This window comes from Alkalihalobacillus sp. NPDC127517, from assembly GCF_050276055.1.
In the GTDB taxonomy this organism is placed as follows: domain Bacteria; phylum Bacillota; class Bacilli; order Bacillales; family Bacillaceae_D; genus Alkalicoccobacillus.
In genome coordinates this window covers 57,672-115,342 of the sequence record NZ_JBNNQX010000012.1, presented here as the reverse complement: position 1 = coordinate 115,342, position 57,671 = coordinate 57,672, and the positions used below count along the sequence as shown (strand labels likewise).

Annotated in this window: 51 protein-coding genes and 2 riboswitches (2 of these 53 cut by a window edge); of the genes, 9 read left to right on the top strand and 42 right to left on the bottom strand. The window is 42.2% G+C overall.

Going from position 1 to position 57,671, the window contains the following annotated elements; genetic code table 11:
- The 15 genes from ACQKKO_RS16840 to ACQKKO_RS16770 all read right to left on the bottom strand — a co-directional run.
- Window positions 1-935, bottom strand: partial view of a BMP family lipoprotein gene (locus ACQKKO_RS16840; RefSeq protein WP_498649223.1) — the 5' portion only. It extends 178 nt beyond the left edge of the window; 935 of the gene's 1,113 nt are visible here — the first part of the coding sequence; the start codon lies at window positions 933-935; its stop codon lies off the left edge, out of view.
- 246 nt (window positions 936-1,181) lie between these two features.
- Window positions 1,182-2,360, bottom strand: a complete 1,179-nt coding sequence (locus tag ACQKKO_RS16835; RefSeq protein WP_498649221.1) for a CamS family sex pheromone protein — start codon at window positions 2,358-2,360, stop codon at window positions 1,182-1,184.
- Window positions 2,361-2,393: 33 nt separating this feature from the next.
- Window positions 2,394-4,415: an NAD-dependent DNA ligase LigA gene (gene ligA / locus ACQKKO_RS16830; RefSeq protein ID WP_498649219.1), complete on the bottom strand. Its 2,022-nt coding sequence runs from the start codon at window positions 4,413-4,415 to the stop codon at window positions 2,394-2,396.
- Between the two features lie 14 nt (window positions 4,416-4,429).
- Window positions 4,430-6,652, bottom strand: coding sequence for a DNA helicase PcrA (gene pcrA / locus ACQKKO_RS16825; RefSeq protein ID WP_498649216.1), 2,223 nt, complete (start codon window positions 6,650-6,652; stop codon window positions 4,430-4,432).
- Between the two features lie 48 nt (window positions 6,653-6,700).
- A complete protein-coding gene (gene pcrB / locus ACQKKO_RS16820; protein ID WP_498649214.1) occupies window positions 6,701-7,399 on the bottom strand; it encodes a heptaprenylglyceryl phosphate synthase in 699 nt (232 codons plus the stop codon).
- A gap of 183 nt (window positions 7,400-7,582) precedes the next feature.
- A complete protein-coding gene (locus ACQKKO_RS16815; protein ID WP_498649213.1) occupies window positions 7,583-8,515 on the bottom strand; it encodes a bile acid:sodium symporter family protein in 933 nt (310 codons plus the stop codon).
- Window positions 8,516-8,876: 361 nt separating this feature from the next.
- Window positions 8,877-9,701, bottom strand: coding sequence for an ABC transporter ATP-binding protein (locus ACQKKO_RS16810; RefSeq protein WP_498649210.1), 825 nt, complete (start codon window positions 9,699-9,701; stop codon window positions 8,877-8,879).
- Between the two features lie 17 nt (window positions 9,702-9,718).
- Entirely contained in the window at window positions 9,719-10,729 is a 1,011-nt protein-coding gene (locus ACQKKO_RS16805) for a FecCD family ABC transporter permease (protein WP_498649233.1), read from the bottom strand.
- Window positions 10,730-10,743: 14 nt separating this feature from the next.
- Window positions 10,744-11,787, bottom strand: a complete 1,044-nt coding sequence (locus ACQKKO_RS16800) for a FecCD family ABC transporter permease (RefSeq protein WP_498649209.1) — start codon at window positions 11,785-11,787, stop codon at window positions 10,744-10,746.
- Window positions 11,788-11,909: 122 nt separating this feature from the next.
- Window positions 11,910-12,131 carry a ribosome rescue factor BrfA gene (gene brfA, locus ACQKKO_RS16795; RefSeq protein WP_498649208.1) on the bottom strand — a complete coding sequence of 74 codons (222 nt, stop codon included), beginning with the start codon at window positions 12,129-12,131 and terminating at the stop codon, window positions 11,910-11,912.
- A gap of 88 nt (window positions 12,132-12,219) precedes the next feature.
- Window positions 12,220-13,398, bottom strand: coding sequence for an NAD(P)/FAD-dependent oxidoreductase (locus tag ACQKKO_RS16790; RefSeq protein ID WP_498649206.1), 1,179 nt, complete (start codon window positions 13,396-13,398; stop codon window positions 12,220-12,222).
- Window positions 13,399-13,445: 47 nt separating this feature from the next.
- Window positions 13,446-13,868 carry a helical membrane plugin domain-containing protein gene (locus ACQKKO_RS16785; protein WP_498649203.1) on the bottom strand — a complete coding sequence of 141 codons (423 nt, stop codon included), beginning with the start codon at window positions 13,866-13,868 and terminating at the stop codon, window positions 13,446-13,448.
- Between the two features lie 337 nt (window positions 13,869-14,205).
- Entirely contained in the window at window positions 14,206-15,939 is a 1,734-nt protein-coding gene (gene ade / locus ACQKKO_RS16780) for an adenine deaminase (protein WP_498649202.1), read from the bottom strand.
- A gap of 129 nt (window positions 15,940-16,068) precedes the next feature.
- Complete coding sequence (locus ACQKKO_RS16775; protein ID WP_498649201.1) at window positions 16,069-16,380, bottom strand: YerC/YecD family TrpR-related protein; 312 nt, start codon at window positions 16,378-16,380, stop codon at window positions 16,069-16,071.
- A gap of 69 nt (window positions 16,381-16,449) precedes the next feature.
- Window positions 16,450-18,192: an adenine deaminase C-terminal domain-containing protein gene (locus ACQKKO_RS16770; RefSeq protein WP_498649198.1), complete on the bottom strand. Its 1,743-nt coding sequence runs from the start codon at window positions 18,190-18,192 to the stop codon at window positions 16,450-16,452.
- A gap of 139 nt (window positions 18,193-18,331) precedes the next feature.
- Between ACQKKO_RS16770 and ACQKKO_RS16765 the strand changes: the two genes are divergently transcribed.
- On the top strand, window positions 18,332-18,577 hold the full coding sequence (locus tag ACQKKO_RS16765) for a YgaP-like transmembrane domain (protein WP_498649197.1): 246 nt from the start codon (window positions 18,332-18,334) through the stop codon (window positions 18,575-18,577).
- On the opposite strand, the gene ACQKKO_RS16760 is transcribed toward ACQKKO_RS16765, so the two are convergent.
- The 14 genes from ACQKKO_RS16760 to ACQKKO_RS16695 all read right to left on the bottom strand — a co-directional run bounded on the left by ACQKKO_RS16760 (window position 18,572) and on the right by ACQKKO_RS16695 (window position 32,716).
- Entirely contained in the window at window positions 18,572-18,928 is a 357-nt protein-coding gene (locus ACQKKO_RS16760; protein WP_498649194.1) for a hypothetical protein, read from the bottom strand. The genes ACQKKO_RS16765 and ACQKKO_RS16760 overlap by 6 nt on opposite strands.
- 617 nt (window positions 18,929-19,545) lie before the next feature.
- Window positions 19,546-20,802: a phosphoribosylamine--glycine ligase gene (purD, locus tag ACQKKO_RS16755; RefSeq protein ID WP_498649191.1), complete on the bottom strand. Its 1,257-nt coding sequence runs from the start codon at window positions 20,800-20,802 to the stop codon at window positions 19,546-19,548.
- A 17-nt stretch (window positions 20,803-20,819) separates the two neighbouring features.
- Complete coding sequence (gene purH / locus ACQKKO_RS16750; protein ID WP_498649190.1) at window positions 20,820-22,358, bottom strand: bifunctional phosphoribosylaminoimidazolecarboxamide formyltransferase/IMP cyclohydrolase; 1,539 nt, start codon at window positions 22,356-22,358, stop codon at window positions 20,820-20,822.
- Window positions 22,351-22,944 (bottom strand): phosphoribosylglycinamide formyltransferase, encoded by a 594-nt coding sequence (gene purN, locus ACQKKO_RS16745; RefSeq protein WP_498649188.1) that lies wholly within the window; start codon window positions 22,942-22,944, stop codon window positions 22,351-22,353. The genes purH and purN overlap by 8 nt, the downstream gene beginning before the upstream one ends.
- The gene (gene purM, locus ACQKKO_RS16740; RefSeq protein WP_498649185.1) at window positions 22,941-23,978 is read right to left on the bottom strand and encodes a phosphoribosylformylglycinamidine cyclo-ligase; all 1,038 of its coding nucleotides are present in this window, start codon (window positions 23,976-23,978) and stop codon (window positions 22,941-22,943) included. The genes purN and purM overlap by 4 nt, the downstream gene beginning before the upstream one ends.
- 20 nt (window positions 23,979-23,998) lie before the next feature.
- Window positions 23,999-25,411 (bottom strand): amidophosphoribosyltransferase, encoded by a 1,413-nt coding sequence (purF, locus tag ACQKKO_RS16735; protein ID WP_498649184.1) that lies wholly within the window; start codon window positions 25,409-25,411, stop codon window positions 23,999-24,001.
- Window positions 25,396-27,612, bottom strand: a complete 2,217-nt coding sequence (gene purL, locus ACQKKO_RS16730; RefSeq protein WP_498649182.1) for a phosphoribosylformylglycinamidine synthase subunit PurL — start codon at window positions 27,610-27,612, stop codon at window positions 25,396-25,398. Before purL ends, purF begins: the two co-directional genes overlap by 16 nt.
- Window positions 27,596-28,279: a phosphoribosylformylglycinamidine synthase subunit PurQ gene (purQ, locus tag ACQKKO_RS16725; RefSeq protein WP_498649180.1), complete on the bottom strand. Its 684-nt coding sequence runs from the start codon at window positions 28,277-28,279 to the stop codon at window positions 27,596-27,598. Before purQ ends, purL begins: the two co-directional genes overlap by 17 nt.
- Window positions 28,276-28,527 (bottom strand): phosphoribosylformylglycinamidine synthase subunit PurS, encoded by a 252-nt coding sequence (gene purS / locus ACQKKO_RS16720; RefSeq protein WP_498649179.1) that lies wholly within the window; start codon window positions 28,525-28,527, stop codon window positions 28,276-28,278. The genes purQ and purS overlap by 4 nt, the downstream gene beginning before the upstream one ends.
- On the bottom strand, window positions 28,527-29,237 hold the full coding sequence (gene purC / locus ACQKKO_RS16715; RefSeq protein WP_498649177.1) for a phosphoribosylaminoimidazolesuccinocarboxamide synthase: 711 nt from the start codon (window positions 29,235-29,237) through the stop codon (window positions 28,527-28,529). The genes purS and purC overlap by 1 nt, the downstream gene beginning before the upstream one ends.
- 20 nt (window positions 29,238-29,257) lie before the next feature.
- A complete protein-coding gene (gene purB, locus ACQKKO_RS16710) occupies window positions 29,258-30,553 on the bottom strand; it encodes an adenylosuccinate lyase (protein WP_498649175.1) in 1,296 nt (431 codons plus the stop codon).
- A 30-nt stretch (window positions 30,554-30,583) separates the two neighbouring features.
- The gene (gene purK / locus ACQKKO_RS16705; RefSeq protein ID WP_498649174.1) at window positions 30,584-31,717 is read right to left on the bottom strand and encodes a 5-(carboxyamino)imidazole ribonucleotide synthase; all 1,134 of its coding nucleotides are present in this window, start codon (window positions 31,715-31,717) and stop codon (window positions 30,584-30,586) included.
- Window positions 31,714-32,199, bottom strand: coding sequence for a 5-(carboxyamino)imidazole ribonucleotide mutase (gene purE / locus ACQKKO_RS16700; protein ID WP_498649231.1), 486 nt, complete (start codon window positions 32,197-32,199; stop codon window positions 31,714-31,716). Before purE ends, purK begins: the two co-directional genes overlap by 4 nt.
- 137 nt (window positions 32,200-32,336) lie before the next feature.
- A riboswitch (purine riboswitch) is annotated at window positions 32,337-32,438 on the bottom strand.
- A gap of 77 nt (window positions 32,439-32,515) precedes the next feature.
- Window positions 32,516-32,716 carry an NETI motif-containing protein gene (locus ACQKKO_RS16695; RefSeq protein WP_498649172.1) on the bottom strand — a complete coding sequence of 67 codons (201 nt, stop codon included), beginning with the start codon at window positions 32,714-32,716 and terminating at the stop codon, window positions 32,516-32,518.
- Between the two features lie 148 nt (window positions 32,717-32,864).
- Between ACQKKO_RS16695 and ACQKKO_RS16690 the strand changes: the two genes are divergently transcribed.
- Window positions 32,865-33,569: a hypothetical protein gene (locus ACQKKO_RS16690; protein WP_498649170.1), complete on the top strand. Its 705-nt coding sequence runs from the start codon at window positions 32,865-32,867 to the stop codon at window positions 33,567-33,569.
- Between the two features lie 196 nt (window positions 33,570-33,765).
- Here ACQKKO_RS16690 and ACQKKO_RS16685 read toward each other — a convergent pair whose 3' ends face one another.
- Together ACQKKO_RS16685 and ACQKKO_RS16680 are read right to left on the bottom strand one after the other, a co-directional pair.
- Window positions 33,766-34,326: an isoprenylcysteine carboxyl methyltransferase family protein gene (locus ACQKKO_RS16685; protein ID WP_498649168.1), complete on the bottom strand. Its 561-nt coding sequence runs from the start codon at window positions 34,324-34,326 to the stop codon at window positions 33,766-33,768.
- Window positions 34,323-35,423: a type III polyketide synthase gene (locus tag ACQKKO_RS16680; protein WP_498649166.1), complete on the bottom strand. Its 1,101-nt coding sequence runs from the start codon at window positions 35,421-35,423 to the stop codon at window positions 34,323-34,325. Before ACQKKO_RS16680 ends, ACQKKO_RS16685 begins: the two co-directional genes overlap by 4 nt.
- Before the next feature lie 126 nt (window positions 35,424-35,549).
- On the opposite strand from ACQKKO_RS16680, the gene ACQKKO_RS16675 reads away from it, so the two are divergent.
- Window positions 35,550-36,110 (top strand): GNAT family N-acetyltransferase, encoded by a 561-nt coding sequence (locus ACQKKO_RS16675; RefSeq protein WP_498649164.1) that lies wholly within the window; start codon window positions 35,550-35,552, stop codon window positions 36,108-36,110.
- Window positions 36,111-36,328: 218 nt separating this feature from the next.
- Here the strand turns inward: ACQKKO_RS16675 and ACQKKO_RS16670 are convergent, their stop codons facing one another.
- The 7 genes from ACQKKO_RS16670 to ACQKKO_RS16640 all read right to left on the bottom strand — a co-directional run bounded on the left by ACQKKO_RS16670 (window position 36,329) and on the right by ACQKKO_RS16640 (window position 46,663).
- Window positions 36,329-37,630 (bottom strand): NCS2 family permease, encoded by a 1,302-nt coding sequence (locus ACQKKO_RS16670; protein ID WP_498649162.1) that lies wholly within the window; start codon window positions 37,628-37,630, stop codon window positions 36,329-36,331.
- 93 nt (window positions 37,631-37,723) lie between these two features.
- Window positions 37,724-37,823: riboswitch (purine riboswitch) on the bottom strand.
- Between the two features lie 184 nt (window positions 37,824-38,007).
- A complete protein-coding gene (locus tag ACQKKO_RS16665; protein ID WP_498649160.1) occupies window positions 38,008-39,717 on the bottom strand; it encodes a 5'-nucleotidase C-terminal domain-containing protein in 1,710 nt (569 codons plus the stop codon).
- Window positions 39,718-39,862: 145 nt separating this feature from the next.
- Window positions 39,863-41,404, bottom strand: coding sequence for a glutamine-hydrolyzing GMP synthase (gene guaA, locus ACQKKO_RS16660; RefSeq protein WP_498649158.1), 1,542 nt, complete (start codon window positions 41,402-41,404; stop codon window positions 39,863-39,865).
- Between the two features lie 215 nt (window positions 41,405-41,619).
- On the bottom strand, window positions 41,620-43,815 hold the full coding sequence (locus ACQKKO_RS16655; protein ID WP_498649156.1) for a transglutaminase TgpA family protein: 2,196 nt from the start codon (window positions 43,813-43,815) through the stop codon (window positions 41,620-41,622).
- 18 nt (window positions 43,816-43,833) lie between these two features.
- Entirely contained in the window at window positions 43,834-44,991 is a 1,158-nt protein-coding gene (locus tag ACQKKO_RS16650; protein WP_498649155.1) for a DUF58 domain-containing protein, read from the bottom strand.
- A complete protein-coding gene (locus tag ACQKKO_RS16645) occupies window positions 44,988-45,944 on the bottom strand; it encodes an AAA family ATPase (RefSeq protein ID WP_498649153.1) in 957 nt (318 codons plus the stop codon). Before ACQKKO_RS16645 ends, ACQKKO_RS16650 begins: the two co-directional genes overlap by 4 nt.
- A 155-nt stretch (window positions 45,945-46,099) precedes the next feature.
- Window positions 46,100-46,663, bottom strand: coding sequence for a thioredoxin family protein (locus ACQKKO_RS16640; protein ID WP_498649151.1), 564 nt, complete (start codon window positions 46,661-46,663; stop codon window positions 46,100-46,102).
- A 230-nt stretch (window positions 46,664-46,893) separates the two neighbouring features.
- Between ACQKKO_RS16640 and ACQKKO_RS16635 the strand changes: the two genes are divergently transcribed.
- Both ACQKKO_RS16635 and ACQKKO_RS16630 read left to right on the top strand, forming a co-directional pair.
- A complete protein-coding gene (locus ACQKKO_RS16635) occupies window positions 46,894-47,445 on the top strand; it encodes a GbsR/MarR family transcriptional regulator (protein WP_498649150.1) in 552 nt (183 codons plus the stop codon).
- A gap of 84 nt (window positions 47,446-47,529) precedes the next feature.
- Window positions 47,530-48,489 carry a metallophosphoesterase gene (locus tag ACQKKO_RS16630; RefSeq protein WP_498649148.1) on the top strand — a complete coding sequence of 320 codons (960 nt, stop codon included), beginning with the start codon at window positions 47,530-47,532 and terminating at the stop codon, window positions 48,487-48,489.
- Window positions 48,490-48,552: 63 nt separating this feature from the next.
- Here ACQKKO_RS16630 and ACQKKO_RS16625 read toward each other — a convergent pair whose 3' ends face one another.
- The gene (locus ACQKKO_RS16625; RefSeq protein ID WP_498649146.1) at window positions 48,553-49,125 is read right to left on the bottom strand and encodes a YdcF family protein; all 573 of its coding nucleotides are present in this window, start codon (window positions 49,123-49,125) and stop codon (window positions 48,553-48,555) included.
- 344 nt (window positions 49,126-49,469) lie between these two features.
- Here ACQKKO_RS16625 and ACQKKO_RS16620 point away from each other — a divergent pair, with 344 nt between their 5' ends.
- On the top strand, window positions 49,470-50,309 hold the full coding sequence (locus tag ACQKKO_RS16620) for an N-acetylmuramoyl-L-alanine amidase family protein (RefSeq protein WP_498649144.1): 840 nt from the start codon (window positions 49,470-49,472) through the stop codon (window positions 50,307-50,309).
- Window positions 50,310-50,397: 88 nt separating this feature from the next.
- On the top strand, window positions 50,398-50,583 hold the full coding sequence (locus ACQKKO_RS16615) for a YjcZ family sporulation protein (protein WP_498649142.1): 186 nt from the start codon (window positions 50,398-50,400) through the stop codon (window positions 50,581-50,583).
- Between the two features lie 33 nt (window positions 50,584-50,616).
- Here the strand turns inward: ACQKKO_RS16615 and ymaG are convergent, their stop codons facing one another.
- The 3 genes from ymaG to ACQKKO_RS16600 all read right to left on the bottom strand — a co-directional run bounded on the left by ymaG (window position 50,617) and on the right by ACQKKO_RS16600 (window position 53,756).
- Window positions 50,617-50,850, bottom strand: a complete 234-nt coding sequence (gene ymaG / locus ACQKKO_RS16610; RefSeq protein WP_343129694.1) for an inner spore coat protein YmaG — start codon at window positions 50,848-50,850, stop codon at window positions 50,617-50,619.
- Between the two features lie 65 nt (window positions 50,851-50,915).
- Window positions 50,916-52,946 carry a penicillin-binding transpeptidase domain-containing protein gene (locus ACQKKO_RS16605; RefSeq protein ID WP_498649140.1) on the bottom strand — a complete coding sequence of 677 codons (2,031 nt, stop codon included), beginning with the start codon at window positions 52,944-52,946 and terminating at the stop codon, window positions 50,916-50,918.
- 249 nt (window positions 52,947-53,195) lie between these two features.
- A complete protein-coding gene (locus tag ACQKKO_RS16600) occupies window positions 53,196-53,756 on the bottom strand; it encodes a nitroreductase family protein (RefSeq protein WP_498649139.1) in 561 nt (186 codons plus the stop codon).
- 390 nt (window positions 53,757-54,146) lie between these two features.
- On the opposite strand from ACQKKO_RS16600, the gene ACQKKO_RS16595 reads away from it, so the two are divergent.
- Window positions 54,147-55,892 carry an ABC transporter ATP-binding protein gene (locus ACQKKO_RS16595; RefSeq protein WP_498649136.1) on the top strand — a complete coding sequence of 582 codons (1,746 nt, stop codon included), beginning with the start codon at window positions 54,147-54,149 and terminating at the stop codon, window positions 55,890-55,892.
- A gap of 3 nt (window positions 55,893-55,895) precedes the next feature.
- Window positions 55,896-57,671 carry the 5' portion of an ABC transporter ATP-binding protein gene (locus ACQKKO_RS16590; protein ID WP_498649133.1) on the top strand. Its footprint extends 234 nt past the window's final position, so 1,776 of the gene's 2,010 nt are visible here — the first part of the coding sequence; its start codon is at window positions 55,896-55,898; its stop codon lies beyond the right edge, outside the window.

Sequence of the window (57,671 nt, the reverse complement as noted above, 5' to 3'; positions counted from 1 at the left end):
CCACCAGGGAAGTTTCCGTTCATCGTATCTTCAGAAACAATTTGAACCGCTTGGTCTGTACGTTTAACCATTGACGTTAGTGTGACAGACTCATCAGTACCATATTCACCTTCTGCATACTGGTCACGGTCCACACCGATTACCCAGATGTTTTCGTTGTTACGTGCACGGTTGATGGCTTCTGTGAATACTCCGTTTCCAGAATCACCAGCAGAGTGATAAATAATGTCTGTACCATTTGAGTACATTGTATTCGCAATTTGTTGTGCTTTAGTTGGATCATTAAAGTCTGCAACGTATTGAACTTCGATTTCAGCATCAGGATTCACTGATTTTACGCCTGCTTTGAAGCCGTTCTCAAACTTTTTGATTAGCTCGCCTTCTACCCCACCAACGAAACCTACTTTATCCGTTTCAGAGCGAAGTCCAGCGATTACTCCAACTAGGAATGAACCTTCATGTTCTTTAAATGTAATATTAGCGATGTTAGGAATTGGATTTCCATCTGCATCATTTACTACTGTATCAACAATAGCTAGTTGTGCATCTTCATTTTGTGTAGCCACTGTGCGGATTGCATCTTCCATTAAGAAGCCAATTCCCCACGATAGATCATAATTTTCGCGTACGAGTTGACGAAGGTTTGGTTCGAATTCGTCTAAGCTACCAGATTGAAGATAACTGTAATTCGTATCCGCTTCTAATCCTTGCTCTTCGCCAAAGGCTTGTAAACCTTCCCATGCTGATTGGTTAAATGATTTATCATCAATTCCACCAACGTCTGTAACCATACCTACTTTAAATTCTGAAGGCTCTGTTGACTCGCCTTCTCCAGCTTCTCCACCACCAGATGAGTTGTCATCACCTGAACCACATGCGGATAATGCTAGTACTGCCACGGTTGATAATGTAAGTGTTTGTAACCACTTTTTCAAAATAAATTGCCCCCTTTTATTTATACGTCCCAACTCTTTTCAAACAAAAGCTTGTCTATTTAAAGAGTAGTAGTAAATGAGCGGCCCTAGTCATCAGAAGTCTGATGACCACCCTTCTCTCATGTCCAACCGCACTTAATATATCATACGAATGACCAAATGAAAAATAGTTTTTTGAGAATGTTATAGATTTACACAAAAAAGCCTCATTTCTCCCAAAAAAGCGGAAAGAAATAAGGCTTTTCTTTAGTCCATCACATGGATAAAGGGCTCTTCACCAGGCTCTGCGACAATTAAACTCTCTTGTTCACCACTCACAGAATTAACGTTTACTTCTACTTTAATATCATCATAATAGTTAGGAATAATAGAAGCAATAAACTGGGTTAAGGCGACAATCTCGGTCTTCCCATTATAACGTAATGGAATATCAACCGTTAGCTCCGTCAAACGATCGTTTTGATAGAAGCCTTTCCCTACAACACCTACATACGTACTAAAGAAGTTTTGAACTTGCTCTTGGAACCGACCAAATTCGTCTGAATCATCACGGACATCTTGGTTTGCACGATCTGATGGAAACAAATAGGTGCTCTCATCAATACCTGACCAGCTTCCTAAATCAGAGTTCGGCTCGGCAATCGCTGTCTGAAAATAAGTACCTGAGACAATAGACTCTCTTGGCTGCTCTCTAAATAAGCCAACAACAATGGGAATGTTATTAAATGCTCCATCTAACTCTAAAAACTCTTGATCACGTAAGCGAGTAACAATTTCGTTCGCAATGCGCTCGCCATCTTCCTGCGTAACAGACTCTTCTAAAGGAGTTGAATAAAATTCGTAAAGTCCGTCCTCATCTGTGATACGGAAGTTATACACACTATTTAAAGAAACACCTATTACAATGGCACCAAGCTCTATTTCCCCGTCTTCATTTTCTACCATGTAATTTTGCTCCAGTATGTGCGAGAGCGTTCGGGGACTATTTTCTTCCTGAGCTCTTAAATTATCTCCTGATCCAAGTGCGGGATTCAACCCATTAGGATTTTCCTCTTCATCGTAACGTCTCAACCAGCTATTTAATAATTCTTTATTTACGAATTGACCTTCTCTTAAGGAGTACTCATTTTGCGGAAAATGTTCTTTTGCAATTCGCGTTAATCCCATTTCAAGTTCATCGAGATCTAAGCGATTATACACAACATCTGTTCCAAACCCACGAGCCTTCCCGCTTTGATACTCGCCATCCACTAAAATGGCCTGATAGTAATTCTCTGGTGAACTAACAGGTGGTACAATCGTTATTTCTTGATCATTTGTTGGATTCCCAACCTCTGTATTCTCAGGCTCGTCCTGAGAAAAAGGGAAGCACCCCGCCATGAGAAGTGCCAGAGGTAAAGTAACCAATCCCCATCTTTTAAACATGAACCGCCTTACTCCTCTCGCTCGTGCCTTAGTCTATTCTTTGTTAAACTCTTGGATTAATCTCTCTTCATCCCAAATTTCAATGCCTAAATCCTCTGCTTTTACTCGTTTGGAACCTGCATCAGCTCCAGCTATTAATAAGTCTGTTTTTTTACTTACACTGCCGGTTACCTTGCTTCCGAGTAACTCCAGCTTTTCCTTTGCCTCTTCTCGAGTCAGTTGTTCAAGCTTCCCGGTTAATACAACCGTTTTTCCAGCAAGCGCAGAATTCGACTCTTGTGCATCAGTTACTGTGACAGGCTTTGGCCCAGTGTAACTCATGTTTAAGCCAGCTTGCTTTAGTTGATCAATCAATTCAAGAACTTCTGGCTTCTCAAAATAGCTCACAATCGAATCAGCCATCTTTTCACCAATTTCATCGACAGCAATCAACTCTTCTTTTGAAGCCTTGAGTATGGCATCCATTGTTTCAAATTGCATGGCCAGTGTTCGTGCTGCTTTTGAACCAATAAACCGAATCCCGAGTCCAAACACCACACGCTCTAAAGAGTTTGTCTTTGAATTCTCTATTGATTGTAACAGATTGTCTACTGATTTTTCGCCCATTCGTTCAAGATTCAATAATTCCTCTTTTTTTAGAGCATAAAGATCAGCCACATTATGGACTAACTGGTGAGAGAATAGTTGAGTAATCACTTTTTCCCCTAACCCGTCAATATTCATCGCCGTTCTTGATACAAAGTGAATGAGACCTTCACGAATTTGAGCGGGACATTCTGGATTAATACAACGTAGGGCTACTTCTCCCTCTAAACGAACAAGCTCGCTCTCACATTCTGGACAATGTGTAGGCATATGGAAGTATTGCTCTTCTCCTGTTCTAAGATCAACGAGTACATTGACTACTTCAGGAATGATGTCTCCAGCCTTTTTCACTACAACTGAATCACCAAGCTTAACATCCTTTTCTCGAATCAGGTCTTCGTTATGTAGCGATGCTCTCTTCACCGTTGTTCCTGCTACACTAACAGGCTCGAGTATAGCAGTTGGAGTCACTACACCTGTTCGCCCGACACTTAGTTCAATATCTAAAAGCTTTGTAATCACTTCTTCAGCGGGAAACTTAAACGCTGTTGCCCAGCGAGGACTTTTTGCTGTAAAACCCATATCTTTTTGAAGCTTAAGGGAATCAACCTTAATAACAATGCCATCAATCTCATAGTCAAGCTCGTGACGGTCTTCTACCCATTTTTCTGTATAGGCAATTACTTCTTCTATGGATTCACAACGTCTCGTTTCTTTGTTCACTTTAAAGCCTGATTCGTTTAAGAAAGACAGACCCTCATAATGATAGTCAATGTCTCGTCCGTTTAATTCACCGATGGAGTAGACAAATAATGAAAGATTACGCTTAGCTGCAATCTTAGGATCAAGCTGGCGCAAGGAACCGGCTGCTGCATTACGAGGATTCGCAAAAGGCTCCTCTTCCACTTCTTTTTTTGCTTTATTTAATGACTCAAACGAGCGCTTAGGCATATATGCTTCACCGCGCACCTCAAGATCTACTTCACTATTTAAGCGCAGGGGAACGGCAGGAACCGTTTTTAAGTTACTGGTAATATCCTCACCTGTTGTGCCATCTCCTCTTGTAGCGCCACGAATAAGCTTGCCTGCTTCATACGTTAAGGACACAGCAAGTCCATCAATCTTTAATTCGCACACATAGGACACAGGGGTATCGCCAGCAAATTGTCTGACACGTCGATCAAAGTCTCGAAGGTCTTGTTCATTAAACGAGTTCCCTAAACTCATCATTGGTATCTTATGAGACACCTTAGTAAAGTGAGGCAAAATGGCCCCACCGATACGAACGGAAGGAGAATCTTCAGTTACCAGATCGGGAAACAGCTCCTCAATCTTTAAAAGTTCTTGTAATAACCGGTCATATTCCTCATCCGGTACGATTGGAGTGTCCAATACATAGTAGTGATAGCCATACTTCTCCAGCTTTTTTCTTAATTCCTTTAGCTGTTCTGTGGCTTGATTCTTATCCATTCAGCTCGTCCTTTCTATTCCTTGGTAATCGGGGCAAACTGTGCAAACAATCGTTTAACGCCAGTTGGTGGTGGGAAAGCAATATCCAGCTCAACCGACTGCCCGTCTCCTTTTATACTTACAACCGTTCCAGTACCCCACTTCTTATGGTTAGCCTTGTCTCCAACTTTCCATTCAAAGCTTTCTCCACCGGTGGATGCAATCTGTGGTCTCGCTGGTCTTGAAGGTCGACCCGCACTTTGTGAAACAGGTCTTCTTTGGCGAAGTCCCTGATCCGCTTGTTCACCTAGTACCTCAATAAATTCCTCCGGGATCTCTTTAATAAAACGAGAAGGCGGGTTGGCATTTGTGCGACCAAAAATCGTTCTAAGTCGTGCATTTGTCAGAAACAACTGCTTTTCTGCTCGTGTAATGCCTACGTATGCTAAACGACGTTCTTCTTCCATCTCATCTTGTTCAAATAACGAACGGCTGTGAGGGAAAATTCCTTCCTCTAGTCCAATTAAAAAAACAAGCGGGAATTCAAGGCCTTTTGCAGAGTGAAGCGTCATGAGTGTAATAGCATCCTTAGGGCCTTCTTCTGGTTGGTCATCAAGCTGATCAATATCAGCAACTAGAGCTAAATCTGTTAAAAAGGCAACAAGTGTTTTGTCTTCACTACGTTTTTCGAATTCACGTGTCACCGTAATGAACTCATCGATGTTCTCAAGTCTGCTTTGAGCTTCAAGTGTCTGTTCATTCTTCAGCGCATCGCGATAGCCTGTTTTCTCAAGAACTTCTTCAACAAGCTCAGTTACAGTGAGATAATCCTGCATTTGTACCCAATTTGCAACTAAATCTCTAAATTCCTTAAGTTTACCAAGCGCTCGTGCAGTAACACCCATCTCATCTACTTCAAACAATGCTTTATGCATAGACATTCCGTGCTGTAATGCATAGGCCAACACCTTGTCCACGGTAGTTGCGCCGAGTCCACGCTTAGGTACGTTCACAATCCGTTGTAAGCTAATGTCATCATCTGAGTTCGAAATTAAACGCAGGTATGCAAGGACATCCTTAATTTCTTTACGATCGTAGAACTTAGTTCCGCCGACGATGTTGTAGTCAAAATTAGATTTGACGAAAAATTCCTCAATAATACGTGATTGTGCATTTGTCCGATAAAGAACCGCAATATCTGAATAAGAGAAACCTTTGTTTTGGATCGCATCTTTAACTTGTTCAACAATAAAATGTGCTTCATCCTGCTCGGTTGAACCTGAGAAGTGTCCGATCTTTTGACCTTCATCATTCTCTGTCCAAAGATTCTTAGGCTTACGATTCCCGTTATTATTAATGACTTTGTTTGCTGCATCTAGGATCCGTTTTGTTGAACGATAATTCTGTTCAAGAAGAATAACCGCTGCATTCGGATAATCCTCTTCAAACGAGAGAATATTCCCGATATCAGCACCACGCCATTTGTAGATTGACTGATCAGAGTCCCCTACCACACACACATTTTTCAAACGATCACCGAGCATTTTTACAAGCATATATTGAGCTCTGTTTGTATCCTGATACTCATCTACATGGATGTATTGGAACTTACGTTGATAGAATTCTAATACATCTGGAACAAGCTTAAACAACTCGATCGTTTTCATGATTAAATCATCAAAATCCAGCGCATTGTTTTGCTTTAATCGCTTCTGATATTCCGTATACACGTCTGATGCAACTTCCTGAAACGGACCCGTTGCTTTTGCTGCAAACTCCGTTGGCTTTTGCAGTTCATTTTTCGCTCCACTAATTGTAGCTAGGATGCTTTTCGCATCAAATTTCTTAGGATCAATGTTCTGCTTTTTAAGGATTTGCTTTATCACAGATAACTGATCCGTTGAGTCTAAAATAGAGAAGCTACGACTGTATCCCATTCTGTCGATATCACGGCGCAGAATTCGCACACACATGGAGTGGAAAGTAGAAATCCAAATATCTTCAGCAATCGGTCCTACAAGACCAGCCACCCTGTCCTTCATCTCTCTAGCTGCCTTATTTGTGAATGTTATGGCTAAAACACTCCATGGAGCCACTTCTTTTTCCCGCAGGAGATACGCAATTCGATGCGTTAACACACGTGTTTTTCCACTTCCTGCACCAGCCATTAATAGCAAAGGCCCATCTGTTGTTGTAACCGCTTCGCGTTGCTCTGGATTTAGTCCTGATAACATCTTTTCTACTATATTTCCTTGCATATACACACCACCAAACAAATGTTCTTATTTTTATCTTACTAAATTCTCCTAAGAAAGCAAGTCTCCTTTTACTGCTTGAACTGTTTTTAAGGCTTCTTTCAAATTTTTATAAATGACATTGCCCACAACAATTGTATCTGCGTAGGCTGCCATCTCTTCTGCCTGGGCTCTTGATTCAATGCCACCACCGTAAATCAATTTTGTTTCTTCAAGAACAGATGACACCTGCTTAACGACACTCGGATCTCCATAGGTTCCGCTATATTCTAAATAAAAAATCGGAAGCTTGTACATATGCTCCGCCATTCTTGCATAAGCAAGAACATCCTCGGTATCTAGATCACACACAGCATCAGTTAGCTGTGCGACCTTTGCCTCTGGATTTAATACACAATAACCCTCTGGAATCACTTCATCCCAGTTCATAATTGCGCCGTATTCTTTTAGAGCCGCATGATGCTGCCCGGTGATCCACTCTACCTTCTGACTGTTTAGGACAGTCGGGATAAAGAAATAATCAAACCCTGGGGTAATGGCATCTACGTTTGATACTTCCAGTACACATGGCACAGCATAACGTCTAATACGAACGAGTAGCTGAAGGGTGTTATCAAGTGTCACTCCATCTGTACCACCTACGATAATCGCATCTGTACCTGACTCGCATATCGCTTCTAGTGCCACGTCAGTCAGTTCTTTATTTGGATCAAGTTTAAATAGATGTTTCCAATGCTGATACTCAGCCATATCATCAACTCCTGAGAGGACATTTACACAAAAAAAGCCGCAACTGCGGACCTTTTCATACAACGTAAAATGAGACTTTTGTACGTTCATTATAACAAAGAATAAGAGGATTGTCGTCTAACCAATTGCTTAAAACCGTCAAAAAACGCAGGTACATCATGGATTTGATATACCTGCGTGAACTCACTCTTTAACTGGTCTCTTAGACCAAATGGAAACCATGATTGGACCAGTAATATTGTGTACAACGGAGAATATGGCACTTGGTAGAGCCGTTATTGGTTCGAAATACTGATTTGCAAGTGTTGCACCAAGTCCTGAATTTTGCATACCCACTTCAATTGAAACTGCTCTTCTTTTTGTCTCATCCAATCTGAATAACCGAGCACTAAGATATCCTAAGAATAGACCTAAGCTGTTATGAATAGCTACTGCTAACACTAATACAAGTGCAGTGGTCGCTAAATTTTCTTTGTTACCTGCTACTACTGCAGTCACAATTGCAAGAATCGCAAGGACCGAGATAAGCGGAAGTGCACCTACACTACGGTCTACGGTTATCGGGAAGAATTTCCGAATGACAATCCCAGCTACAATCGGGATAACAATTACCTGTACAATTGAAATAAACATGGACCCCGTGTCAACGTTCACCCATTGGCTAGCTAACACAAACATGATTGCTGGTGTTAACAGTGGAGCAAGCAACGTTGAGATCGATGTCATTGCCACGGATAATGGAAGATCTCCTTTTGCTAAAAACACCATTACGTTTGAGGCCGTTCCTCCTGGACATGCTCCTACTAAAATAATTCCCACAGCTAGTTCATAAGGTAGGTTAAACAATTGTGTTAATCCAAAAGCGATACTTGGCATGATCACAAATTGGGCAACTAAGCCTATAAATACAGGAATCGGTCTCTTTGCGACAACTGCAAAATCGGATCCTCTCATCGTTAATCCCATTCCAAACATAATGATTCCAAGTAAATACGTAATATATGGTGCGATCCATGTAAAGCCTCCCGGTACCGCATACGCTACCACACTTACTAAGATTACAATTAGCGCGAAATATTTACTAATCACTTGTCCTACTCTCTCTACTCCTTGCATGATCAACATTCCTCTCTCTAAGCGTTCGAACTATTCTAACATTCTTTGATACTTAAACGCTATAAAGGATTCACAAATAATCTGATTAATCGCAAAAAACCCTAGCGTAATCGCTTAGGGCGTGTTCTGAGATGCTATTTAATTGAAGAGTAACGTTTATAGTAGAAGCGAGATCCCTTTAACGATTCCAAATAAAGCCGCCCAGCAAGGTAAGCTAATCAGTAACGCCCAACCAGACCCAATCACGATATTCTCTTCTGTCTCCATGAACACGGCTCCCCTCTTCTTGTGGTTAACCTAAGTATAGAGGGCGCGTGTTAATGGAACATAAAGCACATGTAAAGATTATACGATGTTCGTATTAAGCATAGGCGTAAGTTTGTTTAGAACCAATTACTTTTGTACTTAATAGGTCGTACGTTAGACAAACAGGCTTATTTGTTCTTGGATCTCTAACAACCTCTGCATCGATATTAAAGACACGCTCAAGTACTTCACTAGTCATCACCATTTCAGGCATACCTTCTTTAACAATGGAGCCCGCATTCAGTGCGACCATATGATGAGCAAAACGTGCCGCATGGTTTAGGTCATGAATGACCATAACAATTGTGCGTCCTTGCTCCTTATTCAGTCTTTCAAGAAGCTGAAGAATCTCAAGCTGATGAGCCAAATCTAAATAAGTTGTCGGTTCATCAAGCAGGAGCAAATCCGTTTCCTGAGCAAGTGCCATAGCAATCCAGACACGTTGGCGCTGGCCACCCGATAACGCATCGATAGGACGATCGTGAAATTCAAGCATACCTGTTACTTCAAGAGCCCAATAGATCAAATCATGATCTTGTTTCGTTAGTTTGCCGAAGCCTTTTTGGTGCGGGAAACGTCCGTAAGATACAAGCTCCATTACTGTTAAACCACTCGGAGCTTCAGGCGTTTGAGGCAGAATAGCCATTTTTTTCGCAATGGTTTTTGTTGATTCTTTATGAATTGCAGTCCCGTCTAAGTAGACCGCCCCTTTTTTTGCACTATGAATTCGAGCCATCGTTTTCAGAATCGTAGACTTCCCACATCCATTTGGACCTATAATTGTGGTTATTTGTCCTTCGGGAATCTCTAAATCAAGTCCCTTAACAATATCGCGATCACCATATGAAATATCCAAAGCTTCTGTTTGAAGTCTAACCATTCTACTCACTCCTCAAGTTATGGGGTTTTCATTAATAGATATAAAAAGTAAGGCGCGCCAAGTATCGCTACGACGAGACCTACAGGTATTTCAGAAGGCTGTAACACATTACGGCCGAGCATATCCGCTACTAGTAATAGCAATGCGCCTACAAGCGCTGAGGCAGGGATTAAATATTGGTGCTTCGGACCAACTAGCTTTCGTGCAATATGAGGTGCAACAAGTCCAAGAAAGGCAATTCCGCCACCTACAGCAACACATGCTCCTGCAAGCGCAACGGATAAGAACAAGAGGATTCTCCGCTCTTTTTCTACACGAGCACCTAAGTTCGTTGCTACTTGATCACCTAAGTTTAAGATATTTAAATACCTAGCTTTATAAAGTGTAAACGGTATGAGGATTAGAATCCAAGGCAATGTCGCTAAAACAAACTTCCAATTTGTTCCCCAGATGCTACCTGACAACCATATCGTTGCTTGCATGAAGTCACGAGGGTTCATTTTTAACTGAAACACAAGCAGGGCAGCGGCAAAGCCTGCATTAATCCCAATTCCAACTAAAATTAACCTGACAGGTGTCACACCTTTTTTCCATGCTAGAACATAGATTAAAAAGGCAGCTAGCATGGCACCGAGTAATGCAAAGAAAGGCATAATGAAAATAGAAAGAGTTCCGAGACCGGTAAGTGATCCTTGGAAAAAGAAAATGAAGAGGACCACTGCGAAACCGGCACCTGCATTTATCCCTAAAATCCCTGGATCTGCGAGTCCATTCTGCGATACGCCTTGAAGAATAGCACCTGATACAGCAAGTCCTGCACCAATTAAAAGAGCAATGACCATACGCGGTAAGCGAAATTGAAAGAGCACAAGTGCGTCCTTGTCTGTACCCATTCCAAAAAAGGTCTTAAGCACATCAATTGGTGCGATACGAATGTATCCTAAATTTAAACTTAAAAGAAACACTGCAATAATGGCGATCATTAATATCCCAAAGATAATATAAGGTTTTTTACTTTGTTTGGTCAGATTAAATGGGTCCATTACAATCCCCTCCCGTCTCGTCTAGCAAGGTACAGGAAGAACGGAACGCCAACTAATGCAGTGATTGCCCCGACCGGTGTTTCAAAAGGAGGATTCACCATCCGGGCTCCAATATCGGCAAGGACAAGCAAGAGAGCTCCCAATATCGCCGAGCAAGGTATGATCCACCGATAATCGACCCCGACTAAAAAGCGAGTGATATGCGGAATGACTAGCCCAACAAAGCCAACGGACCCGGCAACAGAAACCGCAGCACCTGTTAAAAGCAACACCACAATGGTACCGAGGATCTTAATCAAACGGGTACGTTGCCCAAGCCCCTTTGCTACCTCGTCTCCTAAGCTCAAGACAGTCACAGACCTGGCAAGTATAAATGCGAGTGTTAATCCAACAATCGCAACTGGCACAATGATTTGAACACTCACCCATCTTGTACCCGCTAGTCCGCCTGCAAACCAGAAGCTAATATCCTGCGCTACATCAAATCGGATGGCAATGGTAGATGAGATGGCGCTCAGAAACGCACCAACTGCGGCTCCAGCTAAAGCGAGCTTAACAGGAGTTAAACCACCTCGCGACATCGACCCGACTCCAAAAACGAGTGAGGCACCAAGTCCAGCTCCAGAAAATGACCAAAGCATTAGTTGCAGGGACGAGGTATGCGGAAAAAACGCAAAAGCGATGGCAATAGCAAATGCCGCCCCGTCCGTTACTCCCATAATAGAAGGTGAAGCCAATGGGTTTCGAGTCATCCCTTGCATAATTGCGCCAGATACAGCGAGAAACGCACCAATTAAAGCAGCACCTAATGCACGAGGCATTCGTAATTCTTGAATAATTTGGTGTTGAGTAAGCTCTGGATTAAAATGAACTAACGCTTGCCAGACTGTTTGAAGATCAATGTCTGCAGCTCCTAAAGCAATGGAGGCCCCTATTGAAAGGCATAAAACGAATAGTCCTACTACCAAAATAAACGTAGCCACTAACGGACGCTTTTTTATCTTTTTCAGTTCTACTGTTTGATCTTCTTCAAGAGTTGCCATACTGTTCATCCTATCTTGACGTCTGCGATATACAAATGGTGACTTTTACACGTATGTTCTCATTCATTAATAGTAACATTGATAATCATTATCATACCGTATGATTCTATCCAAGTAAACGATTAATGGAGCTTTTTCTTAATCTGTTCATAAAAAAAAGAATCATCGTCTCCCGTTCGGATCGAATGATTCAGTGATGTTCTTTTATTTAGAAAGTCTTTTTTGGTTTTTGTTTTTCTCGTTGCTAAATCAGCAAACGCATAGGGGCTACGGTTCTTACTTGGGTTACGCATTCCTTCTCGCTCTAGCTTCTTGCGGTGCTTTTGAGCTTTTGAACGTGCCATATCAGTCATCTCCTTTTATTCAGATATCCTCATTATAAAGGAAACAAAAAAAATCTGAAAGCTCGTGGTTGAGCTTTCAGAATACAGATTAGTAAGCTAAGCTAAATAATCCTTTAATGTGAGTTAGGTAACGAACATTACTTGCTTCTTTCATAAGGGAAGCAGGCATTCCTTTTAATGGCGTTGCATTTTGACCAATTGTTGCTACGGCATCTTTGCGGCCTAAGCTTGCTAGAGTTCCGGAGTCAATTGGGCTAAACGGCGCACATGTTTTTCCTTCAAGGTAAGCATACAAGTTATAACCAACCAATTCACCCATTTGCCAAGCAATTTGAGCAGTTGGTGGGTATGGACGACCATCTGGTGAGAAGTAGACAGCACTATCTCCTACTACAAATACATCTTCATGAGAAGTAGATTGAAGTCCTTCTGTTACAGTCGCACGACCACGGTTTACTTCAAGTCCAGATTCTCCTACTAGAGGATTCCCTTGAACGCCACCCGTCCAAACAAATGTGTTGGCTACAATTTTTTGACCGTCTTTCAGATCAATAACATTGCCTTCCACGTTTGTAACAGGAAGACCTGTTAAGAACTCAACACCACGTTTTTCAAGACTCTTTGTCGCACGTTCAATCAAATGATCAGGCAATACAGGAAGAATCTTTGGACCAGCTTCTACTAGTTTTAATTTAATATCGTGCGGATCTACACCAAGAGATCTAGCAAAAGCAGGTAATGTATCAGCAAGCTCACCAACAAGCTCAACACCTGTTAGTCCACCACCACCTATTACGATTGTAGCGTCTGCTTCATTTTTTGTTTTTGCATACTCACGGATGCGATCTTGGATTTGATTAAAAACTTGATTCGCTTCAGCAGCTGATTTAAGAACCATGCTGTTTTCTTCAAGTCCAGGAATGCCGAAGTAAGCTGTTTTACTTCCAAGACCAACTACTAATGCATCATAGCTAAGCGTGCTTCCGTCTGATAACGATACTTCTTTGTTATCAACAGAGAACGAGTTAACCGTTGCAATCTTAAGGTCGATCGCTTTCCCTTTAAATAATTTTTCAAGTGGCATAGCCACAGCGTCCTCAGCAATATTTCCAGCTGCTAAACGGTGAAGCTCTGTAATAATTTGATGAGTTCCTGTTTGGTTAACCACTGTTACTTTTGCTTGAGATTCACTGTAATAATTTCTAACAGTTAAAGCAGCTAAAAGTCCGCCATAACCTGCGCCTAGGATGACAATATGTTTTGACATTCTTTTTTCCTCCGTTTTTAAGTCAACTATTCAGCCGTTCACTTGAATTACTTCTTGTTCTCACGCTCGTTCATTACATTAAGGTAAGCTTGAGTGAAGCGGAATAATTTTTGAGCTTGAGGGTCTTTTAGAAGTTTCATTAGGCCAAAGATACCAATGACTTCATTACTTGCTTCTGCACGCTCTTTTGCTTCAATTGCTGTTTGAGCAACTTCCTTCGCTGTTTCTTTAACAGGCTCAAGAAATTCCGTAATTGCTCCAACTGTATCTGCCTTCAGCACATCATCAGTAGCAACAGAATGAGCAAAGTCGTATGATTTCGTCATGACTGTAATCATTTCAGTCAATTTTGGTAATTGATCAACTAGCGTTGTGAGTGATTCTTGTACCTCTGGTTTCAAAAGCTGATCAAGTAATTCTACTTGTTGCTTGCTTAATGAAACTTGTTGTTGTTCGCTCGTTTCTGACATGTACAATTCTCCTTTACTTTATAGCCTTGAGCTATTTTCTCCTAGCTTGTATAGGATTATGTAGAGCCTCTTACAATTTATCAAATGTGAATATACTCACAAACATAAATAAAAAAACACTACAAATATGGGCAAGGCCTTACTGACTACCGTATATAGAATAATCCTTTACGCTGTTTTTGTCAAAAAATCTTGACAGTTTTATGACAGGATCATGTGAAGAAATTCCGCACTGGGAGAATACTCGCTCATTTTTGTTCGTAAAACATGAAAGGCAGATGTTTCGCTTAAGAAACATCTGCCTTCTCTTCTTAATTTCGTCCTAACCTATGTGTTCTCACTGAATCGAAACGTGCTTGAATTGTGTGACGTCGAATAATCCAGTATCGGTTAATTTTAAAGCTGGGATAACTGGTAAGGCTAAAAAGGCAAGGGTTAAAAATGGGTCCCAGTCTTCGTTAAAACCGATGTCCTTTAAAGCGTGTTCTAATGCTTGAATTTCCTTTTGGACGATTTTATGGGGCTTCGTTGACATTAATCCGGCAAGGTCTAGCGACAAGCTAGCCACTACTTTTCTTTCCTTGACCACAGCCATCCCGCCATCTATTTCTTTCACATGATTAATCGCAGCAAGGATACTTACATCATCCGTACCACATGCAATCACATTATGAGAATCGTGCGCTACTGTTGAAACAATCGCACCATTTTGAATGGGAATTCCCTTTACAATGCCTACTCCTACATTACCTCGCTGCTTATGACGCTCAACTACCGTAAGTTTTAATTGATTTTTTTCCGGGTCAGGCTGAAAGCAGCCATCACTTACCTGAATCGGTTCTTTTATTGCTTTTGTGATGATCGAACCAGGAGTACTTTCAATAATTGTTGCATCTTGCTCTGGACTTGCCGGAAGCTTTAGATCAAGAAGTGAGATAGGAGCCATGTTTATGCTTTTCAGTAATTGGTCAGGTACGGCAATTGATTCCCGAACGTTTTTTGCAAGCTGACCATTTGTTGCATGTAGCTCACCTTTTACAAAGACGGACTCGACTGCAAATGTAGTGAGGTCGTTCACCAGAACAAATGTAGCCTCATAGCCCGGTGCAATGGCACCCTTCTCCTGTAATCCAAATGCTTCTGCCGCATTCAATGTAGCTAGTTGAATGGCTTGAAGCTCTGACATTCCAAGTTTAATTGCCTTACGGATGCTTCCATCAATACTGCCTTCTTTTATAAGATGATCTAAGTGACGGTCATCTGTAGCAAAAGCAAATCGTCTTGCATTCGCAGGTGTTATCGCAGGTAAAAGGGCTTCTAAATCCTTTGCTGCAGTTCCTTCACGAATCAACACATACATTCCACGACGAACTCTCTCTAACGCTTCCTCCGCTGTCACCGCTTCATGATCGTTGCGAATGCCTGCCGTACGATACGCATTCAATGCGTAGATATCTAAGCCTGCAGCATGCCCATCTACCACATGGTCCCTTGCATGCGCACTTAATATCTTTTCAAGCATATCCGTTTCACCAGACAAAACAGCGGGATAATTCATCACTTCTCCGAGTCCAAATGCGTTACCTTCTGCGAATAAGGTTTTCACATCTGCTGCCGTTACGTCTGCTCCATTATGTTCAAACGGGGCAGCTGGTACACAAGATGGAATCATCATTTTAATATCCAGTGGCAGATTCTTTGAAGCATTCATCATATAGCGAACAGCGTCTGCTCCACCGACATTTGCAATTTCGTGCGGATCGGCAATCACCGTTGTTACACCTTTTGGCACCACAATTTTACTGAACTCCTCGGGAGGAACCATCGCTGATTCAATATGGATGTGACCATCAATTAATCCTGGACTAATATAGGCTCCCTTCGCATCAATCCGCTTCTTGGACTCTGGATAAGATCCGATTCCTACTATGAGTCCATCGCTCACAGCTACATCCGCTTCAATGATTGTTAAGTTAAAGACATCAATGACTTTACCATTCGTAATGACAAGATCTGGTACGCCCTGCTTAGAAGAAGCCGCAATGGTTGTCTTGAGTGATTCTGCGTTCATCGTGCAAGCCCCTTTCAAACACGTTTTTTTATATTTGAACTATTGTAGTCTATTTTAGCAATCGATGCACACTTTTTTTCAAAAAAAAGCTATCTGTACATGGCAGAACCATGTCAGATAGCTTTTTGCTTATTCGGTTGACTCTGTTTGTTCTTCCTTAATGCGATCCAGTGCCATAGTGTAGCTGTCATTACCGTAATTCAAGCAACGTTTGACCCGAGAGATTGTTGCTGTACTTGCCCCAGTCTCTGTCTCAATTTTGTGATACGTATATCCATTTTGAAGCATTCTTGCTACTTCAAGACGTTGTGCCAGTGACTGTATTTCATTAATTGTGCAAAGATCATCAAAGAATTCGTAGCATTCCTCTAGATCTTTTAGTGAAAGAACGGCTTTAAACAGTTGATCAAGTTCCTTACCGCGTAACTTATCGATTTGCAAACATTTCACGCCTTTCCAAGAATTTCGGCATGCCTGATCTTTTTGACCAGGAACTTATACTTTACCATTTTAGCGCATAATCGCAGGAAAGAGTATCTTTTTCTTTGTTACATCGTAGATTCCTCTTTGTGTGACGCGAATATATGGCAAGTGAGTGGAAGAAAAGAATTGTAAACTATAAATCGGATCTTCATGCTTATAGCCTCGTTCACGGAGTAACGATACAAATCTTTTCTCTTCTTCCATAATACCTTCCATTGACTTATTAGACATCGCTCCGTTTAAGGAAAGAACGATATTTCCAATCACTTCTCCATCCTCAACAAGTGCCATACCGCCGCCTTGTGCCTTAACAGCGCGAAAGGCTGCAACCATGTCTTTTACATTTTTACCGATTAAAATGAAGTCACCTGTGTTAGAGAAGGAACTCGCAAAACCTTTGATCTTATTCGAGAATCCTTTAATCATGGTATTAATCATCCATTTTCCATTTTTGTCGATCAGAACGAAGAAGCTCTCATCATGCGTTTCACTTAGCTCGTTGACAGTCCCTTCTACAGAGATACGGTAAGGCTTCAAGATAACGGCATTCACCATTTCAATTCCCATCGGCATAGAGAAGTGTAACTCGCTTTCATCTAAGTCCCAGCTAGTATCAAGTGGTTTAATGCCATAATCGCTCCAGCCAAAGGACTCCTCTCCTTGGCATTCAACTCCATCACGAACAATCCACTGACCTTTTGCCAGCACACCAATCGGTTTCGGTGAATGTTTGTCGGAAAGAAAATTGAGATGAGCAATACGTCCAGGCGCAATCATTCCAAGCTTGTGATCCAGATTATAATATCTGGCTACATAATACGTCGCCATTCCGTACGCATCAAAATCAGATAACCCGGCATCAAGAGCCATTTTGATTAATTTATCCATCACACCATCTTCATAGAACGAAGGAGGCGATCCATCTGTAGTCATGATACAGCGAACAAAATGATCAACTCCAAGCTCTTGCATTTCACGAAGCAGATTTGGTAAGTCAGGTCGCATGGAGGAATGGCGTAACGAAGTCATATACCCCATATCCAGTCGTCGAACAGCTTCTTCCCCATTTATTGATTCATGGTCGCATGTGACACCAAGCAGCGCCATTTGAGATAACGTCCGTTCAGACGCTCCTGGCAAATGACCTTCAATCGGCTTACGTAAGCGGCTAGTCTCCTGCATCCAGTGTAACGTAGAGTCATCACCTTCTAGTACTTTTGGCCAAGATGTTAATTCGCCCCCTTGGACAACCAAATGATGCTCAAGCCATGCTTTCATTCGAGAATTCGTAAAATGAGCCTCACTCTGAAGCTCGGTCTGAGGGTCATATCTTGCCCACCAATACATACTTGCAGGCATTTCCTCTAGCTTCTCAATCAGAGAAAGCGCTTTCTTTTTTTCAACATTCGAAAAGAAATACAAATTATCATTAATCAAGGTTGTTGTCCCACGAGCTGAAGCATATCTTGCAAAGCTATGGGGATTATATAATTGAAACGGATGAGCATGGTGCTCAATATACCCAGGTACAACGACTGAGTTCTTACATTCAATTATTTCTGTATCCTTATCTGTTACCGGGGGAAGCTCCTGTCCAACATAAACAATTCGATCATCCGCAATCCAAATATTTGCTTTAAGCCATTTTCGTCTGGCGTGATTGAGATACGTAGCATTTTTGAGAACAATAGAAGGCGCTTTTTCTCCCCTGACGACATCAAGGTGCTGGCGCAAGCGTTTCTTTGTCCAGCGATATATGCGTTCCGTCATTGGCAGATCACCCATTTCATTTTTTCTTTTGTCTATATGTTATCACAAAATCAAGGTTATATAGGAAAAACTTGTGACATCTTTTCACACATTAATTGCTGAAAGCATTAAATAACTTTTTAAAGTGGAGGAACGGATCATGAAGCCAAATTTAAATCTCATTGAATCATTTATTCGCCTTACATGTGGGCTCACCTTGCTCGGCTTATTCTCGGCTAAGAAGAAAGCATCCCTTATTGGTTTTATCTGCATTATTCTAGGTGCATTAAAGGTAGCAGAAGGAATCACCCGCTTTTGTCCTATTAAGTATATGAACAAGGCAAATCAGATAGAAACAAAAAAACACGAACATCATCAAGATGGACGTGTGATGAACCCATCATAAAGCTGGGTTCTTTTTCTTGATTCCAATTAAAAGCCCAATTCCTAGACCGAATAAACTGAGAATATAAAAAAGAAGCAATGAACCTTCAACACCAAAGGGAATGAAGAAATAGGACCACCGTTCAACTTGGAATGCTTGGACACATAGGTAGGAAATGCCGTATGAAATAAAGGGAATGGCGATGGATTCAAGTCCCAACAACCTACGTCTTATTAAGAAACCAATTAAAATAAAAACTATGCCCCACCCAATGTAACCAATGACAGCATGATACGAAAAATCCAGTTGCATCCCAATATAGCCGTAAGGGATTAATGAAAAAATCAGAAACAAGGCAATGCGTCTATTCATCGGTTTCCTCCAGGCTAGGTTTTATTGATAATGATAAGATTAGTAAAACATGGAAAGTGAGAGTTACGCAATAGTGGGTTTTTGGGGTGGGGTGTACTTTGCTTCAATTATACTTCTATCGCATGGATATAGCTCTCCATCACATTCATCCCTCCTCCATCGCATGGATCCAGCACCCTATCACTTCCATCCCTCCTCCATCCCATGGATCCAGCACCCTATCACTTCCATCCCTCCTCCATCCCATGGATCCAGCGCTCTATCACATCCATCCTTCCTCCATCCCATGGATCCAGCACCCTATCACATTCATCCTTCCTCCATCCCATGAATCCAGCACCCTATCACATCCATCCTTCCTCCATCCCATGGATCCAGCGCTCTATCACATCCATCCTTCCTCCATCCCATGGATCCAGCACCCTATCACATTCATCCCTCCTCCATCGCATGGATCCAGCACTCTAACACATTCATCCCTCCTCCATCCCATGGATCCAGCACTCTATCACCCCAATCCCTACTCCATCCCAGCAATCTAACCTTCATCACGCACTGCTCTCCCCTCCCCAACAACAAAAAAACAGCACCCGCTTAAGCAGATGCTGCTCTTTTCATTATTTAATTGCTTTATCAGCAATATCTGTTCGGTTAAAAAGGCCTTCGCTCTTAATATGGATCAGAGATTCATAGGCTTTTTCTTTTGCTTCTTGAATGGTTTCTCCTTTGGCTGCAACAAGGAGGACGCGGCCTCCGTTTGTTTGCCAGATGCCGTCATGAAGAGTTGTTCCTGCATGGAAAACGAGTCCTTTTTTGGCAGCTGCTTCGAGTCCGGCGATGGCCACACCTTTTGGATACTCTCCAGGGTAACCAGTACTCGCCATAACCACACCGACAACTGCTTCTTCTGACCAAAGGAGATCTGGTTTTTCACCATTGTGGAGTTTCTCCATCACGTCGATTAAATCCGTTTCAAGTCGTGGCAGTACCACTTGTGTTTCTGGATCTCCAAAGCGTGCGTTAAATTCAATCACTTTTGGTCCAGTTGCTGTCATCATTAAGCCTGCGTACAAAATTCCTGTAAAGGGTGTACCTTCTTCCACCATTGCTGCAGCCGCTGGTTCTAATACAGCACGAACTGCCACATCTACTTGATTGGCATTAAACTGAGGCACAGGAGAGTATGCACCCATCCCGCCTGTGTTTGGACCTTTGTCCCCATCAAACGCACGCTTATGGTCCTGTGCTCCGACCATTGGCACTACGATGTCGTTATGAACAAATGCCATAAGGGATAGCTCTTCCCCTTCTAAATACTCCTCAACTAACACACTTGCTCCAGCATCCCCAAAGCGATTCGCTTCTAATACATCAGACAAAGCAGCTAGTGCTTCTTCTTCTGTCATAGCTACCGTTACACCTTTTCCGGCTGCGAGTCCGTCTGCTTTGATGACGATCGGTGCACCTTGTGTTTTTACATAAGACGCGGCTTCCTCATAAGAAGAAAAGGTTGCTGAGGCTCCTGTAGGAATGCCATACCGGTTCATAAGATCCTTCGCAAAGGACTTACTGCCTTCAATTTTAGCTGCGGATTGGTTCGGACCAAATACCTTTAACCCAGACCCTCTAAAATGGTCAACAATACCAAGACTTAAGGGCACCTCGGGACCAATCACTGTCCACTCTACGTTGTTTTCTTTAGCAAACGAAATCAAACCCGCAAAATCGGTTTCACCAATGGATACAACTTCTGCTACATCAGTCATTCCTGGGTTTCCTGGTGCTGCAAACACCTTTTCAACTTTTGTGCTTTGCGAGAGCTTCCACGCGATGGCATGCTCTCGTCCACCGCCTCCAACTACAAGTACATTCATTGTGGCATCCTCCGCTCTTAGTGTTTAAAGTGACGTGTGCCAGTGAAGACCATGGCAATGCCGTACTCGTCCGCTTTTTGAATGGATTCTTCATCACGGATCGATCCACCCGGCTGAATAATTGCTTTTACCCCAGCTTTGCCTGCTGCTTCCACTGTGTCTCCCATTGGGAAGAAAGCATCAGATGCGAGCGCCGATCCATCTGCACGCTCACCTGCTTGCTCAATGGCAATCCCTGCCGCACCAACACGGTTCATTTGTCCAGCTCCAACACCCACTGTCATTTCACCATTTGTTAATACAATCGCATTGGATTTTACATGCTTTACGACTTTCCAGCCTAATTTTAGTGCTGTCCATTCGTCTTCTGTTGGTTGACGTTTTGTTGGAACGGTCCAGTTACTCTCGTCCACTTCTGGTTTATCTTCCTCTTGAACTAATAATCCACCTTGAACAGATGTCACTTTATTTACTGCTTTTTCCGTTGTTTCAATCTCTAGTTGAAGTAAGCGAATGTTTTTCTTTCTCGTTAAAATTGCTTTAGCTTCCTCTGTAAAGCTTGGCGCGATAATCACTTCTAAGAATATCGTAGACATTGTCTCAGCAGTAGCCGCATCTACTTCACGATTTAATGCGATAATTCCACCAAAAATAGAGACCGAATCTGCTTCATACACACGGTTAAATGCTTGCTCAATCGTTTCACCTGTACCGACTCCACATGGATTCATGTGCTTCACAGCGACTGCCGCTGGCTCAGAAAATTCCTTTACAATCTCAAGCGCTGCATTCGCATCACCAATATTGTTGTAAGAAAGCTCTTTACCATGAAGCTGTGTGGCATTTGCGATTGAGCTTTTATCTCCTTGAGCAGACTTGTAGAACGCTGCTTTTTGGTGTGGGTTCTCACCGTAACGAAGAGATTGACTACGCTCATATGTAAGGGTTAGAGACTCGGGGTATTCTTCTCCCACCGCTTCTGTTAAATAGCTTCCGATCATCGCATCATAAGCGGCCGTATGGCGGAATACTTTTGCTGCTAATCGACGACGCGTGTCGCCATTAACAGAACCGTTTTCTTTTAGCTCAGTTAATACATGCTCATAATCAGCAGGATCTACAACAACCGTTACATGGTTATGATTTTTTGCTGCTGAACGAAGCATACTTGGTCCACCGATATCGATATTTTCAATTGCGTCTTCAAACGTAGCGTTTTCCTTTGCAATCGTCTCAGCAAATGGATAAAGATTCACGACAACAAAATCAATGGGATCGATTGAATGCGTTTCAAGAGCTTCCTGGTGCTCAGCCTTCTCACGCATCGCGAGTAAGCCACCATGGATGTTAGGATGAAGGGTTTTGACACGACCATCAAGGATTTCTGGGAAACCAGTGACTTCTGAAATGCCGATAACAGGGACACCCGCGTCTTCAAGCGCTTTTTTGGTTCCACCTGTTGAGATGACTTCAATGCCTTGTTCTACGAGTCCTTGAACAAATGGTACTAATCCTTCTTTTTTCGATACACTGACTAATGCTCGTTTCTTACTCATTTTGTCCGTCTCCTCCTACAACTTTTCTCTCCATGATTTGCTTAACCGTTTGCGGATACAGCTTGTGTTCAATTGCTTGAATCTTACGAAACACATCTTCAGTTGAATCAGTTGTTTCTATGAGAACTTTTTCTTGAGCAATAATTGGTCCAGTATCCATTCCTGCATCCACATAATGAATGGTCACGCCTGTTTCACTTACTCCTGCTTCTAATGCCTGCCCGACTGCATCTAACCCAGGAAAAGCTGGTAAAAGCGATGGGTGGATGTTCACAATTCGACCCTCGTATGCGTTTAGCAGAGTGGAACCAATTAATCTCATATACCCTGCTAGACAGACAAATTCTACACCGTGCTCTTGCAAATGAGAAACGACTTTAGCTTCATAGTCTGCTTTTGATGGAAAGTCCTTGGGAGCTAACGCAATAGCAGGCACCCCGTGGCGCTCAGCTTTAGTCAGAGCACCAGCACCTGGTTTGTCAGAGATAAGCAGCGCGACCTCACCACCTAATTGCTTTTGGGATGCGGACTGCATCAAAGCTTCAGCATTTGAGCCTGTGCCAGAAGCAAATACGGCGATCTTCATGAATCAATGCCTCCAATAGCTACTCCTTCTCCCTCGGTTACACGACCAATGATGTATGCCTGCTCACCTTCAGCTTCAAGCGTACGAATCACATCAAGGTGCTCATCTTCTGGGACAATAAGCATCATTCCAATTCCCATATTAAAAGTAGAGAAAAGATCTTTTTCACTCAATTCTCCTTCTCTTTTTAGAACATTGAATATGGGTGGAATTGGCCATGAGCCATTATCAATCTCAACTTTTGTCCCTGCTGGTAGCATTCTTGGAACATTTTCATAGAAACCGCCTCCTGTAATGTGGGCAAGCCCATTTACGGTATGGTGTTTGATCGCAGCTAGTAACGGCTTCACATAGATCTTGGTAGGTGTTAATAGCACATCACCGAGTGGTTTTTCAAGTCCTTCTACATGATCAGTAAGAGCGTACCCTGATTTCTCTAGTAAAACATGTCTTACAAGTGAGAAACCATTGCTGTGTATACCACTTGAGCTTAGTCCAATGACAACATTGCCAGGCTTGATTGCATCCCCTGTGATCAGTGTGGACTTCTCCACCGCTCCAACAGAAAATCCTGCTAAATCATATTCCTCTGGATCATACATGCCCGGCATTTCTGCTGTTTCGCCCCCAATAAGAGCACATCCAGCTTGTTCACAGCCATCCGCCACACCTTTGACAATGGCTTCAATTCGTTCTGGATCAGCCTTTCCACATGCGATGTAATCAAGGAAAAAAAGCGGCTCTGCACCCTGAACAACAATATCGTTTACACACATCGCAACGGCATCTACACCGATTGTGTCATGCTTATCCATCATAAAAGCAAGCATAAGCTTTGTTCCTACACCGTCTGTTCCGGATACAAGGACAGGTTCTTTGTAGTTTAAGGAAGATAAATCAAAGTTTCCTCCAAATCCACCCAAACCTCCAAGAACACCTGCGCGTGCTGTTCTTTTTACGTGTTGTCCCATTCGTTTCACTGATTCATAGCCTGCTTCAATATCAACGCCGGCTTGTTTGTATGCATCTGACATGCGAATGCTGCCTCCCTTTATTACACCTTTGCGTGTGGATGAACTGTATCTGCGTAAATTTCTGTTGGATATTCTCCTGTAAAGCAAGCCAAACATTGACCGCAATTACTCATCTCTGGGTTGCGTCCAATTCCTTTCATTAACCCGTCTGTGCTTAAAAAGGCTAAGCTATCAGCCCCCATCATGTCACGCATCTCATCTAACGTATGTTGTGAGGCAATGAGCTCTGAAGTCGTGGATGTGTCTATTCCGTAAAAGCAAGGATGCTTAATTGGAGGTGAACTGATGCGCACATGAACTTCAAGTGCTCCAGCTTCCTTCAACATGTTCACAATTCTCCGACTTGTTGTTCCACGAACGATCGAGTCATCAATCATAACCACTCGCTTGCCTTCAACCACACCACGAACAGCTGAGAGCTTCATCTTTACACCTTGTTCACGTAGCTCCTGTGAAGGCTGAATGAAGGTACGTCCAACATAGCGGTTCTTAATTAGTCCAAGTTCGTAAGGGATCCCTGTTTGCTCGGCATACCCAATAGCTGCTGAAATACTAGAGTCAGGCACACCTGTCACCACGTCTGCTTCAATTGGTGCTTCCATTGCAAGTTGTTTGCCTAGCTGTTTTCTAGCTGTATGAACGTTAATAGTTTCCACATTGCTATCAGGGCGAGCAAAGTACACATACTCCATGCTACAGATCGCAGGGTTCGGTGATTTGTCGTACTGTTCACTGCGTAATCCATTGTCATCAATGATGACCATTTCTCCAGGAAGTACGTCGCGTTCATAGGTTGCACCAATGATGTCAAAGGCACAGGTTTCAGAAGCAACAACATACGCCTCCCCAATACGACCAATTGCAAGTGGTCTCAGTCCGTTTGGATCCATCGCTACGATGAGTTGATGTTCATTCATCACCGCAAACGCATAAGCTCCTTTTAGCATGGCAAGCGCATGGCGGAATTGGTCCTCTAAAGACCAATAGCCGCTACGCTTAATAAGATGCGCGAGTACTTCTGTATCAGATGTAGATTGAAAAATACTTCCTTGGTTTTCAAGCTGAAGCTTAAGGTTATTGGCATTCACAATGTTTCCGTTATGTGCAATGGCCAGTCCGCCTACCTGCGAGCGAAACATAAGTGGCTGCACATTAGCGAATCCCCCACCACCAGCCGTTGCGTAACGAACATGACCGATGGCAGCAGAGCCGTGAAGAGAATGTAAGGTTTGTTGATCAAAGACTTCATTTACGAGTCCTAGTCCTTTATGAACATTCAACGTGTCTCCATCAGAAACAACGATGCCTGCTCCTTCCTGACCACGATGCTGAAGACTATGCAAACCATAATACGTAATTTGCGCTGCGTCCTTATGTCCCCAAACAGCAAATACTCCACACTCTTCATTTAAGCCTTTTATTTCAGCAAACATGGAATGGCTCCTTTCCAAGCCTTAACGATTTCTTCTTGAGACAGATCGAGAACAGCCTTGCCATTCTCATCACAAACTACCAATTGATTTTCATTCGTTACTTCACCAATACATTCTGCATCCACAATCGCTTCAAATGCTGTGCGATGTTCAGGAGAAACCGTAACAACAAAACGAGATTGACTCTCTGCAAAAAGATGAACCGGGTTTGTTCCTTCTTGCTGAACGCGAACACCCACAGTACCAGATGTCATTCCTTCTGCTAATGCAACTGCAAGACCACCTTCAGATACATCATGAGCAGATGCAACAAGTCCTGTTTGAATTGCTTTTAGAAGTTGTTCTAAACGAGCTTTCTCAAGAGATAAATCAATCTCAGGTGCCTTCCCGAAAATACGGCCTTCTTGAAGCTTCTGAAGCTCACTTCCGCTAAACTCAGGCTTTGTTTCGCCTAAAAGATAAACAAGATCGCCAACTGCTTTGTAATCTTGCGTTGTAATATGATCAAGGTCTTCAATCAAACCAACCATGCCAATAACAGGCGTTGGGTAAATCGCTCCACCAGCTGTTTCATTGTAAAGCGATACGTTCCCCCCGATAACAGGCGTTTCAAGCGTACGGCATGCTTCGCTCATTCCATCTGTTGATGTTTCTAGCTGCCAGAAGATTTCAGGCTTATCTGGGCTACCGTAGTTTAAGCAGTCTGTTACTCCAAGTGGTACACCACCAGATGCGACGATGTTACGTGCCGCTTCGGCAACTGCAATCTTTCCACCCACTTCAGGATCTAGATATAGATAACGCGAATTACAATCTGTTGTCATAGCTAATGCTTTACGTGTATCACGAATACGCACAACAGCAGCATCTGACCCAGGTGATACGACTGTATTTGTTTGAACCATATAATCGTATTGATCGTAGACCCATTCCTTACTAGCAATGGTTGGCTGGGCTAATAGTTTAAGTAACGTTTCATTAAAGTCTTCTACTTGAGGAACATAAGCCGCTTGTTCTTGGAACTCCTTGTAATAAGCTGGCACAGATGAAGGCTTGTGATAAACAGGTGCTTCTTCAGCTAGGGCATCTACAGGAACATCTGCCGCTACCTCACCGTTATGCATAAGGCGAAGTCGTTTATCGTCTGTTACATAACCAACTTCTGCTGAAAGCAGTCCCCATCGATCTACGATTTCTTTAATTTCTGCTTCTCTTCCTTTTTTAACAACGATAAGCATACGCTCTTGAGATTCAGATAACATCATTTCATAAGCTGTCATGCCTTTTTCACGCTGTGGAATCAGGTCTAGATTCATTACAATTCCAGAGCCTGCTTTACTTGCCATCTCCGCTGAAGATGAAGTCAGTCCAGCTGCTCCCATGTCTTGAATCCCAACTAAAGCGTCACTTTGAATTAACTCAAGGCAAGCTTCAAGTAAAAGCTTCTCCATAAATGGATCCCCAACTTGAACGGCTGGGCGCTTCTCTTCTGAACTTTCACTTAACTCCTCAGATGCGAATGTTGCACCGTGGATTCCGTCTCGGCCTGTGCTTGCGCCAACATACATCACTGTGTTTCCTAAACCTTTTGCTTGCCCTTTTTGAATATCTTTATGATCGATTAATCCAACACACATTGCATTCACTAGAGGGTTGCCTTCATAACAAGGATCGAATTGCACTTCTCCACCAACAGTTGGTACACCGATGCAGTTTCCGTATCCTGCAATTCCCGCAACAACCTCTTCAAAGAGGTAGCGTACCTTTGGCGACGTTAGTTCACCAAAACGAAGTGAATTTAAAATAGAGATTGGTCGTGCCCCCATTGAGAACACATCTCGTAAAATTCCGCCAACTCCGGTTGCAGCTCCTTGATATGGTTCGATTGCTGAAGGGTGGTTGTGGCTTTCAATTTTGAAAACAACCGCCTGTTCATCGCCAATATCAATAATTCCGGCACCTTCACCAGGTCCTTGAAGAACTTTTTCACCTGTTACGGGGAACTTCTTAAGAAGAACCTTTGAGTTTTTGTAGCTGCAATGCTCTGACCACATAACTGAGAATAATCCGGTTTCTGTGTAGTTAGGGGTACGCCCTAAAATCTCTTCAACAAGCTGGAATTCATCATCAGTTAAACCCATAGCCTGATACAGCTTATCTTTTTTTACCTGTTGGGATGTTGGTTCAACGAGTAGTGACATGAGAGTCCCTCCAGTTTTTTAGAATAGATTGAAATAATGGTAGCCCTTGGTCACTGCCAAGAATCTCTTCTACTGCGCGTTCAGGGTGAGGCATCATACCAAGTACATTTCCTGCCTCATTCACAATCCCTGCAATTTGATGACGCGATCCATTTACATTCTCGCTATATCGGAACACAATTTGATTGTTTGCTTCAAGAGACTGATAGGTTTCCTCGTCACATTCATAGTTTCCTTCACCATGTGCGACAGGAATCGTAATCTCTTGTCCCTTTGTATAAGTTGAAGTGAATAATGTATCTGCGTTTTCTACGGATAGTTGTACCGGACGACAGATAAATTTAAGTCCCTCGTTACGCTTCATGGCACCCGGCAGTAAACCAGCCTCCAAGAGAACCTGGAATCCATTACACACACCAAGAACGGGTACACCTGCATTCGCTGACTCAATAACCGCGTTCATAATTGGCGCAAATCTGGCGATGGCACCTGAACGAAGGTAATCACCATGGGAGAAACCACCTGGCAATAGAATGCCATCATACCCATCAAGTGAGGTATCGTTGTGCCAAACGTAATCTACCTCTTCCCCAAGCTGGTCGCGGATAGCATGGTACATATCCGCGTCACAGTTGGAGCCTGGAAATACTATGACCGCAAACTTCATGAAGAGACAACCTCCTCAATGTCATAGCTATAGTCTTCAATAACGGTATTCGCTAAAAGCTTCTCGCACATTTCTTTTACACGAGCATCCACATCACTTGTATCTGCAAGTGTCAGCTCCATGTATTTTCCGATACGCACTTCTTGTACTTCCTTATACTCCATAGTGTGTAGCGCATTTTGAACCGCTACTCCCTGTGGATCAAGAACACTTTCTCTTAACGTTACGTAGACTTTAACTTTATACATTATTGGCCTCCCAAGCGTGTTAGTATTTCCTGATATCCATCCTGCAAGCTTCCTAGATTACGGCGAAACAGATCTTTATCTAGCTTTTGGTTTGTTTTAATATCCCAAAGACGACATGTGTCAGGTGAAATCTCATCAGCCAAAAGTAGCTTTCCTTCGTTTGTACGACCAAACTCTAATTTAAAATCAACGAGCCTTACACCAATTCCTGCAAACAACTCTACTAATAACTCATTTACTTTTTTTGCTTGAATTTTAAGAGATTCAACTTCTTCGGCTGTTGCTGCTTCTAAGAGATACACATGATCCTCTGTGATGAGAGGATCTCCTAATGCATCATCCTTGTAGTAGAACTCAACGATTGGTTCAACAAGTGGCGTGCCTTCCTCAATTCCAAGACGCTTCGCCATACTCCCAGCAACGACATTTCGAACAACCACTTCAAGTGGAACGATCTCCACCTGACGAACAAGTTGCTCCGTGTCAGATAATCTCCGAATAAAGTGACTTTGAAGTCCTTTTTCATTCAAATGAGTAAAGATTAACGTAGAAATTTCATTATTCAACCTCGCCTTACCTTCAAGCGTATCCTTTTTCTCTCCGTTAAATGCTGTGGCATCATCCTTATAAGTGACCCAAAGAACACCCGGTTCAGACGTTTGATAAATTCGTTTTGCTTTTCCTTCGTAAAGCTGCTGCTGCTTTTCCATTGGTGTGGACCTCCTAAGGTTTACTGTAAGCCAAGGCGATTAAAAATCGTGTCTACATGCTTTAAGTGGTGCTCGTAGTTAAAGCATTCATCAATTTCTTCCTTAGATAGCACCGCTGTAATGCGCTCTTCTGCATCAACAAGCTCGCGGAATTGAATCCCTTCTTCCCACGCCTGTGTAGCTTTTGGTTGAACAAGGTCATACGCTTCCTCACGAACCATGCCTTTATCAATAAGAGAAAGGAGCACGCGTTGCGAGTAAATAAGCCCGTATGTACGCGTCATATTACGCTTCATATTCTCAGGGAAAACCGTAAGATTCTTCACGATGTTCGAGAAACGATTTAGCATGTAATTCAGACCAATGGTTGCGTCCGGTAAAATCACTCGTTCAGCAGATGAGTGAGAGATATCTCGTTCATGCCATAGTGGTACGTTTTCGTAGGCTGTCAGCATGTAGCCTCTAATTAAACGAGCCAGTCCAGTCATGTTTTCAGAACCGATTGGGTTACGTTTGTGTGGCATCGCAGACGATCCTTTTTGACCTTTTGCAAAAAATTCTTCAACTTCACGCGTCTCACTCTTTTGAAGACCACGAATCTCAACAGCAAATTTCTCTACAGACGTTGCAATCAGTGCAAGAGTCGCCATATATTCTGCGTGACGATCACGCTGTAATGTTTGAGTAGAGATTGGCGCTGCATTCAGTCCAAGCTTTTCACAGACAAGCTGCTCAATTTGTGGGTCAATGTTGGCATAGGTTCCAACAGCACCAGACAGCTTACCAAAACGTACGCCTTCCGCTGCGTGCTTAAAGCGTTCAATATTACGTTTCATTTCCTCATACCATAAGCCAAGCTTCAAACCAAATGTTGTTGGTTCCGCATGAACACCGTGCGTACGGCCCATCATCACCGTAAACTTATGTTCAATGGCTTTGTTTTTTAAGATCTCTAGAAAGCGATCTAAGTCCGCAGCTAAAATATCATTTGCTTGTTTAAGTAAATAAGAAAGGGCTGTATCTACAACATCCGTTGACGTCAGTCCGTAATGAACCCATTTGCGCTCTTCTCCAAGAGTCTCAGATACTGCACGTGTAAAGGCAACAACATCATGTCTTGTCTCTTCTTCAATTTCAAGAATTCGTGCAATGTCAAAGCTCGCATGCTCGCGAATCTTTTGTACATCTTCCTTTGGAATCATTCCTAGCTCAGACCATGCTTCACACGCAACAATCTCAACCTCTAGCCAAGCATTATAACGGTTTTCATCAGTCCAAATGGCGCCCATTTCCGGACGAGTATAACGTTCAATCATGTAAGTAAGCCTCCATATAGTATCTATAAATTAGTTCGTTGCTTCTTTCTTAAATTGCTCAAGCTGATTAAGTGCAGTCTCTACTGTATCTGCAAGAACAGTCAGATGACCCATCTTCCGTTTTTCCTTTGCTTCAGCCTTCCCATATAAATGAAGCGAAATATCACCTAAAAGATGTAGCTTCTCGTATAAAGGCTTGATATCCTCACCGAGTACATTCTCCATTACAACTGGCCTTAAGAGCTCCGTGCTACCAAGTGGTAACCCGCATACAGCTCTAATTTGCTGTTCAAATTGCGATGTCCGGCACGCTTCGATCGTATAGTGTCCAGAGTTATGCGGACGTGGGGCAATCTCATTTACAAGAATATGACCATCCTCTTGAACAAACATCTCAACTGCAAGTGTTCCAACTACTTCAAGACCTTCTGCAAGCTTTAATGCAATGGCTCTCGCTTCTTCAGCCGTGCCTTCAGAGATTCGCGCCGGCACAATCGACTGGTGCAAAATATTGTTCTTATGAATATTTTCGGCTACCGGGAAGGTACTTGTTTCTCCATTACGCGAACGCGTCACAATCACTGAAACCTCGCTCTGAAATGAAATCCATCCTTCTAGGACCAGCTCGCCTGCTTGAGCGAGTTCTGTCGCAGCCTTCTCAAGCTCTTCAAACGTATGAACAACAGCTTGACCTTTTCCGTCGTATCCACCTCGACATGTTTTCAAAACTGCCGGAAGTCCAACAGTCTCACAGGCTGATTGAATATCCGAGAGTGACGAAACCTCTGCATAGGGTGCCACCGTTACGCCTAATGATTCAATTGTTCGTTTTTCTGTTAGACGATGCTGACTAACCCGTAACACGTCAAATCCTTGTGGAAAATCAACATGTTCTGTCAGCCACTTCGCCGTTGATTCATCTATGTTTTCAAACTCATATGTGATTACATCGCTTAACTCCGCAAGCTTAGCTGCTCCGTCAAGATCGTCGTACTTTGCTTCAATCACATGATCAGCGACTTGAGCACAAGGGGAATCGTGTGTTGGTTCTAAAACCGCAATTCGGTAACCCATTTGCTTCGCTGATTGAGCCATCATTCTTCCTAATTGTCCACCACCGATCATGCCGATGGTTGTCCCGGGTTTTACTAGTACATCACTCATAACATATCACTACTTGCAAGGACAGCTTCTTCCGTTTGTTTGCGCTTGGTTAGCACGGCATCCTGTACGGCTTGATTCGTTATCCCAACAATTTGTGCTGCTAGGATTCCCGCATTTGTTGCACCGGCACGACCAATAGCGACGGTCGCCACAGGAACACCACCTGGCATTTGGACAATCGACAAAAGCGAATCAAGTCCATTTAACGCCTTGGATTGAACTGGAACACCAATAACAGGTATTGGCGTTTTCGCTGCCACCATACCAGGTAGATGTGCGGCTCCTCCTGCTCCAGCAATGATGACTTTCAGACCTCGTTCAACAGCTTGTTCCGCATATTGAAACATCAGATCTGGTGTACGATGTGCCGAAACGACTTTCTTTTCATAAGGAACATTTAACTCATCCAACATGTCACACGCGTGACTCATTGTTTCCCAATCAGATGTACTTCCCATGATTACGCCAACAACTGGCTCCATCACCATCATTCACTCCCTCGTATGACTGCTTGTTTCAAACAAAAAAACGCAGAATCAGATCCTAATCTGCACAATGAGAGAAAGACAGCTAATTCCGCGCTTTGACGCACTCACTCTACATGAAAAAAAGTAGACAAAAGCGCGATATCTTCCCTCATAGTCTGATAATTTACGGTTATCAGGTAGAAACGTATGGGCCATATTCCCAAAATTATATGAGGTGTTATTTCGTTTTTTATCGACAATGCACATTAATCTTACAAGGTATTTTTAAGAGTGTCAACTAAAAGTCGAACGGTTATATCTAATTAAAGAATTATTGTTCGTCTTCCTCTAATATTCCTTCAAAAATAATCTGCTGATGGCTGATAACTGGAGTTTTTGAGCCATTTTCCTTAAAAACAGGTTTCTCCATCCGACGAACAGGACGATATCCCTCCTTTTTCATTCGATCGAGACAATCTGCTAAACTCTCCTCCGGCGCAACACTAAATTGCTGTTTACGTTTTTTAGCCAACCTAACTCCCCCTAAATAAACTCTTCATTATGATTGTAGCATGAGGGCCACTTTCGTTCGACAAAATCCAATGATCGATTGAATGAACCACCAATGATCGTTAAACTATAAATACACCAATGTATGACAGGGAATGGGGCGATGTACGTTGAGGCGAAGAACACTCTTTTACCTATCAGGTATCATAAGTGCAGTTGCTCTATCTTATTTCTTTTTCAGCCTATTAAAACAGACTGGACCGGAGAAAAGACTAAACCAATATCTTCAACAGTTACAGCAGACAGATTTTCAATTTCAGTCAGACGACTTGTTAGATTTCATTGATCCTTCTCAAGTAAATGATGAATATCTTGACCAGATTGAGCAACAAATTGACGAGTTCGAACCTTTTGAAGGATACGTAATTGGGGAGGTGCCTGAGCAAAGCGAAGAGGGAGTTTATATCCCTGTCACGATTCGATGGGACGAGTATTGGGAGCATGAGTTTGAATTTCACCTCAGACTGCTCAACAATAAATGGGTGATTGCACTCAATATTGAAACCATTTCATCTCTTATGCAATCCACGAGTCCGCCTGCTCTGTACGTGCAGACAAACTTAAACTATGTAAACACATTCGAAAACAACACGAGTACTCGCATACAATTTGAAACGAGTCCTCTCTTCTATTACATGCTGTTAGGTCTTCCTTACGAGGTGCGTTATGATGCGACCAATCAAGCGTTCACCCTTCCCATCAATGTAGGCAACGAACCCTTCTTCACGCCACCTGAAGGATCGGCTTCATTTCCCGATGGAACGAACATTACCTTCGAACCTTATATTTTTGATGTATTCAACGAACTAGAATAAGAACAGATCAAACAAGAGACGGGGACATAACGTTAATGTTGTTAGCAAAACACGAATTCAGCAAAAAATCCGCTGCAGGAGAATCCCTCACACCCGCGTGTCTTCCTAAAAAATATTAAAAGAACGAATGGCGAATGATTCGATGGTAGAATCATTCGCCATTTTCTCATTGAATTTAGTTTTGTCCCAGACTCCTTTACTTCTTTCGAATACTAATAAACCGTCTCACATGTTTAAACGTCTGCTGATAGCTGCCTTCGTGATTAAGCGCCTCTTCTTCTGCTTTAATTCGAACGCTTAGCATTACTACATTCAACAAACTAAATACGATAGCCGTTATGTAGGCCTGGAAGACAAGCGGCAAAAAGAAGATCTCCAAGATGACAACCACATAGTTAGGATGACGAATCCACTTGTACGGTCCTCGGTTCACAGGCTCAGCTCCAGGCAATACGATAATCTTGGTATTCCAGCTTCTACCGAGTGTGACCAGCGCCCATACTCGTATCGCTTGAGCAATTAAAAAGAAAACAAGCGGTAACATGCTCCACATCGACCATACTGATTGCCTTAAGGTTACCTCAAGCAATAATGAAAGGAAAAATGAAACATGAAGAGCAACCATGACAGGATAATGGCTCGCTCCAGCTTCAAAAGCACCACGATCCTTCATCCAGCGTTCATTTGACTTAGCCACCCCAACTTCAGCGAGCCTTTGCACGATGACAAGCCCAATAAAGAGATAAACGAGTATCAATGGACGATTCCCTCCCACTCAACGTGTACAAGCTCAGAACAGAAACCTGGCCCGAGGGCAGCAATCAATCCGCGATAACCGAGTGGTCTGTCTGCTTCCATAAATTCTTTTAACACATACAGCACAGTCGGCGAGGACATGTTTCCATACTTTCTTAATACTTCTCTAGAAACAGCCGTTTCTTCAGGTGAAAAGCCTAATGCTTTTTCATAGGACTCAAGCACCTTTTTCCCACCAGGGTGTGCAACAAAGGCATCAATGTCAGATAGCTGCACCCCCTCTGACTGCAGAAATTCCTTCACATTTGGTTCAAGCCATTTCTCTACGATCCCCGGGATACTTCGTGAAAAGACAACGTGCAATCCTGAATCACGCACATCCCATCCCATCACATCCTCTGATTGAGGCATTAATGTCGATCTGCTCCCGAGAAAGCGAGGAGATGTTTCTTTTACAAGATCAAAGCGAAGCGGACTCTCATCTCCACCCACTAAGGCACATGCCACCCCATCTGCAAAAAGCGAGGTTCCGATCAAATTACTTTTAGAATGGTCATTCTGTTGAAAGGTTAAGCTACACAACTCCACACAGATGAGCAGAACATTTTCCTCAGGGTGAGCCTGACAATACTCAAAGGCTCGGCTTAACCCCGCAGCTCCTCCAGCACAGCCCAGCCCCCATATTGGAATTCGTTTTGTGTGCTTATCAAATGAAAGATGGTTCATCATTCGTGCTTCCAATCCTGGCGTAGACATACCTGAGCTAGTTACACAAATGATGGCATCAATCTCATCCACACCCACTCTTCTTTTTAAAAAGGTGCTGTTTTGAAGACAATTCCGAATCGCAGCAACGCCATACTTTACAGCAAGTTCAATAAATAAATCATTTCGTTCTTTCAACGTATGTGGTGCGTGGAACCACTCCATCGGCGCCGCAAAATAACGCTCATCAATTTGTCCATTACCAAACACGGTTAAGAGACGCTCGATGTCTTCAAAGCTTTCACTAAATAACTCCCGCGCGAACTCCATAGTGTCCTCTTGACGAAGCTTGTGGGGAGGTGCGTATGTACTGATTGAATAGACAGAAGGCATGTTTGTTCCACCTCACTCGTTAATACACTTATCGTGCCACGCAATAGGGAAAATATTCATTTTATTCTATTGGCAGGTACCTTTCATTAAAGTAAACTGTAGAGAACTAAAGATGAGGTGAAACAAATGAATCCCTTAATGATTGATTTTCCAGACAGCTTTGAAACCGAACGATTACTCATTCGAGCTCCAAAACCAGGCGATGGCGCGAAGATGTACGAAGCGGTAAGCTCATCAATTGAGCAGCTAAAACCGTGGTTGCCGTTTGCTCATTTTGAACAATCACCAGAGCTTACAGAAGCAAACATCCGCGAAGCTCACGTCAATTTTTTAACTCGAAAAGACCTTCGCCTACTCGTATTCCATAAAGAAACTAGAGAACTTGTAGCCTCATCCGGTCTCCATCGTATTGATTGGGACGTTCCGAAAGTAGAGATTGGCTATTGGATTCGAACAGATTATAGTGGAAAAGGCTATATGACTGAAGCCGTTCAGGGGATTACAACCTTTGCGTTTCAAGAATTAAACGCACGCAGAGTTGAAATTCGCTGCGATGCAAAAAACGTGAAAAGCCGTGCGATTGCTGTAAGGCTGAACTTTGAACTCGAGGCAGTATTGAAGCAGGAAGCTAAAGCGATTGATCGTAATGAGTTACGAGATACGTGTGTGTATGCGAAGATACGATAATACAAAAAAAGGGCGAGACATAACATGAATGTAGCGAGTAAAACACAAATAGAGCAAATCCCGCTACAGTGTCTTCACCGCGTTCTGTTCCGTAGGATTCAAGGGTTCTCCTTCCGCTCGTTCAATTAAAATTACGAAAGGCGAATGATTCTGCAATCGAATCATTCGCCTTTTCAAATTGGTTTTTAGTTATGTCCCAGACTCTTTGCTTAAGACTTTTAATGACTCAAGAATGCAAAGTACAGAACAAAGACAACAAATAAGAAGTACATAATCGGATGAACTGTTTTTCCTTTTCCACTTACAACCATTGTAATAGGGTAAAGAATGAATCCAAGCGCAATTCCATTTGCGATACTGTACGTAAGTGGCATCGTCAAGAACGTAATAAATGCAGGGATTGCAATTTCCATACGTGTCCAATCAATCAAACGTAGAGAAGATGTCATCATAACCCCAACAATAATAAGTGCTGCTGCGGTTACTTGACCAGTAACAACAGTGAGTAAAGGTGAGAAGAACAAGGCGACTAAGAAAAGGAGACCCGTAACAATTGCAGTCAGTCCAGTTCGTCCGCCTACCACAACACCAGAAGTAGATTCTACATAAGCAGTAGTAGTTGAAGTACCTAATAGTGATCCAATTGTTCCACCAGCTGCATCGGAGAATAAGGCTCTCCCTGCTCTAGGAAGTTTATTATCTTTTACAAATCCAGCTTGACTCGCTACAGCAAACAAGGTACCTGCTGTATCAAAGAACGTAACAAATAAGAAAGTAAGAATAGCTACAAGCATTTGTGTACTAAAGATTTCAGAGCTACTAATATCAAAAGCTGCAAATAAAGTTGGTGATAGACTTGGCACTGGTGCAACAATTGCCTCTGGTCTTCCTACTAAACCAAAGATAATACCAACAATGGCTGTGATACCAAGACCATAAAATACACCGGCTTTTAGACCAACAACTACAAAAATGGATGTAATGATTACACCAAAGACAGCAAGTAATACAGGTCCAGATGTTAGATCTCCTAGCGCAACAAAAGTAGAAGGATTCGCCACAACAATCTCAGCATTCTTCAAACCAATAAACGCGATAAATAAACCGATACCTGCGCCTGCTGCATGCTTTAATTCAGCAGGGATCGCATTAATGATGATTTCTCTAATTTTAAATGCCGTAATAAGTAAAAAGATAATGCTTGAGATAAATACAGCAAACAATGCCGCTTGCCAGCTTAATCCCATGCCTAAGACAACAGTATAAGCAAAGAACGCATTGATACCCATTCCCGGAGCCAAACCAATAGGGTAATTTGCAACTAGTCCCATAATAATAGACCCGATCATGGCCGATAAGGCTGTTGCCACAAACACTGCATTCATATCCATCCCTGCATCACCAAGGATTAACGGGTTAACACCCAGAATGTATGCCATGGCCAAAAAGGTTGTAAGTCCGGCGATTACCTCTCTTTTTATAGTGGTACCTTTTTCTGTTAATCCAAAAAATCGATCCATGCTGCTCCTCCTTGGGGGATTTCCCCATAAAAATAAGCTCCGAGCATTCTACTCCGAGCGTACACATTATCAGCAAAATAGAAGACCAAACGTCCTCTGATGGGATAACATCGTAGTAAGCTCTTTAAGGCAGCTTGTAGAGACTCACGGACCATATTTCCGCGAATATACGAGAATTGATATGTGGTTGTTTATGAATTGATCTTAGCAACCTTCATTCAATTTGTCAATAAAAACCGAACAATGATTGCGATTTCATATGCATTATTCGGAAAACGAATAAAAACACACAAAATAGATTGCTCACTCTTGTGTGTTTTACTAGCTTATTCGATTTGTTTATGGTAGAAACTGGAATGGTAAGCTCGCCAATTTTTTTACTTTTGACTTGGTTCTTCAGAAAAATTAATTGTTTCACCTGCATAGATCAAGTCTTCGTCTTTGATCGTTGAGTTCCATTCCATCAATGTCTTCCAGGTTACATTTTCACGTAGTCCTATCTTAAATAGTGTATCACCTGGTTGAACAATATAAGAAGAATCTGATTCGGTTTGAACTGCTTTGTCACTGGACCCTTCTTCTTCGAGCTCTCCAAATTGTATACGTCCCTCTACCTTAGGTGCGATTTCACCTGATTCGCCTAAGTATGAAATCAATAACTCATCTAGCGCACTATACTCATTGTTAATAGGGAGATCGGCCAGTAGCTCATATTCATCACCACCGCTTGCTAGAAAATCATTCGTTGCTAACGTATACGTTTTAGCTATGTCTAATGGCGTATCATCTACAGTGACTGAATGAACCCGATCCCCCAGCTGCTTTGATTCATCTACAGAAAAGGAAAAGCCACTTATTTGCGGAAACCCACCACTTGGTTCAGGGTAATCTTTCACCCCAATTTCTAGTATTTCCAAAAGCTGCTCACCCGTTACATCCTTAGTCACTCCGTAGTTTCCAAATGGAGAGACTTCCACAAGGTCCCCTTTTGTGATGGTACCAGCAGCGACAGAGGCTCGTATTCCTCCTCCATTTGTTAAGGCCACATCAGCGTCTGTTGATTCGCGTAACATATCAGCAATTAAATTTCCTAGATTAGTTTCTTCTACTCTCACCTGCTCACGTTCCCCGTTTAATTCTACCTTTGTTTCTCCAACGGGTTCTGCTAGAATGTCCTGCTGGGCTTCTTCTAACGCTTCTAAAAGGGAAACCATCTCTTGATCAGGTTCAATCTCTTCAACCTCGGCCTGATTAATTAAACGTGCACTCCGATCTATGAGATCACCGTCCTCAATAACGAGTTCAACTACACCAAGATTTTGAGTGTATTCTCCGGCACTAGCAATGAGTGTTTCATTGCCTGCCTCCATTCCAATTTTTAATTCAGAATGACTGTGTCCGTCAATGATTACATCTATGCCCGGAGCATCCTCAGCTACTTTTTCACTTGTAAACTCACTGGATTCATCAATACCAAGATGTGCTAAAGCAACAATCACATCCACACCCTCACCTTTAAGCTCTTCGACCATCCGACTAGCGGTGATGGACGGATCTTCAAATGTTACATCACGAACATTGTTCGGGTGGGTTTTGTATTCGGTTTCTGGGGTGGCGAGACCAAAGATGCCTATCTTCGTACCATTTACTTCTTTAATTAGATATGGATCAAAGAACGTTTTTTGCTCATTGTTTAAAACATTAGCCGCAATGATCGGGAAATCCAACGATCCTTCAAGCTCACGAAGTCGCTCTAGGCCATAATTAAAATCATGGTTTCCAGGAACAAGCGCATCATAGTCTAGCAAATTTAATGCTTGTGCAATCGTTTCTCCTTCCTCAAGAGAAGCGAATGTTGTGCCGTGAAACGTATCACCCGCATCGAGTAATAAGGCGTTTTCAGAACGTGTTTCGTCGATGAGTGTCGCTAGCTTCGCATAACCCATTCCATCAAATTCACCTTCAAAGGCTCGTCCATGTACATCGTTTGTATGTAGGATCTGGATGGTTGTCTCTTCTGCTTTTGCCTCAGAAGTAAATGCAAGTAGCACAATACCTGTCATGCCAACGTATCGTAAACGATTCATTTCCATTCCTCCCTTTTTTAATCTATGTCTAGTGTAGACTAGCAACATTAACGCCTTGTATCAATTGGGATAATGTGATATTAAATTATGAAAGACCTTCATCATAAAAAAACCTCTGAGAATAATCTCTCAGAGGCTGTTGTTCTTACTCCCACTCAATTGTGCTTGGTGGCTTACTCGTAATGTCATACACGACGCGGTTTACATGAGCTACTTCGTTTACAATACGTGTAGAAATTAGCTCGAGTACATCCCAAGGGATACGAGCCCAGTCACTTGTCATACCATCAATTGATGTTACGGCACGGATACCGACTGTGTAATCGTATGTTCTCGCATCACCCATAACACCTACGCTACGCATGTTAGGAAGGGCTGTGAAGTACTGCCAGATTTCACGGTCAAGTCCTGCTTTTTTGATTTCTTCGCGCAGAATGTAATCTGAGTCACGAACAATTGTAAGCTTCTCATCCGTAATTTCTCCAAGCACCCGGATACCAAGACCTGGACCTGGGAAAGGTTGTCTCCAAACGATTTCATCTGGAATACCAAGCTCTGAACCAACTTTACGAACCTCATCTTTGAATAACGCTTTTAATGGTTCAATCAGTTCAAAACGCATGTCTTCAGGAAGACCACCTACGTTATGGTGCGATTTAATCGTTTGGGCTGTATCAGTTCCACTTTCAATGATATCTGTATATAGGGTTCCTTGTGCAAGGAAATCCATATCTTTAAGGCTTGCTGATTCTTCATCAAACACATAAATGAATTCATTACCAATGATTTTACGTTTCTGCTCAGGATCAGATACACCCTGAAGCTTAGAAAGGAAGCGATCAGCTGCGTCAATTTTAATGACGTTCATATTGAATCCTTCGCTAAATGTTTTCATTACGCTCTCTGCTTCGCCTTTGCGAAGAAGTCCGTGATCAATAAACATACACGTTAATTGATCGCCAATGGCCTGATGTAAAAGAACAGCTACAACTGAAGAGTCTACGCCACCACTTAGTGCGCATAATACGTGCTTGTCTCCAACTTGCTCACGGATTTTTTCCGTTTCAACCTCAATGAAGTTTTCCATAGACCAGTTGCCTTTAGCCTTACACACTTCAAAGGTAAAGTTCTTGAGGAGCTCGTCCCCAAATTCAGAGTGGCGAACTTCCGGATGGAATTGCACTCCGTATAGGTTTGCTGATTCATTACTCATTGCCGCAACTGGGCAAGATGGATTGGATGCATCGACAACAAATCCTTCAGGCGGCGCCACGATCTTATCACCATGGCTCATCCATACAGATTGTTCGATAGGAAGTCCTTTAAATACTTCAGATTGATTTTGAACACTGATAATCGCTTTACCATATTCGCGATGAGAAGCAGCTTCTACCTTACCACCGAAGTGCTGAGTCATTAACTGCATTCCGTAACAGATCCCAAGAATTGGCACACCTAGATCATAGATGGCTGGATCACAGTGTGGAGAACCTTCCACGTACGCACTGTTCGGTCCACCAGAGAAGATAATTCCTACTGGATTTAATTTTTTTATTTCCTCAGCTGTAATCTTGTGTGAGTGAAGCTCACTGTACACCCCAAAATCACGGATACGTCTTGTAATCAGCTGATTGTATTGTCCTCCAAAGTCGAGAACAACAATCATTTCTTGATCAAATTCAGTCATGATCTTCCATCCTTTTCCTATTAAATTGTACAATTCTGCCATGAAGTCATACGTAAAGAAAAAAGCTGATACTCTGCCTTATTGTGAATCTTTGGCAGAATACCAGCAGCTTCATATCAGAATGCACGTTGCATTGGCCTTAAGAAGTTAAAACATCTGATATTCGTAGCTTCTGCTATACACCGACTTATTTTAACAAGGCACACCTTAAGTGGTCAAGGTTTGATTTTCATAACAATTCGTTCCCAATGGTGCCTTTGCCTAGCCCATCCATTAACAGCTGGCTTTCCACTATATAATGTGTGCTCATACTCACACGTTAATACACTCATGTCGCTAAATCCAAATTGTTGATCCAAACGAGCTGCAAATTCACTTAACGTTTCACTCGATTCTCTCTCGTATCCATTTAACTTTAGGAGCCACAACAGTCTTTCATACGCTTGATTAAATACATGCTCGTCTTTTTTCGAGCGGTAATACAGGAGAACCACTGAGGTAATCAGTCTCTTACGATAGATAATGAATAGAGATAAAAGTAAAAACAGAATGACGGCTGTCACCCATAACCCAACAGGTGAAGATGAAGAATTCTGATCCGCTGCAACTGCCGGCTCCGTTTGATCTTCCTCTTCGACTTCTTCCTCCACTTCCTCTTCATTCACTTCTTCTGTTTCTTCTTCCTCTTGATCTGTTTCGCGATCAGGTACCTCTACTGGATCAGCTTCATTTTCAAATTCTTGATCGAACGCATACGTATTTGTAAATCCTTTGGTAGGTTCAAAGGCAACCCAGCCTTCTCCAGGAAAGTAAACCTCAACCCATGAGTGGGCATCTGAATTGGAAATCGTGTAGCTGTTCGCCCCATCCCCAACATCCACCATTGTTCCTGCTGTAAAACCCTTCACCCATCTTGCTGGAATATCAAGCGTCCGTAGCAGAACGATCATTGATGTGGAGAAATTATCACAATACCCTTGCTGTGTCTCAAAAAGAAATTGATCAACGTAATCCTGACCTGCCTCTGGAACAGCAACATCCTGTGTTTCATATGTAAACTCCGGACCACGAAAATGATCTTCAATCGCCTTCGCTTGATCATATCGATTAGTTGCCTCTGCAGTCAGCTCTTCCGCTAACTCATACACTCTTTCTGGAATGGTGTCGGGAAGTTGAGTGTAATACTCATTTAACTCTAAGTTATTATCCGATCCAGTTACATTTCTAAGACCATCAATATTGTAGCTTGTATCCATATACTCAAAGGTATATTCCTGAGGTGATAGAGCTTCTCCTCCAGAGAGGATTTCAGCTTTTTGCGTGTACTCATCTAGTACAACGGGGTCGTTTTGATACTCCTCAACCGTTTGTGAATACCATTCCCCCGGGTAAAACAGATGTGAGAAACGCATCTGATTGTACATCTTTACATTCGCTTCTTTAATTGAACGTTCTGCGGCTTCTGTCGTTTCAAAATTTATAGTACCCCGGTATCCTCCTGAAGCAGTTGTTGATTGCTCCCACCCAGCTCCAGTATAGAAATCTTTTGTCTCACCTCTCCAGTACACGCCTCTTTCTACGGTTGCCAGGAAAACAGGTGTATCATCATCAACAAAACCCCCACCAAGCCGCTCATCGTTATTTCCATATCCGATTCTGCGAGTACCTCCTTGACCCGTCCCCTCACCTGTCACTGCAGCCTGGAGAAACGGAACGGGGTCGTCCCACTGAGGATCTGGCTTTGGAAGAAGTAAGCTAATAAAGCCTGTTACAACGAATAAACCTGTAATGACAAGTCCTATTCGAATGGGTAATAAGCGCGGAGTGTTCACGTATCGATTAGCTTCGATGGTTCGATACATATACATGAATCCAAGCAACAATACTCCAATACCCATAACACGAATTATAGCTATGGTTGCATCGTACATTGTAAATGTGTCAATTACTGTGATATAGAGAACAGTTGATAAGAGGAAAAAGAAGATCCTCCTTAAATAAACTGTCCAGTAAAAAAGTAAAAAGCTCATGATCGAGAGCAGGATTAGAAATAAAAAGCTTCGAAATACGTCAGATAGGTCATACCAGTTCCCTGTCAGAATGCTCCAAGTACTTGTGGTTAGATCTGAGAAAAATAATGGAATCCATTCAAGCGGAGTGACTCCTCCAGCAGGAAACAAAACATATAAGCTTCCCCCAATGACAACCACTCTCGCCAAAAAACTAACAAAAAGTGGTGTTTGTAAGAAGGAAACAAGAAAAAAGAGAAATGTCGCAATCAAAAAATATCTAATTGATCCTGTGTCTGTCATCAATGGTAAAGGTAACAACCACTCCAGTAGTAGCAAGAAGCTTAAGCCGTAAAGGAATCCATCTCGACCATAATGGATGTGTTTTCTTCTTTGATTCAATAGATACCTTCCTCCTTGCTAAGACGTCATGTAGATCGGTTCAATGCCTTTTACACGAAGCTGTTCTGCCAAGCTAACTTGCTCAGGCTCAAACTCTAAAAGACAGACCTTTACATCGATTTTCTCCAAAGCTAGCCTTTCAATCGTATGAATCACCTTTTGATCCAACTCAGCACATATATAGATAACCGTTTGATTGGTCCATTGACTATAAATTGGGTGAATCGACGGGGCTGGTTGGTGATTCGATTCAATCGTTGCAAGCATCCTCAACACCCTTTCCCATGTATGAGCTTGCAAGTCTTCAATCATCCAATGCTGATTGTTATGATAGGCTGCGATCTGACTATCAACATTTGCTTGAATAAATGTAGATGCAATGGATGCTACCTGTTCCACAACATCTTCAAACTGTTTAGGTGTGACCGTTTGCCGATACGGATCAAACGCGATAATCGTTCGCTTGCCTTCGTAGGTTTCAAATTCTTTGGTCATGAGTTCTTTTCTTCTCGCTGATTGCTTCCAATTAATACTTGTTAACCGGTCTCCTGGAACGTACCTCCTGACACCCGCTAGGGATCGCTCTTCATCTTTTAACGAAGATGTTGCTGAGACTCCGTTTGAATGATTTGGCGTTTGAAAGGCCTGGATATCTCCTATTTTATGGTACCTAGGATACACAACAAGCTCTGTATCAACATTTACCTTTTGTCTTTTTTCGAACCATCCAAAGAAATCACTTGATGTTAGGTGAATGTCATGAAAATCATAACACCCCCTCTTTAGGTTCGATAGACGATACGTGAAGGATAAGGTCTTAGCGGTTGTGAAAAAGAACATAGCTCGCGTATCTGTTACCTGCCCTATATGAGAAGGAACAGAATCTTCCACAGTTAAATACATAAAAGGCTGAAACCTATGTTTCTTAACTGTAATTGTAACCTCCACCGCTTCACCTGAGTAACACGTTGTCCTAGCTAATGTTCGGTTTGGGGTAAAGACAGCTGGAAAGAGTATCGAGATGGTCATAATAAGTCCTACAATGATCACGCTATAAAATAAGAACCAACTAACAAATCCTCCTTGGAACATTGCATAAGTGAAACAACCTCCTACGACGAGAATTGCTGCTAGTCCTTTTAACATCGTTTGAATGAGATGTCGCCTCTTCCTCACGAAGAAGTAAGCCTCCTTTTTGGAACAGGAACCCCAATTCGATTAATCAATTTTTCAATGACTTCGTGTGTTGTCACTCCGCTCATTCGTGCTTGTGTTGAAAGCGTCATTCGGTGAGCAAGTACTGGAGCAGCCAGGTACTTAATATCGTCTGGTAGAACATAATCTCTCCCATTTACCAGTGCAAGTGCTTTCGCTGCCTTTAATAGAGCAATTGAGCCACGCGGACTAACCCCAAGACTAATCAATTCATCGTTTCTTGTTTCTTGCACAATTTGAACAAGGTAGGACTTCATGGCTTCATCAATATAAATAGATCCCACTTGCGCTCGGAGCTGTAATAGGTCGGCTGTATCCAGTACTGGGGTAATCTGATCGAGTGGGTGTTGGTTCTCCAGGCGATTTAGTATGTCTAATTCTTCACTTGGGGTTGGATACCCTAGCTTAATTTTTAGTAGGAAACGGTCTAACTGCGCTTCTGGTAAAGGAAAGGTTCCTGCGTATTCAATTGGGTTTTGTGTAGCCAGAACGAAAAATGGCTGATCAATTGCATGTGTGTCGCCATCAATTGTAACGTGACCTTCCTCTAACGCTTCAAGCAAGGATGATTGTGTTTTTGGTGAGGTACGATTAATTTCATCAGCAAGAACAATGTTTGCCATAATCGGACCTCTTCTAAATTCAAACTCTTGTGACTTTTGATTATAGATCGACACGCCTGTTACATCAGACGGTAGAAGGTCCGGAGTGAATTGAATTCGTTTGAAATGTGCTCCGAATGATTTGGCAATGGCTTTTACCATCACTGTTTTACCAACTCCAGGTACATCCTCAAGAAGTACATGCCCCCCTGCAAGTATTGCAACTAAGCTCAGGCTGATTTCTTTTCGTTTTCCAACAACCACACGCTCGATATTTTCAATTATCGTTTCTATTTGTTTTGCTGCATGCATAAGCTGCCTCCTCTCATATCAAACAAATCAAGATCTTGTGTATTCAATGAGTTAACGTATATGTAAGCGGGTACGATTCACTCTATACAAACAACGAACGGCCCCACTTAGGGATCGTTCGTCTCACTTAGCTTGTCCTAGCCTCGTCGCCAGGTTTAAACCGTTTTTTGAAGAGCCTTTAAAAGATCATTTTTTATCCAGTCCCAGCTCGTATGGTCCTGTGTATAAGTGCTTGTCATTTCTTTAACAAACTGTTTAAATGCAGCTTCAAAACCATCTGCTTCCTTTTCAGGCAACTGAGCTTTTTTCTCTGCCACAAATTCTTCAAGCTCTGGTGCTCGTGGACCCCATCTCATGACTTCTTTGCCATCCTGATCAATAAGGACGATGATTGGAATAGACCTTGCTGTTCCATTTGTTAAATACTGGTCCATTAGTTCTAAATGATCATCACGAATAAAATACCGTGTCTCAATTAAAGCTTCGTCTGCAATTCTCATGAAGATAGGAAGATTAACCATGGCATCGCCACACCAATCTGCAGTGATAATAAGTGCTCGGTATTTCTTTGGTTGCAGCAATTGTAGGGATTCCTTTTCAAATGGATCTAAATGAAAAGAGTTATATATTTTTAATAGATTCTCTTGATTCACTTGCATGGAGTGGATATATGCGTAGCGACTTAATCCTTTTTCAAACCATTGATTTAGTTCTTCCATCGTCTTGCCTCCTATCTAATTCTAAGGTCTATCGTACCATGACCCCCACTATCAGGCAAAAGAAAGAGACAACCTTAATGAAAAAGAAATATACAAGCGAGTCTCCTTTAAGATGGAATTCATCCCATATATTTAACATGCATTGATTTTTGAATTAGCTCATGTTTATACTATGGCTACTAAACGATGAAAGTCATTCATCTTTTTCATAAACATGAGGTGATTTTACAATGAACAATCTTAACCCAAGTGATGACATAATTGCTATTCATCAAATGATAAAAAAAAGCATGGCAGAAACGGTTGAAATGTATGGAGGCAGTCGCTCGGTTGGGCAAATCTATTCTGCACTCTATCTACACAACGGACCGATGACCCTGGATGATTTAAGAGAGCAAACGGGGATGAGTAAAGGAAGTATGAGTCTTGGTGTACGGAGACTTTTAGATGATAGGCTCATTGAGCGTGTATATAGAAGAGAAGAGCGTAAAGACCTTTATCAAACGAGAGGAGATTTCATTCAAATCTTTTCTGCTTTTTTTACAAAGCTTTGGAAAAATGACGTTCAAAAAAACGCACTTACCATTCAAGAAGCTCAAGTTAAATATGAATCCATGCTAAATGCTTCTGAGTCAGAAGCCGATTATCACGAAGCCTTACGAATGATCAAAAAAACCAAAGAGTCTCTACTGTATTATACTTTTTTAGACGCGTTAGTTGAAGATTTTCAATCAGGAGAGTTCATTCAGTATCTAACAGAGAAATATAATTTAGATCAATGACGATACTTTGCATATCTTCATAACTGATTATACATAACCATCCCTCGTCCTGTTCATCCTAAGGTCATGAATGGAGGTGCAGGGTTGAAAAAGATTACGCTAATGGGAAGTCGCATCTGTTTAGTTTTCTTTATTGTAAGCACGATAACGATCTGTCAATCATCAGTGGATCACGCAGAAGCAAGTTCAACATCCGACACCATAGTCTGGATGACGGATACACAGTATTACGCAAAAGACTATCCAGAGATTTTTTTTAAGATGACCGAATGGATAAAGGAAAACCAAGTCTCACATCAAATTAAATATGCCGTCCATACAGGTGATATTATTGACCAATATCAAGAAAAAGATCAATGGAAAACGGCACATAAAGCCTTAAAGAAGCTTGATCATTCACAGGTTCCTTACGGCGTTCTTGCTGGAAATCATGATGTCGGTCATTCCAGAGTTGATTATGAGAAGTATACCCATTATTTTGGTGAAAAACGATTTAAGCATCAAAAGGAATTTGCAGGAACGGATCAAAATAATCGAAATCATTTTGACCTTGTCACAGTCGGAGATCGAGACTTACTCATGCTTTATTTAGGATGGGGCATGACAGAAAAGGATCTTAAGTGGGCACATTCAGTCCTTAACGACTATCCAGAACGACTGGTATTTTTAAATGTGCATGAGTATTTAAAAGCAGATGGAACCCGATCTGAACAAGGCGAGTTTCTTTTTAAAGAGCTTGTCGCGAAACATGCTAACATAAACGTCGTATTATGTGGACACTATCACGGTGCGAATAAAAAAGTGGATCGTTTTGATGATGATGGAGATGGCATCCCTGATCGCACTGTGTATCAGTTACTTGCCGATTACCAAAGTGGTCCAATGGGTGGCCAAGGCTATCTACGTCTTTTATCCATTCCTTCAAATAGTACAGAGGTAACCGTTAAAACGTACTCCCCTTTTCTTGATCAATACAACTTTTATAAAGACACTGAATTGGAGAAAGATCAATTTACGATTCATCTGCCCATGTCGGTGAAGTGATAGAAATAAGACAAAGGCAAATGATTCCATCACAGAATCACTTGCCTTCTTTTTATATCCTCTCTATTTCAACAACAAGTCAAGATATAGTTTCGTTAGGGCCGCGTATTCTCTGAGATGCATTTGCACCACTGAGATTCTTGGGGTTTTACCAGGAAGTCCTGTTACGTCAAGGTCTTGATCTTCAGCCATAAGAACAGCTCGATATAAGTGAAAGCTGTTGCTCACTACAATCCCCTTTGAGTGTGAGTCATCAATGAACTCCTTTGAAAATTGGAGGTTTTCATATGTAGAGGTTGAACGATCCTCTAAATAAATCCGTTCCTCTTCAACACCAAGCAGTACAAGTCCCCGTTGTATCGCCAATGCCTCAGATATTCCCTCATCAGGTCCTTGTCCACCGGATGCAATTGCAATCGTTTGCTCATTTTTAAGAAGATACTCGGCTGCTGCATCAATTCGATATTGAAGACTTAACGATGGCTTCTCTCCTTTAACTCTTGCCCCAAGAATAATTAAATAATCTGCTTGATCTGGTTGTTCCTGATGACTATATTGATAAATTTTAATCTGTAAAAAAAGAACATATAAAACAGCCAATCCAATTAATAGGTAAAGAGTAACCTTTACATACATCTGCACACATCCTCTTTTGTTCTTAAATCATGCTGTTTTGCTAGTTTTTTTAAAACCGTTCTTTTGTATATTCTATTATCCAATAACTGTTTATTCATAGTCCTTGAAGCAGGTATTAATCTCTTCGCATTTTTCCCAAGATTCATTTGTTTCCTGCAAAGCCGTCTCCCCCTTCAAACCCCTGATCTGTTACAGGCTTTTAACTTGACATGAAAAGCGTAACAAAGCAGGACCTTCGACTCTTTCTACGTTTTTACTACGTTTCTCGCATTCTTTGAAACCATCACATGGTTCTGTATAATGAACCCACATTCTCATATTAAAGCGAAAAAGGAGTTGAATCTGTGAAACAATCAAATCGTCTTGCCGGTCTACTATTTTTACTATTCATGGTCGGATCCATAGTAGCACCTGCTTTAGCACATGCTTCACAAACTGGGGTTGTAAATGTTGAGGGCACATTAAATGTACGTGCAGAACCTAGTACATCAAGTCAGATCATTGGATCACTCTCTAGTGGAGAAAAGGTTACATACGTAGATGCCAAAAGTGGTTGGGCATCGATTGATTATAATGGACAAACTGGCTACATAGCAACAGAATACCTTTCAACTGGAACATCAAGTGGTGGAAACGCAGCCTCAGTAGCTGGACAAACAGTTGTTATTGATCCAGGTCATGGTGGAAATGATCCAGGTGCTGTTGCAAATGGACTGCAGGAAAAGGATGTTGTTCTTGATGTGGGGCAACGAGCAGCGGACAAGCTTCGAGCATCTGGAGCCAACGTCATTATGACACGCTCATCTGACCAATTTATCGCTCTTGAAGAACGGGCAGCTATCGCCAATCGGGCCAATGCAGATATTTTTGTTAGTATTCATGCAAATGCAGCCGCAGCGACAAGTGCTACCGGAACAGAATCGTATCACTTTCCAACAAGTTCAAATGGACGACGCCTTGCTGGAAACATTCAAAACGAGCTCGTGAGTCAACTAGGCACTCGCGATCGTGGTGTGAAGGATGCCAACTTTAGTGTATTACGTAATACAGCAATGCCTGCCACATTACTCGAGCTCGGTTTCATCACAAATGCTGATGAAGCTGAACGAATGAAGTCTTCAAGCTTTAGAGAAAACTCAGCTAACGCCATTCATGATGGTATTCAAGTCTACTTTCAAAACTAGTTCAAGACTCGCCTAATTCTTCATACAGGATACACCAATCATAGAACCATTCCATATGTTGTACTAAAAGGAAAGGTGGTATATTCATATGGGTTACTATGGTGGAGGATACGCTCAGCCATACTATGGTCAACCATATTACGGCTACGGCGCTCCTTGTCAGCCTTGTGGCTATCCAGGTTACAAAAAAGGCGGAGGTACAGGATTCTTCTTCGCATTGATTGTTCTTCTCTTCATCCTATTTGTTATTATTGGTGGAGTCGGTTATTACTAAAAAAAGGCTGTCAGTGTTCTGACAGCCTTTTTACTATGACCGGTAATATGGATAAGGGTACGGTGAGTATGGCGGATAGGGATACGGGTAAGGAGGATAATAATAACCGTATGGTTGAGGCTGGAAAAGCGTACTTCCAGCAAAACCTCCTAGGAATCCACCTAGCAACCCGCCGCCAAATCCACCACCAAACCCTCCAAAACCTCCAAATGGAGGACGACCATACCCGGGACGTCTGAATTGTCTTGATTGATTCATTGGATACATGTACTTCCCTCCCTGTTAGGGCAATCCATGTATGCTATGCTATTTGCCTATGAAAAGTGACTGACTTAGCGAAGATTTGATTCTAGGATTGGAGCGACTTTATCAACCACGTATCCGCTTCCCCCCTTATCACTCACATCATCAATCATCATGACAACAAGTAGCTCAGGGGCGTCATTTGCCTCAAGCGCGACAAACCAACCATGTTCCTTACCCGGATCATCTCTTGTTGCCTTCAGTTCAGCCGTTCCCGTTTTTCCTGCAATTCGCACGCCATCAACTGCAGCAGCTCTTGCTGTTCCTAGAGGATCTTCAAGAACATCCACTAGATCCTGTTGAAGTAGCTCTGCATGATCTGGTGTCATGAGCCCCTCTTTCCATACTCCTGCCTCATCATCAAGCTCCAAAACCGGTTTAATCATATTTCCTTCATTCACTAAAGTAGTATACGTTAATCCGAGATGAAGAGGGTTCATTTGAATTTGTCCCTGACCATACCCACTATCCGCAAGCTGAATATCGTTTGCCATACTGTCCTCAGCCATTAATGTCGATGTATGGAACAGCGGAATCGGAAGCTCTTCTCCAAATCCAAACTCATTCGCTCGATTTGTAAATTCTTCTTCGCCTAAGCTTAGGGCCTGCTGGGCAAAGTAGATGTTATCGGAATAAACTAATGCCTTACGAAGGTCAACAGGTTCTTCGTAATCATGAACACGTATGACATCATAGCCTCCCCAATCGGAGCCTTCTGGTTGCCAGCTTAATCCATCTACATCCATCGTTTCATTTGGATCAAGTGTCCCTGCTTCAAGACCCATAGCTGCTGTTAACAGCTTGAAGGTTGATCCCGGTGAATAGGTTTGAGCAAAGCGATTTAATTGAGGCTCATCCTCTGTTCCTAAATCTTCACGCTGCCTTTGTGTTAATCCAAATGAAGATAAATTCGGATCAATGGAAGGCTTACTAACGAGTGCCAGCACCTGACCATTTGTCGGATGAATGGCTGTTGCTGTACCAGAGTCATCTCCTATTTCATCAGAGATTTCCTGTTGTAACTCCATGTCGATCGTCAGCGTAATGTCTTCCCCATCCTCTGCCTCTGTCTCGAGGATAGCCTCTTCTCTATCATCACCATTTTTTGTGTAAAGAACGCCCCCACTTTTGCCTCGAAGTCGTTCTTCATATGCCCGCTCAAGTCCCGTTTGGCCTAGCTTATCGTTTGGACCATAGCCCTTATCTTTAAATTCCTCAAGCTGCTCCGCTGTAATGTCACGAATGTATCCAGTTATGTGAGCGGCACTTTCACCGTATGGGTATTCGCGCCCTTCATGAACTTCGTAGCTTGCACCGGGAATACCATCTCTTAATTCCTCTTGAGCCCATTCAATTTGGGAAGCTGGAGCAAAGTGAATTTGTACAAAAGCTTCGTCCGTTACCCAAGATTGATCGAGCCTTGACTCAATCGTTTCACGCGATACGCCAGTGACTTCAGAAAACTCACTAACAAATTCTTCTCGGTCCTCAATTCTTCCAGGCACACTACCTATCTGCAAAACCTCACCATTAACTGCAAGTCCATTCCCGTTCCGATCAAAAATCTCCCCACGAGTGGGCTGAATAGAAGCAAGCTCAAATCCGCCTCCTTCAGATAATGAAGGATAGACGAGCGTATCCTGCCAATTAACGACCCAGTTTTCTCCCTCTTCTTGCTCTTCAAGAGTTAACGAGATATCTTCTTCAAACGCAAGCTCACCAATTGACGTTGTGATCTCTACATTTAAAGGAACAGTGTAAACACCATCCTCCGGCTCGTCCTCCTCCTCATTATCTGGGTAAACCGCTTCCAGTTGCAGCGAGTTTGCCTGCATCTGTTCATACAGTATCGTCATTCGTTCTATATATTCATCCTGCGTTACATTTTGTTTTGTTGCTTCATCAAGCTTTGCATACATTTCTTCAAATTGTTCAGCTGACCAATTTTCTAAAAATGCATTCAGTGTTTCTTTTGGGTCAGGCTCATCTCCAAAACAACCTGTTAAAAGGAAGCTTGTTGCGAGACCTGTCACAATCAATCCTTTTCGTGTATGACGCATGTCTATCTCACCTTTCGATGCCTAAAGTAATCGATCTATGTATCTGAAAACAGTTTATCACATTCTTATAGACTTATTGGCGTTTTTTGTCAAAGAAATTCGTGTAGACTTTTACCAAGAGTATCTACACAATAACATCATGATAAAGAGAACATACATCTATCAGTCTGTCTAATAAACACATCCAAATCAATTTCATACAAAAAACCGAATGACTCTCACTTAGAATCATTCGGCCTTACCATCTTTTTATTGTTGTTGGTCTATAATCGTTAGTTTTTCGCGAATATCTGTACGCTTCTTCGCTTTTGGTACATCTTTAATATATCCAAGCATAAGAGTAGCAACGATCTTTTCTCCAGGCTTCACACCAATTTTCTCTCTGAAGGCTGGATTATAGATCCAATCGTTGGAACGCCAAATCATGCCAATGTCACGCGCCCAAGCTGCTAGTTGGAAGTTTTGGATCAGTGCACTCACAGCTGCATGATCTTCATCCCATGTTTTTTGGCGAGGGTCTTCTGGCATAATCACCACCAGATGCGCTGGAATCGAGCGAAAATGATCTGCCTTTCTTTTTACGCCTTCTGATACCTCTCCATTTGGAGCTGGCTGTGCATCAATAAATGCTTGAACAAACGTTTCTGTTCCTTCTCCATTATATAAAAGAAAGCGCCACGGCTCAGTCATCTTATGATTTGGTGCCCATTTTGCCACTTCAAGTAGATCAACGATTTCCTCTGTTGATACCGGATCTGATTTAAAACTTGTAATGGAACGTCTATTACGGATAATCTCATCAATCTTCATCTATGTTCCTCCTATTAAAGCTCACTAATAATCATTCTCAATTAAACCATAACTCACTCTGTCGATGTTTGCAAGAATATTTTGCATTGATTATTGTAAAAAACTGTTGCTATCTGGAAAGAGTCTCGTTAGAATGAAGAAGATTAAAAACATTCAAGATATTAAAAGGAAGGAGCGAAGAGTCATGGAAAACGTACATCCACATCATACACTAATTTCATACTCACACAGCTCCGCCCATACTACATTTATTTTTTCCTAGCCTTTAGGATGTAGGTGAGCTGTGTGTCACGACAGCTTACAATGAACTCATTTATTCAGGAGTACCGTGTATAGCGGTGCTCCTTTTTGTTTTGTCTTTTTATTTAAATTGCAGGGGATGTGTTGCTCGTGTTGCGTGTGTTTAGTCAATTATCATGGTTTTTTAAGGAGCAATGGAGACGGTATACCGTCGCTATTATTCTACTCATCATTGTTAGTTTTATCGATTTAATGCCTGCTCGAATACTTGGCTTAATCGTTGATGACTTTCAAGGTGGTGCGCTTACTGTAGACAGAGGACTCATGTACATCGGTGTGTTTTTGGTCATTGCCTTTACCAGTTACGGACTAACGTATATTTGGATGTCAAAACTCTTTGGTGGGGCCTTACTTGTTGAACGGAAATTACGCTCTAGATTTATGAGTCACTTATTGCGAATGGATATTCCATTTTATGAAAAACGAAAAACAGGAGACTTAATGGCTCAAGGAACAAATGATTTAAAAGCAGTGAGTATGACTGCTGGCTTTGGAATCTTGACGTTAGTTGATTCGATTGTATTCATGCTCATTATACTGGGGGCCATGATGATTCTCGTTGACTGGAAGCTCACTCTCGCGGCTGTCCTTCCACTTCCTTTGATTGGAATCATGATCTCCATCCTTGGCATTAAAATCCACGCTCGTTTTACAAAGGCACAGGAAGCATTCGGATCTTTGAATGGACGCGTGCTAGAATCCGTTGCTGGGATGCGAGTCATTCGAGCGTTCAGACGGGAACGACATGATGAGAATAAATTCTTAAATATGAGTGAAGACGTGTATAAACGTAATCTTGAAGTTGCTAAAATTGAATCGTTTTTTGAGCCAGTCGTTAACATTGTTGTTGCGCTAAGCTATGTAATTGGTCTTGGTTATGGTTCCTATCTTGTGTTTGCCCAAACCATTACATTAGGTCAGCTGATTACCTTTAACGTGTATCTTGGCATGATGATTTGGCCGATGTTTGCAATTGGAGAGCTGATTAACATTATGCAACGAGGCGCTGCTTCCTTGCAGCGAGTGGATCAAACCTTGGCGGTCGAGCAGGCTGTACCTGATCCTAAGAATTCAACTGAACCAGATTCTTTAGCAAACGTAACATTTAATCATGTCACATTCGGCTACCCTTCCTCCAGCCAGAAACAACTAAAGGACCTCTCCATTATGATTCAATCGGGAGAAACCATTGGTGTTGTAGGAAAAACAGGTAGTGGTAAGTCTACGTTTATTAAGCAGTTGCTTAAATACTATCCAGCAGGAAATGGCGAAGTTCATGTTGGAAAACAGCTGATTACGGCACAAAGCAAATGGCAGGTAAGACAGAAGATTGGCTACGTCCCTCAGGACCATATCTTATTTTCAAAAACAGTCAGAGAAAACATATTGTTTGGTAAGCCAGATGCGACCGAGCATGAACTGAATGAGGCGATACGAATCTCTGCCTTTGACCAGGATTTATCCTTCCTGCCGGACGGACTTGATACACTCGTTGGCGAGAATGGGGTCTCTTTATCAGGAGGGCAGAAGCAACGAATTTCAATTGCTCGTGCACTCATCGCAGCGCCGCCTATTTTAATTCTTGATGACTCGTTGTCAGCGGTTGATGCTAAAACAGAAGCAAAAATAATCACGAACCTACGTGCGGTACGTCAGGGGTTAACGACCATTATCACCGCTCATCGAATGTCAGCAGTAGAACAAGCAGATCAGATCCTTGTTCTAGAAAATGGAGAAAAAGCTGAGCTTGGCACTCATAATGAATTAATGAACGAACGTGGCTGGTATTTTGAACAGGTTCGGGAACAAACAAGAGGAATGGAACAGGAGGTGTAATCCATGAGTACAGAAAAACGCTTATATCAATATGCACTCACAAGTAAAAACACGATCATCATTGCCTTACTCCTACTAAGCGTGTCGGTAGCTGCATCATTAACTGGTCCATTCATCGCTAAGACTATTATTGATAATCACATTTCTAGTATTGATGAAGCGTGGTATGTAACAGATGGAGGAACTCAATCTGTTACATATGAAGGAACGACTTACACTCGCAGTAGCAATATATCATCTGCTGAACACACAGGGGAAGCTATCTATGTTCATCAAGATGGAATGGACTTTTATGTTACATCCAACCCCTTACCAGACGGAGATTTTGTGTACCAGGACGGATTCATTCAAGTAACAAATTCAGATGGTACAGTTGAAGTACCTGCCCAAACTCTTTCAACTGATGAAGTCATGGCTTTTTATCAACCAGAGATTCGACCGATCGTGATGCTACTTGGACTGTACCTAGCACTCATTGTTGGCTCTTCCTTTTTCCAATACGGTCAAAGATACTTGTTGCAAAAGTCAGCAAACCGCATTATCCAGCGAATTCGCACAGATGCATTTAATCATTTGTCTCGCTTACCCGTTCGATTTTTTGATCATCTTCCAGCGGGTAAAATTGTTTCTCGTGTGACAAACGATACCGAAGCGATTCGCGAGCTATATATGACGGTTTTGGCTAACTTCTTCTCAAGTGCCATTTCAATTATCGGAGTGTACATTGCCTTATTCCTATTAGATGTCAGGCTTGGTTTGATTACACTTGTCCTGCTTCCTATCTTGTTCCTTTGGATGAAGCTTTACCGAAAGTATTCAGTTACTTATAACCGAAACATTCGCTCGAAGATTAGTGAAATTAACGCTGCTATGAACGAAAACATCCAAGGCATGCCGATTATTCAAGCCTTTAATCGAGAGAATCAGCAGTCCACAGAATTTGAGCGCTTGAATAAGGAGCACTATGGATTCCAAACAAACATGCTTCGCCTAAATTCATTAACGTCCCATAACTTAACAGGTGTGCTTAGAAACCTTGTTTTTGTCGCATTAATTGTTGTCATAATGGGTGGAGTTGGAGGCGGCGGCTGGTCTAGCTTTCTAACACTTGGAGTGATCTATGCGTTTGTTGATTATGTAAACCGATTGTTTGAACCAGTAAGCCAAATTGTGAATCAGCTTGCCAATCTAGAACAAGCACGTGTATCTGGTGACCGTGTGTTTGAATTAATGGATAAAGACGGAACCAATGTTGATGATTCTATGATTGATCGACCTCGCGGAGAAGTGGCGTTTAATCATGTATCATTTGCGTACAAAGACGAGGAATATGTTTTAAAGGATCTAACATTTAAAGCAGAGCCTGGGGAAACAATCGCTCTCGTTGGACATACCGGATCTGGTAAAAGCTCCATCATGAATCTACTCTTCCGTTTCTACGATTGTCAAAAAGGTGAAATTCTGATTGATGGCAAAAGCACAAAAGATATTCCCCCTCAAGGATTACGAGAACACATGGGTATCGTCTTACAGGAACCGTATCTTTTCACCGGAACCATTGCTTCAAATGTAGCAATGGAAAACCCTGATATCTCAAGAGAACAAATTGAGCGTGCGATCGATTTGGTTGGTGGAACGGAGCTATTTAACAGCTTACCAAATGGGCTTGATGAAGAAGTTCAGGAAAAAGGAAATACACTTTCAAGTGGCCAAAGACAATTGATAAGCTTTGCGCGTGCCCTTGTTGCCGACCCTGCTATCCTTGTTTTAGATGAAGCC

Coding starts and splice junctions, on each gene's coding strand:
- pcrB (WP_498649214.1), bottom strand. CDS start 7,399: ATGGCTGAGTATCAGCATTGGAAACATCTATTTAAACTTGATCCAAAT.
- ACQKKO_RS16680 (WP_498649166.1), bottom strand. CDS start 35,423: ATGCCTTCTGTCTATTCAATCAGTACATACGCACCTCCCCACAAGCTT.
- purN (WP_498649188.1), bottom strand. CDS start 22,944: ATGAAGATCGCCGTATTTGCTTCTGGCACAGGCTCAAATGCTGAAGCT.
- ACQKKO_RS16635 (WP_498649150.1), top strand. CDS start 46,894: ATGAACAATCTTAACCCAAGTGATGACATAATTGCTATTCATCAAATG.
- ACQKKO_RS16615 (WP_498649142.1), top strand. CDS start 50,398: ATGGGTTACTATGGTGGAGGATACGCTCAGCCATACTATGGTCAACCA.
- ymaG (WP_343129694.1), bottom strand. CDS start 50,850: ATGTATCCAATGAATCAATCAAGACAATTCAGACGTCCCGGGTATGGT.
- purE (WP_498649231.1), bottom strand. CDS start 32,199: ATGGAGCCAGTTGTTGGCGTAATCATGGGAAGTACATCTGATTGGGAA.
- ACQKKO_RS16670 (WP_498649162.1), bottom strand. CDS start 37,630: ATGGATCGATTTTTTGGATTAACAGAAAAAGGTACCACTATAAAAAGA.
- brfA (WP_498649208.1), bottom strand. CDS start 12,131: ATGGCACGTTCAAAAGCTCAAAAGCACCGCAAGAAGCTAGAGCGAGAA.
- ACQKKO_RS16770 (WP_498649198.1), bottom strand. CDS start 18,192: ATGACGGAACGCATATATCGCTGGACAAAGAAACGCTTGCGCCAGCAC.
- ACQKKO_RS16625 (WP_498649146.1), bottom strand. CDS start 49,125: ATGTATGTAAAGGTTACTCTTTACCTATTAATTGGATTGGCTGTTTTA.
- purF (WP_498649184.1), bottom strand. CDS start 25,411: ATGTTTGCTGAAATAAAAGGCTTAAATGAAGAGTGTGGAGTATTTGCT.
- purK (WP_498649174.1), bottom strand. CDS start 31,717: ATGAGTGATGTACTAGTAAAACCCGGGACAACCATCGGCATGATCGGT.
- pcrA (WP_498649216.1), bottom strand. CDS start 6,652: ATGCAAGGAAATATAGTAGAAAAGATGTTATCAGGACTAAATCCAGAG.
- ACQKKO_RS16785 (WP_498649203.1), bottom strand. CDS start 13,868: ATGTCAGAAACGAGCGAACAACAACAAGTTTCATTAAGCAAGCAACAA.
- ACQKKO_RS16760 (WP_498649194.1), bottom strand. CDS start 18,928: ATGAATAGACGCATTGCCTTGTTTCTGATTTTTTCATTAATCCCTTAC.
- ACQKKO_RS16810 (WP_498649210.1), bottom strand. CDS start 9,701: ATGGTTAGACTTCAAACAGAAGCTTTGGATATTTCATATGGTGATCGC.
- ACQKKO_RS16675 (WP_498649164.1), top strand. CDS start 35,550: ATGAATCCCTTAATGATTGATTTTCCAGACAGCTTTGAAACCGAACGA.
- ACQKKO_RS16800 (WP_498649209.1), bottom strand. CDS start 11,787: ATGGCAACTCTTGAAGAAGATCAAACAGTAGAACTGAAAAAGATAAAA.
- ACQKKO_RS16835 (WP_498649221.1), bottom strand. CDS start 2,360: ATGTTTAAAAGATGGGGATTGGTTACTTTACCTCTGGCACTTCTCATG.
- purD (WP_498649191.1), bottom strand. CDS start 20,802: ATGAATGTACTTGTAGTTGGAGGCGGTGGACGAGAGCATGCCATCGCG.
- purC (WP_498649177.1), bottom strand. CDS start 29,237: ATGGAAAAGCAGCAGCAGCTTTACGAAGGAAAAGCAAAACGAATTTAT.
- purM (WP_498649185.1), bottom strand. CDS start 23,978: ATGTCAGATGCATACAAACAAGCCGGCGTTGATATTGAAGCAGGCTAT.
- ade (WP_498649202.1), bottom strand. CDS start 15,939: ATGAACGCAGAATCACTCAAGACAACCATTGCGGCTTCTTCTAAGCAG.
- ligA (WP_498649219.1), bottom strand. CDS start 4,415: ATGGATAAGAATCAAGCCACAGAACAGCTAAAGGAATTAAGAAAAAAG.
- ACQKKO_RS16640 (WP_498649151.1), bottom strand. CDS start 46,663: ATGGAAGAACTAAATCAATGGTTTGAAAAAGGATTAAGTCGCTACGCA.
- ACQKKO_RS16815 (WP_498649213.1), bottom strand. CDS start 8,515: ATGCAAGGAGTAGAGAGAGTAGGACAAGTGATTAGTAAATATTTCGCG.
- purH (WP_498649190.1), bottom strand. CDS start 22,358: ATGAGTAAGAAACGAGCATTAGTCAGTGTATCGAAAAAAGAAGGATTA.
- ACQKKO_RS16645 (WP_498649153.1), bottom strand. CDS start 45,944: ATGCATGCAGCAAAACAAATAGAAACGATAATTGAAAATATCGAGCGT.
- ACQKKO_RS16790 (WP_498649206.1), bottom strand. CDS start 13,398: ATGTCAAAACATATTGTCATCCTAGGCGCAGGTTATGGCGGACTTTTA.
- purB (WP_498649175.1), bottom strand. CDS start 30,553: ATGATTGAACGTTATACTCGTCCGGAAATGGGCGCCATTTGGACTGAT.
- ACQKKO_RS16605 (WP_498649140.1), bottom strand. CDS start 52,946: ATGCGTCATACACGAAAAGGATTGATTGTGACAGGTCTCGCAACAAGC.
- guaA (WP_498649158.1), bottom strand. CDS start 41,404: ATGACTGAATTTGATCAAGAAATGATTGTTGTTCTCGACTTTGGAGGA.
- purL (WP_498649182.1), bottom strand. CDS start 27,612: ATGTCACTACTCGTTGAACCAACATCCCAACAGGTAAAAAAAGATAAG.
- purQ (WP_498649180.1), bottom strand. CDS start 28,279: ATGAAGTTTGCGGTCATAGTATTTCCAGGCTCCAACTGTGACGCGGAT.
- ACQKKO_RS16600 (WP_498649139.1), bottom strand. CDS start 53,756: ATGAAGATTGATGAGATTATCCGTAATAGACGTTCCATTACAAGTTTT.
- purS (WP_498649179.1), bottom strand. CDS start 28,527: ATGTATAAAGTTAAAGTCTACGTAACGTTAAGAGAAAGTGTTCTTGAT.
- ACQKKO_RS16765 (WP_498649197.1), top strand. CDS start 18,332: ATGAAGCCAAATTTAAATCTCATTGAATCATTTATTCGCCTTACATGT.
- ACQKKO_RS16665 (WP_498649160.1), bottom strand. CDS start 39,717: ATGAATCGTTTACGATACGTTGGCATGACAGGTATTGTGCTACTTGCA.